Annotated in this window: 48 protein-coding genes (2 of these 48 cut by a window edge); 17 read left to right on the forward strand and 31 right to left on the reverse strand. The window is 46.5% G+C overall.

Going from position 1 to position 57,671, the window contains the following annotated elements:
• A protein-coding gene (locus SK066_RS21405) for a M15 family metallopeptidase (RefSeq protein ID WP_320542932.1) crosses the window boundary here: on the forward strand, nt 1–333 show its 3' portion. The gene continues 531 nt to the left of window position 1, outside the view; 333 of the gene's 864 nt are visible here — the last part of the coding sequence; its start codon lies off the left edge, out of view; its stop codon occupies nt 331–333.
• Between the two features lie 22 nt (nt 334–355).
• Nucleotides 356–910, forward strand: a complete 555-nt coding sequence (locus SK066_RS21410) for a VanZ family protein (protein ID WP_320542933.1) — start codon at nt 356–358, stop codon at nt 908–910.
• A gap of 1,068 nt (nt 911–1,978) precedes the next feature.
• Here SK066_RS21410 and SK066_RS21415 read toward each other — a convergent pair.
• Nucleotides 1,979–2,314 (reverse strand): MTH1187 family thiamine-binding protein, encoded by a 336-nt coding sequence (locus SK066_RS21415; protein ID WP_320542934.1) that lies wholly within the window; start codon nt 2,312–2,314, stop codon nt 1,979–1,981.
• Between the two features lie 593 nt (nt 2,315–2,907).
• Here SK066_RS21415 and SK066_RS21420 point away from each other — a divergent pair.
• The 3 genes from SK066_RS21420 to SK066_RS21430 all read left to right on the forward strand — a co-directional run bounded on the left by SK066_RS21420 (nt 2,908) and on the right by SK066_RS21430 (nt 6,729).
• Nucleotides 2,908–4,932, forward strand: a complete 2,025-nt coding sequence (locus tag SK066_RS21420) for an anaerobic ribonucleoside triphosphate reductase (protein ID WP_320542935.1) — start codon at nt 2,908–2,910, stop codon at nt 4,930–4,932.
• Between the two features lie 14 nt (nt 4,933–4,946).
• Nucleotides 4,947–5,450 carry an anaerobic ribonucleoside-triphosphate reductase activating protein gene (gene nrdG, locus SK066_RS21425; RefSeq protein WP_320542936.1) on the forward strand — a complete coding sequence of 168 codons (504 nt, stop codon included), beginning with the start codon at nt 4,947–4,949 and terminating at the stop codon, nt 5,448–5,450.
• Between the two features lie 451 nt (nt 5,451–5,901).
• Nucleotides 5,902–6,729, forward strand: a complete 828-nt coding sequence (locus SK066_RS21430) for a TerC family protein (protein ID WP_320542937.1) — start codon at nt 5,902–5,904, stop codon at nt 6,727–6,729.
• A 319-nt stretch (nt 6,730–7,048) separates the two neighbouring features.
• On the opposite strand, the gene SK066_RS21435 is transcribed toward SK066_RS21430, so the two are convergent.
• The 3 genes from SK066_RS21435 to SK066_RS21445 form a co-directional block, all read right to left on the reverse strand.
• On the reverse strand, nt 7,049–8,755 hold the full coding sequence (locus tag SK066_RS21435) for an NAD(P)H-hydrate dehydratase (protein WP_320542938.1): 1,707 nt from the start codon (nt 8,753–8,755) through the stop codon (nt 7,049–7,051).
• A 306-nt stretch (nt 8,756–9,061) separates the two neighbouring features.
• Nucleotides 9,062–9,694, reverse strand: coding sequence for an NAD(P)-dependent oxidoreductase (locus SK066_RS21440; protein WP_188775799.1), 633 nt, complete (start codon nt 9,692–9,694; stop codon nt 9,062–9,064).
• A 79-nt stretch (nt 9,695–9,773) separates the two neighbouring features.
• Nucleotides 9,774–10,226, reverse strand: a complete 453-nt coding sequence (locus SK066_RS21445; protein ID WP_188775800.1) for an Rrf2 family transcriptional regulator — start codon at nt 10,224–10,226, stop codon at nt 9,774–9,776.
• 364 nt (nt 10,227–10,590) lie between these two features.
• On the opposite strand from SK066_RS21445, the gene SK066_RS21450 reads away from it, so the two are divergent.
• Nucleotides 10,591–10,941 (forward strand): hypothetical protein, encoded by a 351-nt coding sequence (locus SK066_RS21450; protein ID WP_188775801.1) that lies wholly within the window; start codon nt 10,591–10,593, stop codon nt 10,939–10,941.
• A 114-nt stretch (nt 10,942–11,055) separates the two neighbouring features.
• The gene (locus tag SK066_RS21455; RefSeq protein ID WP_320542939.1) at nt 11,056–11,898 is read left to right on the forward strand and encodes a hypothetical protein; all 843 of its coding nucleotides are present in this window, start codon (nt 11,056–11,058) and stop codon (nt 11,896–11,898) included.
• 243 nt (nt 11,899–12,141) lie between these two features.
• On the opposite strand, the gene SK066_RS21460 is transcribed toward SK066_RS21455, so the two are convergent.
• From SK066_RS21460 to SK066_RS21485, 6 genes are all read right to left on the reverse strand, one after another.
• Nucleotides 12,142–13,212, reverse strand: coding sequence for a lactonase family protein (locus SK066_RS21460; protein WP_320542940.1), 1,071 nt, complete (start codon nt 13,210–13,212; stop codon nt 12,142–12,144).
• Nucleotides 13,213–13,356: 144 nt separating this feature from the next.
• The gene (locus SK066_RS21465; RefSeq protein ID WP_320542941.1) at nt 13,357–14,445 is read right to left on the reverse strand and encodes an AbrB family transcriptional regulator; all 1,089 of its coding nucleotides are present in this window, start codon (nt 14,443–14,445) and stop codon (nt 13,357–13,359) included.
• Nucleotides 14,442–15,167, reverse strand: coding sequence for an MBL fold metallo-hydrolase (locus tag SK066_RS21470; RefSeq protein WP_320542942.1), 726 nt, complete (start codon nt 15,165–15,167; stop codon nt 14,442–14,444). The genes SK066_RS21465 and SK066_RS21470 overlap by 4 nt, the downstream gene beginning before the upstream one ends.
• Before the next feature lie 176 nt (nt 15,168–15,343).
• Nucleotides 15,344–16,417 carry a GGDEF domain-containing protein gene (locus SK066_RS21475; protein WP_320542943.1) on the reverse strand — a complete coding sequence of 358 codons (1,074 nt, stop codon included), beginning with the start codon at nt 16,415–16,417 and terminating at the stop codon, nt 15,344–15,346.
• A gap of 260 nt (nt 16,418–16,677) precedes the next feature.
• The gene (locus tag SK066_RS21480; RefSeq protein ID WP_188775806.1) at nt 16,678–17,307 is read right to left on the reverse strand and encodes a nitroreductase family protein; all 630 of its coding nucleotides are present in this window, start codon (nt 17,305–17,307) and stop codon (nt 16,678–16,680) included.
• A gap of 222 nt (nt 17,308–17,529) precedes the next feature.
• A complete protein-coding gene (locus SK066_RS21485) occupies nt 17,530–18,738 on the reverse strand; it encodes an amidase (RefSeq protein ID WP_320542944.1) in 1,209 nt (402 codons plus the stop codon).
• A gap of 294 nt (nt 18,739–19,032) precedes the next feature.
• Here SK066_RS21485 and SK066_RS21490 point away from each other — a divergent pair, with 294 nt between their 5' ends.
• Genes SK066_RS21490 through SK066_RS21500 form a run of 3 tightly spaced genes read left to right on the forward strand, consistent with a single transcriptional unit; the run spans nt 19,033 to nt 20,708 of the window.
• Nucleotides 19,033–19,518, forward strand: a complete 486-nt coding sequence (locus SK066_RS21490) for a chromate efflux transcriptional regulator ChrS (protein ID WP_320542945.1) — start codon at nt 19,033–19,035, stop codon at nt 19,516–19,518.
• A 3-nt stretch (nt 19,519–19,521) separates the two neighbouring features.
• Nucleotides 19,522–20,151, forward strand: coding sequence for a chromate efflux transporter ChrB (locus SK066_RS21495; RefSeq protein WP_320544937.1), 630 nt, complete (start codon nt 19,522–19,524; stop codon nt 20,149–20,151).
• The gene (locus tag SK066_RS21500) at nt 20,151–20,708 is read left to right on the forward strand and encodes a chromate efflux transporter ChrA (RefSeq protein ID WP_308422644.1); all 558 of its coding nucleotides are present in this window, start codon (nt 20,151–20,153) and stop codon (nt 20,706–20,708) included. The genes SK066_RS21495 and SK066_RS21500 overlap by 1 nt, the downstream gene beginning before the upstream one ends.
• 212 nt (nt 20,709–20,920) lie before the next feature.
• Here the strand turns inward: SK066_RS21500 and SK066_RS21505 are convergent, their stop codons facing one another.
• The 7 genes from SK066_RS21505 to SK066_RS21535 all read right to left on the reverse strand — a co-directional run bounded on the left by SK066_RS21505 (nt 20,921) and on the right by SK066_RS21535 (nt 31,482).
• Entirely contained in the window at nt 20,921–21,373 is a 453-nt protein-coding gene (locus SK066_RS21505) for an Lrp/AsnC family transcriptional regulator (RefSeq protein ID WP_320542946.1), read from the reverse strand.
• A 485-nt stretch (nt 21,374–21,858) separates the two neighbouring features.
• On the reverse strand, nt 21,859–23,016 hold the full coding sequence (locus tag SK066_RS21510; protein WP_320542947.1) for a hypothetical protein: 1,158 nt from the start codon (nt 23,014–23,016) through the stop codon (nt 21,859–21,861).
• Nucleotides 23,013–24,494 carry a glycosyltransferase family 2 protein gene (locus SK066_RS21515; RefSeq protein WP_320542948.1) on the reverse strand — a complete coding sequence of 494 codons (1,482 nt, stop codon included), beginning with the start codon at nt 24,492–24,494 and terminating at the stop codon, nt 23,013–23,015. Before SK066_RS21515 ends, SK066_RS21510 begins: the two co-directional genes overlap by 4 nt.
• Nucleotides 24,475–25,593: a HEAT repeat domain-containing protein gene (locus SK066_RS21520; RefSeq protein WP_320542949.1), complete on the reverse strand. Its 1,119-nt coding sequence runs from the start codon at nt 25,591–25,593 to the stop codon at nt 24,475–24,477. Before SK066_RS21520 ends, SK066_RS21515 begins: the two co-directional genes overlap by 20 nt.
• Entirely contained in the window at nt 25,590–27,797 is a 2,208-nt protein-coding gene (locus tag SK066_RS21525) for a response regulator (protein WP_320542950.1), read from the reverse strand. Before SK066_RS21525 ends, SK066_RS21520 begins: the two co-directional genes overlap by 4 nt.
• A 209-nt stretch (nt 27,798–28,006) precedes the next feature.
• The gene (locus SK066_RS21530) at nt 28,007–31,099 is read right to left on the reverse strand and encodes an ATP-binding protein (protein ID WP_320542951.1); all 3,093 of its coding nucleotides are present in this window, start codon (nt 31,097–31,099) and stop codon (nt 28,007–28,009) included.
• Entirely contained in the window at nt 31,099–31,482 is a 384-nt protein-coding gene (locus SK066_RS21535; RefSeq protein ID WP_320542952.1) for a response regulator transcription factor, read from the reverse strand. The genes SK066_RS21530 and SK066_RS21535 overlap by 1 nt, the downstream gene beginning before the upstream one ends.
• A gap of 553 nt (nt 31,483–32,035) precedes the next feature.
• On the opposite strand from SK066_RS21535, the gene SK066_RS21540 reads away from it, so the two are divergent.
• A complete protein-coding gene (locus SK066_RS21540) occupies nt 32,036–32,536 on the forward strand; it encodes a CcdC family protein (protein ID WP_320542953.1) in 501 nt (166 codons plus the stop codon).
• Between the two features lie 333 nt (nt 32,537–32,869).
• On the opposite strand, the gene SK066_RS21545 is transcribed toward SK066_RS21540, so the two are convergent.
• Entirely contained in the window at nt 32,870–33,895 is a 1,026-nt protein-coding gene (locus tag SK066_RS21545; RefSeq protein ID WP_320542954.1) for an NADP-dependent oxidoreductase, read from the reverse strand.
• Between the two features lie 444 nt (nt 33,896–34,339).
• Between SK066_RS21545 and SK066_RS21550 the strand changes: the two genes are divergently transcribed.
• Nucleotides 34,340–35,296, forward strand: a complete 957-nt coding sequence (locus SK066_RS21550; RefSeq protein ID WP_320542955.1) for an L-lactate dehydrogenase — start codon at nt 34,340–34,342, stop codon at nt 35,294–35,296.
• A gap of 457 nt (nt 35,297–35,753) precedes the next feature.
• Here SK066_RS21550 and SK066_RS21555 read toward each other — a convergent pair whose 3' ends face one another.
• The 5 genes from SK066_RS21555 to zwf form a co-directional block, all read right to left on the reverse strand.
• Nucleotides 35,754–36,200, reverse strand: a complete 447-nt coding sequence (locus tag SK066_RS21555; RefSeq protein WP_320542956.1) for a universal stress protein — start codon at nt 36,198–36,200, stop codon at nt 35,754–35,756.
• 155 nt (nt 36,201–36,355) lie between these two features.
• Nucleotides 36,356–37,570 (reverse strand): MFS transporter, encoded by a 1,215-nt coding sequence (locus SK066_RS21560; RefSeq protein WP_188775819.1) that lies wholly within the window; start codon nt 37,568–37,570, stop codon nt 36,356–36,358.
• 182 nt (nt 37,571–37,752) lie between these two features.
• Nucleotides 37,753–38,205, reverse strand: a complete 453-nt coding sequence (locus tag SK066_RS21565) for a MerR family transcriptional regulator (RefSeq protein ID WP_188775820.1) — start codon at nt 38,203–38,205, stop codon at nt 37,753–37,755.
• 806 nt (nt 38,206–39,011) lie between these two features.
• Nucleotides 39,012–39,911, reverse strand: coding sequence for a phosphogluconate dehydrogenase (NAD(+)-dependent, decarboxylating) (gene gnd / locus SK066_RS21570; protein WP_320542957.1), 900 nt, complete (start codon nt 39,909–39,911; stop codon nt 39,012–39,014).
• A 212-nt stretch (nt 39,912–40,123) separates the two neighbouring features.
• Entirely contained in the window at nt 40,124–41,626 is a 1,503-nt protein-coding gene (gene zwf, locus SK066_RS21575) for a glucose-6-phosphate dehydrogenase (RefSeq protein WP_320542958.1), read from the reverse strand.
• Nucleotides 41,627–42,316: 690 nt separating this feature from the next.
• On the opposite strand from zwf, the gene SK066_RS21580 reads away from it, so the two are divergent.
• A complete protein-coding gene (locus SK066_RS21580) occupies nt 42,317–42,775 on the forward strand; it encodes a MarR family winged helix-turn-helix transcriptional regulator (protein ID WP_188775823.1) in 459 nt (152 codons plus the stop codon).
• A gap of 91 nt (nt 42,776–42,866) precedes the next feature.
• Here the strand turns inward: SK066_RS21580 and SK066_RS21585 are convergent, their stop codons facing one another.
• Entirely contained in the window at nt 42,867–43,523 is a 657-nt protein-coding gene (locus SK066_RS21585; RefSeq protein WP_320542959.1) for a TetR/AcrR family transcriptional regulator, read from the reverse strand.
• Between the two features lie 478 nt (nt 43,524–44,001).
• Here SK066_RS21585 and SK066_RS21590 point away from each other — a divergent pair, with 478 nt between their 5' ends.
• Entirely contained in the window at nt 44,002–45,303 is a 1,302-nt protein-coding gene (locus SK066_RS21590; protein WP_320542960.1) for an aldehyde dehydrogenase, read from the forward strand.
• 241 nt (nt 45,304–45,544) lie between these two features.
• On the opposite strand, the gene SK066_RS21595 is transcribed toward SK066_RS21590, so the two are convergent.
• Nucleotides 45,545–46,249: a hypothetical protein gene (locus SK066_RS21595; RefSeq protein ID WP_320542961.1), complete on the reverse strand. Its 705-nt coding sequence runs from the start codon at nt 46,247–46,249 to the stop codon at nt 45,545–45,547.
• A gap of 814 nt (nt 46,250–47,063) precedes the next feature.
• Here SK066_RS21595 and SK066_RS21600 point away from each other — a divergent pair.
• Nucleotides 47,064–48,575, forward strand: coding sequence for a CoA transferase (locus tag SK066_RS21600; RefSeq protein ID WP_320542962.1), 1,512 nt, complete (start codon nt 47,064–47,066; stop codon nt 48,573–48,575).
• Between the two features lie 196 nt (nt 48,576–48,771).
• On the opposite strand, the gene SK066_RS21605 is transcribed toward SK066_RS21600, so the two are convergent.
• From SK066_RS21605 to SK066_RS21630, 6 genes are all read right to left on the reverse strand, one after another.
• A complete protein-coding gene (locus SK066_RS21605) occupies nt 48,772–49,329 on the reverse strand; it encodes an SMI1/KNR4 family protein (RefSeq protein ID WP_320542963.1) in 558 nt (185 codons plus the stop codon).
• 274 nt (nt 49,330–49,603) lie between these two features.
• The gene (locus tag SK066_RS21610; RefSeq protein ID WP_320542964.1) at nt 49,604–51,001 is read right to left on the reverse strand and encodes an L-cystine transporter; all 1,398 of its coding nucleotides are present in this window, start codon (nt 50,999–51,001) and stop codon (nt 49,604–49,606) included.
• A gap of 204 nt (nt 51,002–51,205) precedes the next feature.
• On the reverse strand, nt 51,206–51,661 hold the full coding sequence (locus SK066_RS21615; protein WP_320542965.1) for a hypothetical protein: 456 nt from the start codon (nt 51,659–51,661) through the stop codon (nt 51,206–51,208).
• Entirely contained in the window at nt 51,658–52,269 is a 612-nt protein-coding gene (locus tag SK066_RS21620) for an ATP-binding cassette domain-containing protein (protein WP_320542966.1), read from the reverse strand. The genes SK066_RS21615 and SK066_RS21620 overlap by 4 nt, the downstream gene beginning before the upstream one ends.
• Nucleotides 52,269–54,239, reverse strand: a complete 1,971-nt coding sequence (locus tag SK066_RS21625) for a hypothetical protein (protein WP_320542967.1) — start codon at nt 54,237–54,239, stop codon at nt 52,269–52,271. The genes SK066_RS21620 and SK066_RS21625 overlap by 1 nt, the downstream gene beginning before the upstream one ends.
• Nucleotides 54,240–54,315: 76 nt before the next feature.
• The gene (locus SK066_RS21630; protein ID WP_320542968.1) at nt 54,316–54,759 is read right to left on the reverse strand and encodes a mediterrocin family bacteriocin; all 444 of its coding nucleotides are present in this window, start codon (nt 54,757–54,759) and stop codon (nt 54,316–54,318) included.
• 238 nt (nt 54,760–54,997) lie between these two features.
• On the opposite strand from SK066_RS21630, the gene SK066_RS21635 reads away from it, so the two are divergent.
• On the forward strand, nt 54,998–55,741 hold the full coding sequence (locus SK066_RS21635) for a LytR/AlgR family response regulator transcription factor (protein ID WP_320542969.1): 744 nt from the start codon (nt 54,998–55,000) through the stop codon (nt 55,739–55,741).
• 226 nt (nt 55,742–55,967) lie between these two features.
• Nucleotides 55,968–57,671, forward strand: the 5' portion of a protein-coding gene (locus tag SK066_RS21640) for an alpha-glycosidase (RefSeq protein WP_320542970.1). The gene runs 48 nt beyond the window's last position; the window shows 1,704 of its 1,752 coding nt (coding positions 1–1,704); its start codon is at nt 55,968–55,970; its stop codon lies off the right edge, out of view.

Consider the following 57,671-nt stretch of genomic DNA (forward strand, 5'->3'; position numbering starts at 1 on the left):
TGGTTAGCTGAACATTCATGGAAATACGGCTTTATTTTGCGCTATCCTCGGGATCGGTCGGATATTACAGGTATTCAATACGAGCCATGGCATTTCCGTTATGTTGGATTGCCGCATAGTGCTATTATGTATCAAAAGAATCTGGTGCTAGAACAATATCTAGATTTACTACAGGAGAAAAAGGACATCGATGCTACAGTGGGCAACGACCAGTATCATATTCGCTATTACGATGCCACATCAGCGACTACGATTCTGCTCCCGCAGCACGGCGATTACAACATATCTGGCGATAATAAACAAGGAATTATTGTGACTGTCAAAAAGGAATAGTCATAAACCATGGAGGTAACTAATGAAAAATGATACATCGATAGAGCAACATCCTGCGCCCCATCGATTTCGTATAATTCCCGCCGTTCTACTGATTATGTATCTGTATTTGCTAACTCGGATCATTTTGTTTAAAGGTAATCCGATTGATCCAGGAGTCATCCAATCACAGCTAATGCTATGGCTACAGCATCCGGAGGTCATTCATACACGAACGGTCAATCTAACTCCGTTTCGGGAAATTACAAGAGGCTGGAACCGATTGTCCCTGCATCCTACAGGCACATCCCTCCAGCTGATCGGTAATATAGTAGCGTTTGTTCCGCTCGGTATGCTGATTCCGCTTTTACTGCATTCCCGATTGTCATCAGGCATTCTCGTTGTATTCTGTTCATTGCTGCTGAGTCTCAGCTATGAAGTGACCCAGCTTCTAACAGGCATAGGCATATTCGATGTGGATGATCTGCTTCTCAATACATTTGGTGGGGTATGCGGCTATATTCTGTTTGCGATTCCAGCCTTCATCGCCAAATCCTTATTTCAGACAAAAAAAAGGAACCCTATCATTCGCAGTTGATAGGGTTCAAGGTATAGTAATTCAAAAGGGGTTATTACAGACATTATAGCCTGCTCATCTTAAAATTACCTGATAACAACCTTAAAGAAACATTAATTTTATAATTTTAGGTATCTTCTATTATAATATTTGTCCAAAAAGAGAACGCTACGGTCGCAGTCCGTAGCGTTCCATGTTTATATATTCAAAAAGGGGTATGACATAACTATACCCGGGTTATCTTAAAGGTTTATGAAATGGAACTAAAAATGTTATTAATTTTGGTGGGGATTGCTGGGTGGGTGAGAAACTTATCTTGTTTTTGCAGGTACCACTCCGGCAAGGAATAAGGGGACGGACTCAGTGGAGCCGCGGGAATCTACGGAGTAGGAGTCATTTGTAGATTCCCGCCCCTCCAAAATCGTCCTTTCCCCTTATTTCCTTGCCTGCGTTCCGTGCTTGTTCAATAGTGTAGTTCTTTTCATTTCCTTGGTTGAGTCGCAATCCCACTTAGGTGGGTGGGGAGCCTGAGGAAGAATGGTAGTTCTTAAACATTTTTGGATGTATAGTGTTTGGCTTGGATGAATGTGGTCGCGTACGATTGGTACATGTAGTTGAATTGAAAATGAATGGCGGCGTCCATAAGGACTGCTGTCGGAATCCAGGCTGCAATTGGTACATATATTGGAATTGAGGATTTAGGATGAATGGAATAGTGTATGTGCTGTGTTTGTTTCTATGTTATTCGCTGATATGCTGGATTGATTGGATTATTGGCTGAATGGGTTGTTGGCGCTTTGCGTTGTTGGGTATAGTTCGCTTATGGTTTGATTGAATTATTTAGTTGTATGGCTTGTTCTGGATTTTGTGATATATCGATGCTGTATGAAGGTTGGTTGATTTTGATTTTGATTTTGAGGTTGATTCTGAACTTGTTTTTTGTCGTTAGAAAAAGAGGCAATTACCGTTTATTTGCGGTAGTTGCCTCTTTTATGTTCTGGGGCAGGTTAGCTGGTGTGTTGTGATGGTAGGTATCTTTTTTAGTTTAGTTAGGAGCATGTAGCCATTGGGTCAATGGGTGTACTTGTCTTACTGCGGCTTGGCTGTTGTTGCGCTGGTGCCGTTGGATAGTTTTTCGCGTACGGAATCTAGTTTGTATTGGGCGGATGTGGGGTAGTCGCGGCGATCGTCGATTTTGATTGATGTGGATACGCGGCCTGCGCCTGCTTGGAATGGGCTTTCGTGCAGGGCATGGATTGCGCGTAGTACGTCGGCGATGTCGCCCTCGATAATGGTGCTCATCGGTGTGAGCTGGACGGTAATGTTGGACTGGGTGTCTAGCACGCGCTGCATGTCGGCAACGTATGCGCTCAGGCTGGTACTACCTGTTCCGATTGGAATGACGGTTACTTCTGCAATTGCCATCTTTCATTCCTCCTTCGCTTTGATTGTATTCTACCCCTGTTTTACCCAAATTCCAATGCTCTGCCAAAAGGGTCGGTTGCTTCGCTGTTAGTTGATCATAATGAATATGGAAAGAATGTCAATATATTGTGTCATATCTGGATCGAATCATCTATATGTAGAATGATTATAGATTGGGTTGCTGTGCCTCGGGCAAGCTGAATGTTGCGGAATGATGTTATCGATGATAAAGAATCGTGTGATCTTCTAACGTATCAGCCTATCTATCATCTGAAGCACTTGTATACTTTTACCTGCATATGTTGAACGCTTCGTTTATATCTATGAAATGAAGAAGCTAGAACAAGGATAACCTCATCTCCTGCGTAGAGATGAATACTATCATTCATAAACAGAAAGGAATGATCGCCATGACCGTTCAGCCATTCGAGCTGGAAACTAAACATACGATTAAGCTACAGCCTGCACGAGACGATCGTTTATGTTCAGATCATCGCACATCTCAATCTCTACCTGATGCTATCTGTCCCCATACATCTACATCTACATCTCACATTTCAGGAGATTCTTCGTCGTATGCAAGCAGAGATTATATGGGGCTAGACCATTTAAGTTTAGACGATCAACCTGTTGAGCAGCGTCTCCATCCACTCGTCGAGCTAGGGCAGCATATTATGCATGGTGAGCACGAATCGGCACGTGAAAATGCGAATCTGAACGGTGATAGCTTTTCCGGCAAAATGAGTCGGCTGGGCAGCGAGTATTCTAAATGGTACACAGAGAACCATATGCTGCCTGCTCCGATCGCAGAGGCGGTTCAAGCCAATCGGCTGTATATTCATGATCTGGATCATTATGCGCTTGGCACGACGAATTGTATCTTTATCCCGTTTGAACGACTGCTTCGTGAGGGCTTTAGCAGCGGTAACGGCAGTCTGCGTACGCCGAATTCGATCATGACGGCGATGGCGCAGGTGGCGATTATTTTCCAATGTCAGCAAAATTCGCAATTCGGTGGGGTCGCTGCCAACAAGCTCGACTACGATCTGGCTCCATATGTCACCCGCTCGTTCCGTAAGCATTTGCGTAAAGGACTGCACTATTTAGGCGAATGGCATCCGATGGCAGGACAATCCCCGGAGCTACAGCAGGCGACTGCCGAAGCGCTGGAGCGCCTGCTAGCGCACGCTGAAATGAGTGATCCCAGTCTAGCCAAGCAATATCCGCTGGCCTATGGCTATGCACTGGAGGAGACGCGTAGTGAGACCTTTCAGGCGGCAGAAAGTCTCATCCATAACCTGAATACGATGTCGAGTCGCGGTGGTGGGCAGATTCCGTTTACGAGTATTAATTATGGCACCTGTACCTCACTGGAAGGACGACTCATTGTTGAAAGTCTGCTTGCTGCAACGGTACGCGGTCTGGGAAATGGGGAGACTCCGATTTTCCCGATCCAGATTTTTAAATGCAAGCGTGGTGTTAATCAGCAGCCCGGCGAGCCTAACTACGATCTGTTCCTAAAAGCAATCGATTGCTCGTCCAAGCGATTGTATCCGAACTTCGCTAATCTGGATGCGCCGCTTAATCTGGAACATGTGGTGCCGGGTGATCCGGATACGGAGTTTGCTACGATGGGCTGTCGTACGCGTGTAATCGCTGATCGCTACGGTCGCAATCATCTATCTGGCAAAGGGAATCTTTCGTTTAATACGATTAATCTGGTGAAGCTGGGCATCGACTATGGTGTACAGCAAGGTAGCCGTGAAGTAGCTGATGAGCAGGGCTTCCGGCAAGCGCTCGATGAATGCATTGAGCTTGCCGCTGACGCATTGCTGCATCGGTATCGGATTCAGGCAGCACAGCCTGCCAAAGCATCGGATTTTATGATGCGTGAAGGGGTATGGGAGGGCGGTGAACAGCTGGCACCGGATGAGCCGGTTGGAGAGCTGCTCAAGCATGGCACGCTGTCGATCGGTTTTATCGGTCTGGCAGAGTGTATGACGGCTCTATATGGTAAGCATCATGGCGAGGATGCGTCTATTCATGAACGTGCGCTGGCGCTGATTGCGTATATGCGGCAAGCCTGTGATGCGCTCAGCGAGCGTCATCAGCTTAACTTCTCGCTAATGGCGACACCAGCAGAAGGATTGTCCGGTAAGTTTGTACGCCGAGATCGCCAGCATTATGGTCACATTCCTGGTGTTACTGACCGCGAGTATTATACGAATTCGTTTCATATTCCTGTCTATTATGAGATTGGCGCTGCTCGTAAAATACAGCTGGAGGCTCCTTTTCACCATTATTGTAATGCGGGTGCAATCTCTTATATCGAGCTGGATGGTAATGCCCGTCACAATACGGCGGCTATGCTCCGGATCGTGCAATATGCGCTGGAGCAAAACATTAGCTATTTTAGCATTAATCATCCTATTGATCGCTGTACTTCCTGCGGGCATGAAGGGATTATCGGATCACATTGCCCAGCCTGTGGTGCATCAGAGCAGCAGGTGCATATCGCCCGTCTACGGCGTGTAACTGGCTATCTGACCGGGGATTACCAGACTCGCTTTAATCCTGCCAAGCAAGCCGAGGTACGTGATCGGCTCAAGCATCATTGAGCTGGTGATACGGGATGAACATTTGCGGGTATATTCCTGAATCGATCAATGAAGGCACTGGACTGCGTGCGGTCGTATTTATTAGCGGATGTCGCCATGGTTGCCCTGGCTGCTTCAGTCCGCATACCTGGTCTTTTCAAGCAGGCGAGCCGTTCACACAGGCGCGGCAGGAGGAGCTGCTTGCAGAAATGGCGGCTAATCCGTTACTCGACGGACTAACGATTGCTGGAGGCGATCCCTTTTTCTCGGCTGCTGAGGTGGCTGACTTTGTAGAACGTGTGCGAAGGCGACTGCCGCATTTCTCGATCTGGACGTATACGGGATACACATGGGAACAATTATTTTCAGAACCTGATAAATATTTGAAACTTCTATCCGTATGCGACGTATTGATTGATGGAAGATTCGTTCAGGAGCTACGAGATGTATCGCTGCGTTATCGCGGAAGCTCAAATCAGCGCTTGATCGATGTTCCTGCCAGTCTGATCCAGCAGCAAGCGATCGACTGGAAGCTGTAGACTACGCTGTATTGTATGAATTGTAAAATCAATCAACATTTTCCGTTAATGCAAAATTTTATTGAATAAAAGATTGACTTATACGATTGATTTGTATATGATTCATCTAGATAATTACACAGTGCTTCAACTGCAATACTGGTTGTTTATATAATCAGTAGCAATGATGCATCTGAACTGTATCTCCGATCATGGAGAACAGACTAACCTCATAATTCTATTCCTGTTAAAGGGGAGTAGCTGTACAGGCAAGTCGTCATTACGGGTGAATAACCCCGGCTGTGCTTGGCAATGAAAATGAATTTAAACTCATTGTTAGCGAGACCTTTACCACAAATTTGGTGAAGACTCGCTATCTTTTGGAGACCTTTACCTTTGTGGTAAAGGTCTCTTTTATATATATATGGCTCTTTTTGAGTCAGAACTATCACTTTATTTTAGGAGGAATCTTATGGATGCAGCATTATTGTTAGAGTATGGCTGGGTCTTGCTCGTACTGATTGCGCTGGAAGGCTTGCTCGCTGCCGATAACGCACTGGTACTGGCAATTATGGTTAAGCATTTGCCGGAGGAGCAGCGTAAAAAGGCTCTGTTCTATGGTTTGTTCGGGGCATTTGTGTTCCGTTTCGGTTCATTGTTCCTGATCTCGTTCCTTGTGGACGTGTGGCAGGTACAGGCGATTGGTGCACTTTACCTGTTGTATATCTCGATTAATCATATCGTGCGTCACTTCTTCTCCAAGTCGAAGACCGACGAAGCTTCTGAAGATAAAGGCCCTGCGGCTAATCCGAAAAAGCAGTCCGGCTTCTGGATGACGGTATTCAAGGTCGAGGTTGCTGATATCGCGTTTGCCGTGGACTCGATCCTTGCCGCTGTAGCACTGGCAGTTGCGCTGCCAGCAAGTGGTTTGCCACCAATCGGTGGTCTGGATGGCGGACAATTTATCGTCATCTTCCTGGGTGGTCTGATTGGTCTGATCATCATGCGTTTTGCCGCTTCGTTCTTCGTGAAGCTGTTGCAAGAGCGTCCAGGTCTTGAAATTGCAGCCTTCGTTATCGTCGGCTGGGTTGGTGTGAAGCTGGCTGTCATCACGCTTGCTCACCCTGCACTGGCTGTGATTCCAGAGCATTTCCCAGAGAATAAGCTGTGGAAGCTAAGCTTCTATATTGTACTCGTAGCCATCGCACTTGCCGGCTGGTTCCTGTCCAGTAAACGCGAAGTGCCTGAGGAAGACAATGCGGTGAAAGAAGTGAAGCAGGAGATTAAGGAAGACCTGTAAGCTATGAGTTATACGCTAGTCTGCTGAATGATCTCGCTTCATTGATATGAATGCCTGAAGTAGGTCGATGACTAGATTGACGATTCACCAGCCTATCCTATAATGGATCAAAAAAGACTGTCTGGCATATTGCCGGACAGTCTTTTTGCTATAAGCGGGTTCGTTACGATGTGATTGATATATCGCAGTTCATTGCTTGCGATTAGTCCTTAACCTTGATCTCCTATCCGCTCAAATGCGCTGCCTGATCATAGTGTATTCCTAACGATGCTCTGTTCTATTGGAAGCATCTATCGTATGAATAGACGGAACGTCACTCTTACAAATGCTCAATAATATCCCCTGCCAGCAGCGAAGCCGGATGACCGGAGCGTGCCAGAGCAGCCACTTCACCCGCATGACCATGTAAATGCACGCCGAATGCTGCCGCCTGAATGCCATTGAGGCCCTGAGCGAGCAAGCCTGCGATCACGCCAGTTAGCACATCGCCAGAGCCTCCGGTTGCCATACCGGGATGACCTGTCGTGTTGACTAGCACCGTGCCGTCTGGAGCAGCGATGACGGTACGCGCTCCTTTGAGCACAAGAATAATATGATGCTCCATGGCAAAACGTCGTGCCAGACCGAGACGATCTCGCTGTACCTCTTTGGTGGATACTCCTGCCAGTCGCGCCATTTCGCCTGGATGCGGTGTCAGGACAGTCGCAGCAGAGCGCTTGCTCCACGCTGTCAGACCGCCTGCTTCAGCGAGAATATTGAGTCCATCGGCATCGATGACTAGCGGTTGATCCAATTGTTCCCATAACGTGCGTAACCATTCCCCATCTTTATCGAAACGACCAAGTCCCGGCCCGATCGCCACTACGTCTGCTTTAGCCGTCTGCTCTAGGATCGCCTCTGTCGTTGCTGCCGTCCATTGTCCGCTAGCTTCCTTCGACACAGGTGCCATCATCAGCTCTGGCACATGACCGACCATATGCTTCATGAGCTGCTCTGGTAATAGCCATGTGACCAGCCCGCTTCCGATACGCAGGGCAGATCGGGATGCCATCAATCCGGCACCGCTCATATTGAGACTGCCGCCGATAATCATCACATGACCATAGGTGCCTTTGTGACCATCTACTGCACGGGCGCGAGTCGTATCGATGCCTAGCTCCTGTTTTAATACCGATTCTGTAATCAAATACGTGGACACATCAGCACGTTCAACCGCGATGCGCGGAATGCCAATATTACGTATAACGACATCACCTGCGGCATTCGCACCGGGATACTGGGTCAGACCCTGCTTGAGAAATGCCAGACAAACGGTTCGGGTAGCTTCAATACAGCTCTCTGCCACCTCTCCTGTATCGGCATTCAATCCGCTTGGAATATCGGCAGCAATGATCGGCTTACCTGTAGCATTAGCCGAACGGATCATCGCTCCATATGGCTCACGGGGCTCGCCCTTGCTGCCTGTTCCGAGTAGCGCATCGATAATGCCTGTGTAGCCGACCCAGCGGTCTGAGATCGATTGTGCCGTCTGGGATAACGAGGCTGCGACAGCGCCGCCGTTGGAACCGGATATCTCTACCTGACGTGTAGCAGCCGAGCAATCCCACTCCGCATCCCAGACGGCATGCGGAATACCAGAGCGTTCGGCAGCATCACGTTGAATCGCTGCGTCTCCACTGCATTGCTCAGGCGGCATCGCGTATAACAGAGTTACGCGTATGCCTGCATTCTGAAGGTAACGAGCAGCGACCAATCCATCGCCGCCATTATTGCCTTTCCCGACCAGAACAAGCCAGTGCTGCTCCTGTCCCGGTAGCGCATACTGGTCGCTATGTATGGCGCTACGATGGGTTAATGCAGGCCCTGACGGAATATCGGCGGATTCGTGCTGCTGTCCACACCAGCTGAGCACCTCCTCGGCGATCGCTTTGCCTGCCACCTCCATCAGAGATAGAGAAGGAATGCCTAACTCCTCAATGGTGTAATGATCGAGATCTCGCATCTGCTGTGCGGTAACGATATGCATATGAACGTCTCCTTTCTCCTTTGCCTGATTTGATCATGATCGTATAGGGTCTATGTTTGTATTAACCGAAATGAAGCAAGAGGTGGCAGATGAGAGGGAATTTATGACGCTGTATCCATCACCGTGCTATATCAAAAAGAAAAGCACCGCCTCGTAGGCGATGCTTGGGTTGAGTTTTCTAATTATCCTAACACTTGATGATATCGCTATAGCGATTGCGCGTAGGATCAAGACTTTTACAAGCATCGCTATAATTCAGGTGATATCGATAGCGATACTTCTATTGGAGCTCTGTCAGTACGTTTATCAATAAGCGACTGTAAAACGATCACGTACAAATGCAGGTTCTTCCACTTCGTCGAAGAAGGCTGCGGCGTAGTCTTCAGCGGAGATTCGGCTTGCACCTTCATCATCGGTAATCAGACGTGTCGTTCCAATACGGAAGTTGCCTGTCCGTTTGCCCGGTTCGATCCAGCTGGCAGGACTGACGTACGTCCAATCCAGATCACTTTGACGATAGATTTCGTAGGCATCGGCATGTGCCTGTGCCATCGGGCGCACCTCATCCGGAAATTGCTCAGTGTCCATAAGGCGTACGCCGGGCTCGACCTCCAAACTACCTGCACCGCCTACAACTAATAGACGACGAATACCTGCATTTTTCACGCCCTCGCTAATACAGCGAGCAGCCTCAAGCAGTTCTTCCTCCTGACCGAGCTGTGGGCCATATGCGCTGATCACGACGTCATGCCCGGATACAGCTGCTTCAACGCTAGCCGGATCGAGTACATTTACACGCATGACATGCAGCTTTTCATTGGTCGTATCGAATTTGGATACATCGCGTCCAGCTGCGGTAATCTCATACTTGCGGCGCAATCCCTCCTGTACAAGACGCTGACCGATCATGCCGCTTGCACCGATAATAATAATTTTCATAATTGATTCATCCTTTCCGTCATGGCAACCTTCATGTGCCGAGTTCTGTCCTTTAATACCCGGTACACTCGCCACTGATTCAGCCCTGCTGGCTAATCGTTTGGCGGATTTCTTCCATTTGCTGTAGATCTGTCGTTACCTGGCGCAGGGTAATCTGCTCCAGCTCACCTTCCATCGCACGCTGAGCACGGGCGAAGACCTGCTCCAGCTCCTGCTGAATATTGCGTCCAATATCGCAGTTTGGATTCGGATTCTCATGAATCGCAAACAGATCGTCACGGCTATCATTTTGTACAGCACGGTATACGTCCAGCAATGTAATCTCACTTGAAGGGCGTGTAAGCTGTGCTCCTGCTACACCAGGCTGGGTACGCAAAATTCCTGCTTTGGTTAACAGGCTGATCATACGGCGAATGACGACCGGATTCGTATTCACACTTCCTGCAATCAGCTCTGAGGTAATCCGTCCTTCTGTACTATCCAGTAGCGATAATGTATGGATCGCTACGGCAAAACGGCTATTATATGCCATGCGAACCCCTCCTCTCATCTCTTATTTTCATACACATGATGCCAGGTCTACTGGCTTTATATAGTATCTGTCCTAATGACAATTACAAATGACGTCAGTCCATATCTTAGTATACCAATATTTTACCTAAAACGAACCCCTTCGTATCTAAATTTTCTGCACGTCATCGGGTGGAAAAATGGTTCCAACGAGCGCAAATGCTTCTTTTTCGTTTAATAATACATTAGAGCACATCTTAGCAAGAAAGCATGGGTAGTATGCTTGCTGATCATGCGTATACAGCGCCTGCTCATTCATCGGGTTACCTTTTCAATTTGACCGGGTAAAGCGGTGTAATCCGTATACAATGAAGGAGGGAAAAAGGATGCGAAACGATAATACACTGCCTATTTTGAAATGGCTGACGTTTGCATTGGAAGCATTGATGGCGATTCCGCTCATCGGGGGTACTTTTGTTATTAGCTATGGCTATACACCGTTATTTATAGCCTTTGTTCTTCATCTGGTGGCACTGGTGCTCGCGGTACGTGCACGTCGTTCACCATTTGGTAATGCCATCGGGATTGTTACGTCGGCGATTGCCTGGATTCCGCTAATCGGCTGGGTGATGCATACGATTACGGCAATCATTTTGCTGCTTGAAGCGATTGCCGTTACAGGAAGAGGCTATATGCGTGATGATCGACGCTATGATGATCGGTATAATCGCATGTAATGACGAGAGGTCGCCCAATAGCTCTTGAATCGTGTACAGGGTTATGTAATAGTGATATCAGCATGTATCATCGCTATTGTATTTATTATTATTTTATATAAAGGAGTGAATCGGGTGGAAGCTCTGCAACTCACCCTTTTTCAGCAGAGCCCAGCTGTGCTCATCGGGGCGCTGATCGCTGCGCTTGCTTTACTGGCAGGTGTGTATGGCTTTTCCGCTGCTCAGCGCAGACGGACAGAGCGAGAACGGATGCGCCGCATCGAGACCAGTCTGGACTACTGGACACGGGCAGCGGGGCATCTGTATCCGCTCATCTCGCCAGATCCATCCTCACCACGCCGAGCACAGCCTGCTGCATCCGAGCTACCGCTCATGGTCGAACGCATTCTCGCTTGCAAAGCGGCACCGTATGCGGATCAGGAGCTGATCGAGCGGATTGATCACTATTTGGATAAGAGTGATCGACAATCGATGCTGCTTCTGTATCGCACACTGGAGATGCAGATCAGTCGCTTAACACGTGAACGTCGCAGTCTACTCGCTCGTGGCGAGCAGCCACACTGGGGTATGCTGTTCGGGTTAACGCTACGTCCATTGCTGCCTTTTATCGCGTTGCTATTGGAAGGCGCACTGCTGCTCTACAGTCTGGATGATATACATAATGCCTATGTAGCAGGCCCGCCGTTTCCTTTCTTCGCCATCCTGCGATTCCTATCCTGTACTGCCGCCTTACTGCTGCTATATGGTGTATTAAGCGCTGGATTTCGCGAGAGTGGTCGCCGAGCATCGTTTGTTATTATGGCACTGCTGATTGCTGCGATCAGTTTACTCCATTTACTGGGGTTGTCTGCTGCACCGTATATTTTGATCGTACAGGTACTCGTATTTATCGTCGGCTTCCGATTCACCCGTGAGCCGAAGCGGAAGGAACGTCCGTATGCCGGGGAGTATGAATAAACACTCTGTCGATTGAGTGCAACAGATACATGTGAAGGAATGTAGCTTTGTATACGGAATGGTAATGAAAAAGGTGTACCTTTATCGCCGATGGAGGCGATAAAGGTACACCTTTTGTTATTCGTCGTTTATTGTTTGTTAATCGTCATGTATTGATGGAGTGCTTTTCGTTAGTCTTCTGAGCGGTTTTGCAATATGAAGTGAGCACCCGCACCTACTCATATCGCAGGATCAAAAGCAAGCTCAATCCTCGATCTCCAGACGATCCGCCATCACACATACCGGACGATTCAGCGTTAGCTCATGCCCTGTTGGTGTCAGACGACCGGAATCAGGCTCTGTAGCGAACTGAACGATATTATTCGAGTCCTGATTCGATGCCAGCACATAGCCGCCCGGCAATACCGCCAGATTACGCGGTGTGCGTCCTTTGACAGGAACCCATTCTACCGTTTCCAGCTTACCGGATTGTTCATCGATTCGGTATTGCACGATGCTATCATGTCCACGGTTAGACGCGTACACATATCTTCCGCACAGCGACAGACGAATATCACCGCCTGTATTTTCCCCTTCAAAATCCTCTGGCAGCGTAGACAATGTGCCCAGCGCTTCCAGAATACCTGTCTCCACATGGCGCATATAGGCGGTCACCGTGCTGTCCAGTTCATTCACACCATAGGCGAGCTGACCATTCGGATGAAATACGAGATGACGTGGCCCTGCCGCTGCTGCGCTGGATGTATGCCCTGCCTCCTTGATCGCTCCTGCTTCATCCAGCTGATACGCAGTAATACGATCCGTTCCCAGATCGGATACATATACCATCTGTCCATCCAGCGCTGGCACAATCGAATGCGTATGCGCATGATCCTGTCGCTCTGGATGCGTACCGCTACCCTCATGCTGGGCATGACCACTCATCGGCGCGAGTGTTCCATCCTCACGAATCGGAAATACACATACATTTGCACCTGTATAGTTGGCTACAAGCAGATGACGTCCATCTGGCGTTAGCTCCACATAGCATGGCGCACCACCTTCTGTCGATTGGCGATCCAGCAGATGAAGCTCATGCGTATCGGCATGGACGGCATACGCCAGCACCTCACCCTCATCCTTTTCGCTCACTGCATATAGATGCGAGCCATCCGGCGATATCGCCAGATACGATGGATTTTCTACTCCTGTCACGTTCGATACGAGCTCCAGCTCACCAGTATCGCGATTCATCGTAGCCACATGAATACCTGCTTCCTCCACGCTTGCGTACGTACCAATGTAAAGCCATACCTTATGATCGATCATTGACATGCTCATTCCCCTTTCTACAGTATCCGGCTTATGCTGCCAGATGATGACCTTTGAAAATGGAAAAAGCCTGCCTCTTCGCAGGCTTACTCTCTACATTAATACCGAATCCGAGCGATCCTGAATCAGCGCTTCATCATGGCTCACTTATCCATGCTCTGTCTTCTGCTGCCAGCGTCCCAGCACAGCACGCACAAGTGGCGGCACCACAAGGAAAATCAATAGTGTACGAAATAACTGATAACAGCTAACCGTCGCCACGTCTGCATTCACCTCATGTGCAATAATGCCCATCTGATCCATCCCACCTGGCGCCATACTGAGTAGGGCAGTCGCCGCAGATAGATCATGCCATTTCATCAAAATAAGCGTCGTTCCACAAGCAAAGAGCATCAGCACTAGACTGCTTCCCAGCGCGAGCAGTACGATACGTAGCTTATGCTGAAGCTGCTCCGGGTTCAGCATCAGACCGACCGAGCTACCGATCAGCAGCTGCGCCACATCCAGTACGGATAACGGTAACGCTGGTGCATACAGTCCAACAAGCTGCAATACAAAGGTTATGATCATTGGCAATAACAGATACGCAGTCGGAAAGTTAATTCTTTTCCCGACAATCGCTGCGACGGGACATAGCACCAGAAACGGCAATATCGAAGGAAACAGTTGATTCCAGCTCCCTACCGAGCGCGTTAACGGCTCCGTCAAGGCGCTTACCTCTGTTGCAAATAAGGGACTGAATACGAGTAATGGCACCACAATGACGATCATCATCAGACGAGACACCTGCAAAAAGGTCACAATCGTAATATCGATCCCTTCCTGCTCCTCTGCGAGTACGACAATCTGACTCAGCCCACCCGGAATGCTAGCAATGAGCATCGTCTGAAATGGAATCCCCGTCCAGCGCGATAGCACATACGCTAGCCCTCCGCAAAAAAGTAGCAGCAGTACCGTCAGTGTGATCATTGAGGGAAGCTGTTTACCGATCAGCGATAGAGTCGAGACCGTCAGCGATAAGCCGATCGAATAGCCTACGATCATAATCCCGATATTTTTTACAGAGGACGGCCAGGACGGACGAAAGCGCCGAAATAGACGTGCGCCAATAAACACGGCAATCATCGGTCCCAGCAGCCAGGGCACCGGTAAATGCAATAGATGAAACAGCAGCCCCCCGATCAGACCGGAGCCAAGCACAACCGCCTGCCCGGGAAGCTGCGGATACTTCGTCACGAGCCGCTCACCAGCTCAGCCAGACGCTGTTGAAAGTCTCCTTTTAACACACCGCCATGGTAACAAACGACCGTATCCACATCCAGCTCACGGAACTTGTTCAGCGACGATATCGCCTGCTCATAATTCGGAGTGAATTGCGGAACCGGGCCAAGCAGCTTACCGTCTGCAATAGCCATCGCATCTCCGGTAAATAGCGTTTTACTGCCCGGATGATACAGACTAATATGCCCCGGTGTATGACCTGGCGTATGAACCACCTGTAATCCACCTGCAAATGGCAGCACATCACCATCGTGTAGCACGTGGTTTACATTATCCGGCGTATCTGCCGAGAACACGCTACGGAATGCAGCTGCTTCTGCCTCGGGTACACTCGAAAGCATCATATCCAAACGCTCTGGCGAAGCTTTAATAAGCGGCGCCTTCCCATCAATCACTGCCCGATCATCCTCATGCGCATATACCGCAAGCTGCGGCTCCTGTGCCATAAATTGTGGCAATGTGCCAATATGGTCAATATCCTGATGCGTCAATACAACACTGCGTACTGGATAGACTGGATTCAGCAGTGCAACGAGTGCATCATAGCTACCCGGAAAGCCGGTATCGAATACAATCGCCTGTCCTTCATCATAAATAACAAAGGGGTGCAGTACGAACTCATTACCGCCTGCCTCAAGCTTCAGTTCCAATACATCGATCTGTTCAGTAATGTTCATTATCCTCCAGAGCCGCGATGACGCGAGCTCCAGTCCACCTCCTGCACATTGGGAATGATATGTTCTGCTATTTATTATGATTCTTTGCAGCTAGCATTGTCAAAATTATAACCAGATTTCTTATGTATAGAACATCATAATAAATAACCGGATAGCAGATCGCTCTGTCCATCCGGTTAATGATAAATGACGCGGTTACGTCCTTCCCTTTTTGCACGGTATAATGCCCGATCGGCCTGATCAATAAGCAGGTCTGCACGGGTAAATGGATACGTAGATACGCCAATCGATACGGTTACCTTTAATAGCTTGCCGTCAGGCAGCTGAAACTCCTGCTGCTCAACCAGCCTGCGTAGCTTCTCTGCCGCCTGTCTCGCCTGTTCCGAATCACAGTCATTCAGCAGCACGATAAATTCCTCGCCGCCCTTACGCGCACAGTAGTCAGAGGATCGTAACGACCGATGCAACAGATCGCCAAAGCAAGCCAGCACCGCATCACCCGCACTATGTCCATACGTATCATTAATCCTTTTGAAATGATCGATATCCAGCATCAACAGCGAGAACGAATCACGCGTCTTCTCGGTCTCCAGCATTTTCTGTTCGAAAATCCCTTCAAAGGCACGCGGATTATACAGCCCGGTCAGATGATCGCGGCTGGCCTTTTCCTTGAGTAAATAGATCGATTGATTGGAACGGCTCAAATGTGTGAGCAGCAAATACGTAAACAATCCACCTGACGTATACATCAGAATGACCAGCAGCGTGCCAGAGAGATCTCGATCTGTTGACGCAGCATATACCATCAGACACGGAATGATCATACTGCAAAAAATAATTACCAGCCAACGCCGAATCGACTTGCGATGCTGGCGATTTAACAGCCACATGGACAATATATAAGACAATAGGATCATCGCTATCCCTGCCAGTACAGCGATTGTATTGGTCACATCAAGCAGCACAAACCGCGCTAGCAGAATGATACATAGCGCAATCGTTCCTGCCCATCTCCCTCCCATATAAACAGCGCTCACAATCGCAAGCGTCCGTAGATCAAGATGGAAGCCAGTTGTAGTTGCTACGCCTAGTAGCATTAATCCCACACCTAGCAATCCATGCAATGTGCCGGATACATACGGATAGGCATGGCTATATTGTGGAAAGGTATCTTTGAATTTATTTAATAGTAAATTGGTAAGGAACAGAAATGTTGTTACCATCGTTAGATTGTTGATCAGGTTAATCATTGAACCAGCCCTTTCCCCCGGATCGGTTACGTCGCCATTTATTCTCTATCTAGCCGGGCTTCTGGCAACCGATAAGAGCAGCTCACACGAAAGAAGATATAGTTAAGCTGCTATATTATATAATTACGGAATTTGCACCCTTATAGTTCATAGGGACTAAGAGCTAAATTCCTGACTTTTAACGAAAAATGTGCATAATTACACAAAAAAAAGCCCGATGCATCTTACATCGGGCTTTCGATTGGTAAATAGGATTGGAATTAGAACGAATTTTTGATTACTGCTTCGCTCAGTGGGAAGCGGCCGGAAGCATACGCAGGCTTCGCTGCTTTACCCACAGTGATCAGCATAACGGGAATGTAACGCTCTGGCACGTTGAAATGCTCTACAAACGCTTTGTGATCAAATCCACCCATCGGGCATGTATCGTAGCCGAGTGCGCGTGCAGCCAGCATCAGATTCATCGCTGCCAGTGAAGCATTGGATAGTGCGCCATCGCGTGCTACACCTGGATGCTGGTAAGCACCGTTGATCTGACCGATCAGTGTATCACGGATTTCTGGACTCATACCGCCTGCTTCAACGAGTGCATCATAGACAGGAGCTGCATTTTTGTTCGCTTCCAGATCACCCAGAATCGCTACGGTGAAGGAGCTATCTGCTACTTGGTTCTGGTTGTAGGCGATTGGCAACAGCTCTTGCTTTTTCGCTTCATCATCGATGACGAGGAATTTCCAGTGTTGCAGGTTCCAGCCGGATGGAGCAGCGTTCGCAGCGGACAGGATCAGATCCATATCCTCCTGTGGAATCACATACCCTTTTTCGTACACTTTTACTGAATGACGGTCTTCGATAACCTGAATCGTTTCTGGCTTGATCGCGTTAGACATGAACAGCACTCCCTTTAAAATAGTGGATATGGATTAGATTTGAAGCAGACTGGCAGCCATCCATAGCACCTTGACGCTCGTCCTTACAGACCAGAAAGCAAGGTTATGTACAGCTTCAGCTACAACTTATTAATAGTAATCTTATATATATTCCACTGTGATTATACGATTGCAGCAAATGCGTGTCAACTGTATTCGTGCGAACCGTATATTTATCGGGATTTACATCAAACTGCGTCGATGCAGTGCGGTCTGTACCCATTGCAATAAACGCAAATCTTGCCCTCTGCCAGCGATAAACGACAAACCTACTGGTGCTCCATCTACCGTACCTACCGGAATCGTTACCTGCGGCAAGCCGGATAGACCCGCAATCGAGGAAAGCTGCATCGTTTGGGAGCGGCGCTGTTCATTCGCTTCGCCTCCAATATGAAGCTGTGGCGCTGGCCCTGTAGCTGTGGGTAGCACCAGCAGCCCATTCTCACCGAGCATCTCCTGCAAGCGCGAGCGCACTGTCTGCTTGAGCGCGAATGCGTCACTGCTGTCTTCACGGCGTAGTGTGCTTGCCCACCGGAATCGTTCATCAATATCCTCTGCAAAGACAGGCTGTACCTGCTGTACCCACTCTCCATGCTCTTCCCAGATCTCAATGCCCTGTACCGTACGGAAGGCGGTCATCCATGCAGCTAAGCCTTCCGGTGCAATCGCTACTGGCTGTGGCTGCATACTCCACTTCTCACCTTGCTGTAACAGTCGTTCCGCGGCAGCCTGTAATAGCTGAGCCGTCTCTGGCTCTGCTACTGCCCATGCTTCCTCGGGTAGATATACATGCTCAAAGTCAGCACTAGCAGACCGTTCATCCGTACCCGTGCCGATCAGTATCTGACCTACACGCTGTAATAGCTCGGCGCTGTTCGCCATCCAGCCAATTGTATCAAAGCCATGCGCCAGTGGAATGACACCGCCGATATCAATCAGGCCATGCGTGGGACGCATACCATAAATACCGCAATACGAGGCAGGAATACGCACTGATCCACCGGTATCCGTTCCAATGGCAAAATCGCGCAGTCCAGCGGCGACAGCGACTGCCGACCCACTGGAGGAACCACCCGGAATGCGATCCGGTGCAGACGGATTCACCGGTGTCCCATAGTGTACATTTTGACCGTTCAGGCTGTACATCAGCTCATCGGTATGCGTTGTGCCCTGCAATACAGCGCCCGCATCCAGCAAGCGCTGAATTGCAGGCGCCGTCTGCGTCGCCGGCTGATGTGTACGCAGCCAGTCTGGATTACCTGCACTCGCGGTATAACCCTCCAGCTCGAACACATCCTTTACGCCAAAGCTCAGCCCGGTCAGTGGCCCCTCTGCTCCCTCGCTCTTCATCGTCCATTGCTCATTCACAAATGCATTCCATTTCTGCGTCATTGCGATTCCCCCTATACTGATCAGGCGACAGCCCGGTGCTCCACAATACTGACATCGTAAGTAAATATTGAATTTCATGTTGAAATCGATTATTAACCATTATATATTTATTCATATTGCAATTAAAAGTATTATTTTGCAGACAAAAAGAAAGTTCATATTGCTTATAATAGAGAAATAGAAACCTGTAAAGCGGTGCATCTAGGTTCAAAGCTCTTTCTTGTTCTCTGTATTATTCCCTTTATTGCTCTCTTTCTCTTTTCTGCATCTTCTACTATTTAAGGAGTGAATAGCATGCATCCTTCCAAGCCTTCTGGCGATACACAGCCCGTCGATATCGACGATATTGATCGCCGTATTATCGCTATTTTAAATCAAAATGGCCGAATTTCGTACACCGATCTTGCCAAGGACATCGGCTTATCCCGTGTCGCCGTACAGGCACGTGTTAACACATTAATCGAAAACGGAACAATTGAGCGCTTCGCCGCGGTTATCAATCCAGCCAAAATCGGCATCTCCGTCTCTGCCTTCTTTAATGTAGAGGTTGAGCCGAAGCATCTGCATGAGACAGCGGACAAGCTCGCTGAGGAGCCTGTCGTTACGAGTCTGTATCATATGACTGGGCCGAGCAAGCTGCATATGCACGGGCTGTTCCGTGACAATCAGGAGATGGAGACCTTTTTAAAGGACAAACTATACACAATGCCGGGAATTATGAGTGTCGATTGTCAGGTACTGATCACACGCTACAAAAGCCGGATGGGAATGAGGCTGTAAATGATGAACACACCTGTACCACCGGCTTCCTCGCAGCAGGAGCCATTATTCCGCGAAGCGACCTATGGGGAGCTATCGTGGGCGATGATTCGCACCGGTATTTTTGGCTATGGCGGTGGGCCGTCTGTGATGCCGCTCTTCCGTTATGAGGCAGTCACTCGCTATCGCTGGATTAGCGATGATGAATTTGGCGAGATTCTGGCACTTGGCAATGCACTACCCGGCCCAATTGCGACCAAGATGGCGGCTTATCTAGGCTATCGCAGTAAAGGCGTACCCGGGGCGATTATCGCGATTCTGGCGCATATTTTACCTTCATCCATTGCGATGATCATCCTACTGTCAGCGGTTGCCTTTCTAAGCGAATCGAAAATGATTCAGGGTATGATCGCTGCTGTTGTTCCTGTGATCGCCGTCATGCTCGGTGTGATGGCGTATGAATTTGGCGAAAAGGCGGTCAAAGGACTAGGCGTGGCACTGGGCATTGCTTTATTCGTGATCGTATTCGTGCTCTTACAGATCGTCCATGTGCATGCCGCGATCGTGATTGCGCTGTTCCTGATCTATGGTGCATTTCATTTCCGTCTTGTGAACTGGCTGAAAAAGCGCCGTCATGGTGGAGGTGAAGCGTGATGTGGAGTATGGATTGGTTGGAATGGCTGAAGCTATTCTGGGGCTTTTTCCTTGCGAATGTGCTCGGCTATGGCGGTGGGCCCGCTTCGATTCCGCTGATGTACAACGAGATCGTGACCCATTTTCACTGGCTGAATGATACGGAATTCTCCAATGTGCTGGCGCTTGGTAATGCATTGCCAGGCCCGATTGCGACGAAGATTGCCGCTTTTGTCGGCTTTGATGTAGCAGGGATTCCGGGGCTAGTGATTGCGCTGATCGCTACGATTGTACCTTCGGCAGTGGCGATGATCGTGCTACTGCGCTTACTGCAAAAATATCGTACTTCTCCAGTAGTAAAGGGACTGACACTGCTCGTGCAGCCTGTCATTGCGGTAATGATGCTTCTGCTCACCTGGCAGCTAGGAGAGGAATCGTATACGTCGATCGGTCTATGGCAGACGCTGGCAATTGCACTGGTTGCCTTCTGGGCGATGCAAATTCGCAAAATTCATCCGGCGTTTGTGATTATCGCTGCCTTTGCATATGGCGCCTTCGCTTTGCCTTATTTTATGTAATCGATAGAGTCACGACTATTCTGATCAGTCGATCATACGAACAATACCCCTGCATACCGCCAACATAGCGAAGCAGGGGTATTGTTCGTACTCACTGTTATGCGCAGATTGCTTGCATGGACAATCTTGATTTGAGCAGGTGATTACGTTGGAGCAGCGAATGCCATGCTCCCGAATCGACTTCCTCTGATAACCAGATGACAGCCAGATCGTTACACGGGACGTCTGAATCCATTTCCTGTAGGTGCGAGCTGGCGATGCTCAATCGGTGTGGATAGCACGATCAAGGTTGTATAATCACCATAATGACTGATCCGATTCTCGAACGCCTCCAGCTCCCGAATCGAGGACGTTAGCACCTTGAGCAAGTAATTATATTCGCCACTCGTCCGATGACATTCCACAATCTCCGGTGATTCCCGGCATACCTCAACAAAGTTAACCCCATTATTAGTATGAAAAAGATAATACGCGGATGCCTGGTAGCCTAGCTTATCCGGGGAAACAACAGCACGGTACTCTCGAATCAAGCCGCTCTCCTCCAGCCTGCGTACCCTCTCTGTGACTGCCGGCTGGGACAATCCAACCTCTTTACCCAGATCGGTCATCGAGATACGGGCATGACGCTGCAGATGCAGCAATATTTGCTCATCAACCTGATCCATGAGTCTCCTCCTTCGGAATTTTTCTATTATCGTTCGGTCGAAAATACCATGTGCCTGCTCGATATAAACGTCTGGAGGTTTTACATGCTGCTGTACGTCTAAAACGATATATCATGACTCTTTATTCTATCAACTACAGGGTGTCGTGTATAGATTAACTGTGCATTTTTTTGGCACGTTATGATGATTTTTCTTCCGTTATGTTCCCGGTTACGCATGCAGCATATACCATTCGCTAATGCATCTGATCACTAGACACAGCTTCTTTATTATTATACATCACACATCGGAACACATATGTAAAAATTCTTCATGCTTACACCCCAGACTTTCTCCTGGTGCCCCCTCCCCTCCAGTACGAACTATTCAAAAAGCCCTGCTTCCCAAAGGAATATCAGGGCTGATCTTTTATTCGTATAGAGCATGTTCATATTCCGTATTGAAGCTGGACAGTCCGCACATCACATAGCCTGCTACTCTTGCCCTTAGCGCCGCTCTGTTGCTGCCGTCTGTGCCAGAATTCCCTTCATCATCGGTACATATAAATGCCAGTAAAAGGCATCCTCACTGCCCGGTCGATCCAGTGTGAACCAGCGCTTGATTGTATCCCAGCCTTCATAGCGGCGCCAGAATGGATACTGATCATGATCCGCATAATCACCGGCAAAATAATACGACGTATAGGTCGCATGCTGCTGGCGAATTACTGCTGGAAACGTATCTGTAATGCCTGCTTCCTGTAGCTTTTGCTTGCCGTCTGCGGTTAGACCCAGATCATAATTCGCCAGAATCTCGGTTCGCTCGGCTGGCTTCATAATGTCAAACCAGTAGTTGTAACGCACCTTGGTATCGAAGCCAATCAGCGCTTTCCCCTGCGTCGTTAATGTGGTCTGTACGCCCTGATCGCCAATCTGCTTGCCCTCCTGTAGCACGACAACACGTCCGTCCTCGTGCATCAGCAAGATACCTGGGCCCGTGTACGGCCAGCGATTCGGATCACTTCCGTCTCCTGTCAGGAAGTCCGGCACCTCGCCACCGCGAGCCAGATCAGCAAAATAACGTCCCGTCCAGCCTGTCCATTCTACACCGAGTAATGGATAGATCTGATTGCGCACACTTGCTGTAGTTGGTGTAGCCAGACTATTGAACTCGGCGATGAGCGTTTTGACGCCTTGCTCAGTCACTCCGCTACGAATACGCTGTACATCCGACGTATCCAGCCCACCGTACAGCATACCCTGCGACAGATCGCCATCTGCCGTTCCGACACTGGCGCCATTGTTTGCCTGTAAATACTGCGCCTTTTCTACGCCATACGTATCTGCCACATAGATCATATCGGTATTGCGCATATCCTGCGGCAATCCGGTGACCTTATACTGATCATTGCTTCCCGGAAAAAAGCCATAGTAATCGGTCGTATAGTCATAACGCTGTCCATTCGCCTTGGTATATTTTTGCTGATTGAGCAGCCAGACCAGACCTTTATGCTCGCGGTAGGTCGTATTTGGCACGGTTTTGTCCAGAATAGTGACCTCTAATCGAGTATCTGGCTTCACTTCCCACCAGACCCACGGCGCCAACAACAAAGCTACAATGAGGATGGGAATGATCCAGAATGTCCATACCTTTCTGGCTTTCATGACCCACCTCCATTCGCACCGTTGTCCGTCTTCTTGGAGTTCATCACACCGCCACGCGCCATATCGCCCCAGGCGTGCTTTTTACGTGCGGCAATGCGAAGTAGCCCTTCAAAACGCCAGAGTGTCATCATCGGACGATACCAGAACGTTTCTGACAGCGCATATAGAAATAGACGCGTCAGGTCACTTACCCGGTTATAGCGCTTGAAGCACCATTCCTCGAACAATACAGCTCCCATCGATAACAATGAGCCGTATAGCAGCATGAGCAGTGCTAGAATGAGGGTGATACGGATATCAATCGTATCCAGAAACAAGCCGATCAGCACGGTAATGATACCGGTCAGCTCGACCACTGGCCCCAGCAGCTCGACGAACAGGAAATACGGCATGGAGATCATGCCGATTTTGCCATAGCGCGGATTCAGCATCATTTTACGATTTTTCCATAAACTTTCGAACAGTCCACGATGCCAGCGTGTACGCTGACGACGCAGAATTTTGGCCTGCTCTGGTGCTTCCGTCCAGCAGACCGGATCGGGTACATACACGATCTGTGCTTTACTTTTCTTTTCCTGAATCCGGCGGTGCAGACGAACGACCAGCTCCATATCCTCACCGATCGTGTTCACCTCATAGCCGCCCACCTCGATGACCCAGCTCTTTTTGAAAATACCAAAGGCACCGGATACGATCAGCAGCAGATTATAACGGCTAAGCCCGATCCGCCCCATTAGAAAGGCACGCAGATACTCAATAACCTGCATCACCACAAGTGGCTTGTGAGACAGACGCACACTGTCACGACTCAAGTAGCCGCTATCCACATAGCTACCATTGGCGATTCCGACGCTACCGCCTGTAGCAACGATCTCTTCATCAGGCCCAGCATCCATAATCGGCTTCATGACCTTGATAAAGGCATCCTGGTCCAGCACTGTATCGCCATCCAGCGAAGCGAAGTAGGGATACTGACATACATTGATGCCCACATTGAGCGCATCTGCCTTACCGCCATTCTCCTTATCGACCAGCACCAGATTAGTATGCTGGAGCGAGCGATAAATGCCGCGAATTGGCTTCGTTTCCTTCCCGAGACCCGACCAGCGTACACGGCTTTTAACCTCAACCATATCGAATTCATCGATGAGCTGCTGCGCTGTAGCATCCTTGGAACCATCATTTACGACCACAATCTCAAACTGCTTGTAGTTAATACCTAGCAATGATCGTACACTCCATACGATATTCAGCTCTTCATTGTAGGCAGGCACGATAATAGACAGTGGCGGCGCCAGCTCTTCCTGTAGCACCTGCTCATACTGGCTCTCGTTGACGTCCTTTTCTCGATTGAGCTTATGAGCCGCTACGAAGAACAGCACAACATACACCAGACTGACCACAACGACATAGATGGCAATAATAATGCTGATCACTTCAAAAATCGTACCGATGAGCTCAAGCCAGGTTGCGTTCATATTGCTTCCTTTCCAGCGTCTCCTCCGCCATCTCACGTGCATAGCGGTCCGCATGTTCTCCGGCAACTACTTTTGCAAGCAGCTCCAGGCCATTTTTATAGTTCGATAACGATTCAGCTGCCTGTTGTCTGACCCGATACGACGAATCGCCCAGCATTTCCAGCAGGTACGATACGAACACATCCTCATGCACATTGCCCATCACTTTCGCACGCATCAGGCGTTCTGGCCATGAGGAGGTCATACGCTCCGGATGATCATGCTCATCCTCCAGCACATCCACGAGCAGGCGCGTTGCCTCACGCGACATATAGCCGAAGTTAGCAATGGTCTTGAGCGCACGAATCCGTATTTCTCCATCATAATGACTTAGCTGACGCTCCAGCAGAGCGAGAACCTCGGTGGAACGTACATTATGAATACGCAGTGCATCCATCAAGTTATAGCGAACCCGTCTCGGTAATGTATCAAACTGAGCTAAAAGCTGATCAATCAGCTCCTCGTTAAGCGGCAGCAAAATCTGTAATAGCTGACTGTCCGACAGATTATGATCCTTTTGACTAAGGAAGGGGACGATCTGATCACTGTTCAGCTTGGACAAAATACGCAAAATCTGAAAGTGCTCCTCATCTGAGCAGCGTGCCGCCTTCATCCAGCGTATCAACTCTGGCTGGAGTGAATGAATACGAAATTGCTCAATCCAGAGCAACGTATTCATCCGTGTGCTCCAGCGCCGATTACGCAACGCTTCTCGATAATGACCGGAAAAGTAACGTTCAGCAAACTCATAGATCAGCCTGCGCTCTTCTGGCGTGTTACTGATTGAAAGGCGATGCTGTAGTGCCTCCTGCAAGGCTTCCATTCGATAAGGCTCGCGGATCGATAACCGCCGCGAGGCTTCACCGGTAGCCAGATACGTTTCCAGTGCCGAGTCCGGCTGCTCCAGATCGCGCACCATCTCATAGACAGCTAGCTGGCGCTTATTATAGGTTGCTTTACGATAAGCTAGATACGCATACAGCAGTATCAGAATGAGCAACATGAGCGCGCTGAGCAAGGCAAATGCAAGCAGTGCCTGGTTCGTATCCAGTTGCTTCATGCCTTCATCCTCCCCAGCAAACGCCGAATACGTGCCTCCAGCTCAACCATACTGAATGGCTTGGTCAAATAGTCATCTGTACCCGCACCAATCGCATCCGCCACTTCACGATCATCACCAACTCCGGTGAGCATAAGCACGGTATATCGATTGCGTTTATCCGAGCTACGTAGTCGACGTAGCACCTCCATCCCATTCATCCGCGGCATCATCCGATCCAAAATGAGCAGGTAGTGTGCGTCCTCACCATGCCATGGATCACTGAAAAATTCCTCACCATCGCTAAACGCGCGAATATCCAGCTCATGTTCAGCCTGTAGAGCAGACAGACGCTTTTTGAGCATATTACGAATCAGATCATCATCGTCAATAATAGCCAGTCTCCATGGATTTACACCGAGCGGTGGAGCCGATGCCTGCTGAATCTCAGCCGCCTGCTGACTAAGCAGCACCTTCTCTTCACGATCGACCCATTCCAGGCGACGACCGGAGCCATCAGGCGCTTCGGCTTCACGAATCGTGTCCACGTGAAAAGCAGGGACTGGTGTAGCTGTATCCTGCTGCTCCGCTGGCTGTGGCGCTGTATTCACTGGCGTTGTAGCTTCCTGTACAGGCGGTGTTGGCGCTGGTGCCGTTATGATTTCTTCCTGTGGAGCCGAAGCTACAGGTTGAGACTCCTGTACCTCTGGAGCTGGCTGGAAGGTTGTATCCTGTTTAACAATTTCGTCTTTATCTATTTCATCCTCGATCATTGCAGACTCGGAGTGCTGATGCCGTTTAAGCCTGGAGGATAGCGCCAACATCAAATCGTCCATTTTATCCATCAGAGGATCGGACGGCTCGACTGGAGGAGTCGATGCAGCTTGTGAAAGTGGCTCTACACCTGTATCGGCTGATGAGCTACTCTCGTGCTGACGATCATCAGGCTTCGCCTGTGTCGCCGCATCCAGTGCCATCTCGACCAGACGTGCCGCCTGACCATTTTCGACCGGTCTACGGCGCTCCGGTACAACCATCACACCATCCCGACTGCGCTTCGCTTCGGCTACAATACGCATCACGCCGTCATAACAGGAGGAAGCGGTCATGCCTGGCTTTAACTCCAGAACACCTGCCGAGAAGGACAGACGATAATCATCCAATCCTGCGCTCTGATCCTGTTCCAGACGCTCCAGCAATTGATGGGCAAACGAGGTTGCCTCCTTTTCCCCCACGCCAGGCTGTAGCAGGTAAAACCGGTCATGTCGATCACGCGCCCAGATATCATGCGGCCCCAGCGCAGGCTTGACCAGATCAGAGAAATGCTTGAGCAGTCGATCGCCCTCAGCATAACCGAAGCGCTCATTAATATAGCGGAAGCTATCCAGATCAAATAGCGTCAGTGTAGCAGGCTCAGGCCGCTCCAGCTGTAATTGCAAATGACGAACCAGCTCCTGTGCAAAAAAGGTACTGTTATACGCACCGGTCAGCTCGTCCATCATTAACAAATGATTCAGCTTCAAGCGGCGAGACACCTGACGTTTCACCCGTACAGCGAATTCCTCTACATCAAACGGCTTGCCTATAAAGTCATCTGCACCCGATTCATATGCCTGTATACGAGTGTTACGATCACGATTCGTACTGATCATAATGACCGGAATTAAGTACTGCTCACTGCGAGACTGCATCTCCTGCAAGATCTCCAGACCGCTCCGTTCCTCCAGCACAATATCAAGCACAACACAATCGGGCTTCATGCTATAAAATAACTCCAGCGCTCGCCCTGCATCTGGCGTAGCCAGCACCATGTATCCCATTCGCTCCAGATGCTCCTTGAGCACAAGCAGCAAGCTCAGATCGTCATCTACGATCAACAGTGTACCCATATAAGGTGGCAATTCAGCCTGTGCGTCTTCAACGATAGCAGACTCGTCTCCACCATCATCTGACTCATCCGCACTGTCCAATAGTAAAAAAGCGAGCGGAGCCAGTAGCTCACGCGCCTCAGAAACGCGCCAGACGCGGGTGCTTTCTGCTTCTACACGTTCCAGTAGACTGGAAGCGGTCTGAAACCAATCGTCCAGTCCAATGGTTCCTGCGGTTCCTTTTGCCGAATGCAGCAGTCGATACAGCTCTGCCTCGCTGGTAGACTGCCCGGATGTCGTAACGGATTTGATTTTGTCCTTCATCTGCTTTATAAATAGTCGCTGATATTTATCCATAAAATCCTCCCTGACTGTCGCCATAGGCGCTCATCGACACAGCCGTTTGTATGAGTACATCCTATTCTCCGCAATACTACAATGTAGCACATCGCTCATAACGGATGTGCTACATGGTCTATAGCCTACTTTCTATTACCCCTGATCGTACCGGTCTATTGCTTTCATTTGTACCATAACGATATTTCTATACAGGGAACCCAATGAAGCTAGATCGCTCCATTTCCGTGATTGGTATCTGGATTCGGTGAAGAGTCTGCCTTCTCAGCTTGCTCTGTCTTCTTCGCATCGCCCAGTAGATCAACCTTGATCACATCATCCACCAGCTTCAGCGCTGCTGCTCCAAGACCGCTACGCTGCAAGGCTTGCTGGAGCAATTGCTCATCCTGATTGCCCTGTACGACCATATCTGTGCGAAGCGACTGCTGTCCCTGATCCATAAGCGAAACGCCCAGCTCCAGCAATCGATCCACGGTAAATGGCTTTTGCAGGTACTTCTCATCCGCCTTCTCGGCAAAGTCACCTGGCTGATCCAGCGCCGATGAGACGATCACCGGTACATCGCGGGTTAATGGGTGACTTTTGAGTGCAGCAATAAAGTCCCAGCCGCTCTTCGGTCCTTGCAGATGGATATCAACGATGCACAGTAACGGTGGCAACTTCGCCGCCTGCAAGCCCAGAATCGCTTCCTCTGCATTGTTCAGCGTCAAAATCTCATACCGTTGCTCTTCAAAGGTCGCCGCGATCAATCGGGACAGGTTCTCCTCGTCCTCAATCACAACAATATGCTCATCCAGCACAGGCACTTTGAGCTTCGGCAATCTGACGATAAATGTACTTCCCTGACCCAGCTCGGAATGGAAGGTAATCTCTCCACCCAGATCATTCAAAATTTCGCGTACGATCGCCAGTCCAAGACCGGTACCGCCAATCTGACGGCGATCCGAATTATCCACACGATAAAACTTGCTGAACATTTTATCCTTCGCTTCCTCTGGAATGCCCAGACCGTAATCCTGTACCTCCACCAGCCAGTTCGCTTCGTCTTCAAGTAGCCTTACATCGACTCGATCCGTGCCTGGAGAATACTTCACCGCATTGCTGATCAGATTGTGCATCACCTGAGTGATGCGATCCTGATCGGCACGTACCAGTGCTGTATGCTCTGGCAGCTCGGCATAGACACCATGCTCCTGCTTACCATCCCACTGCATCGCCACATCGCTAACGATAGCGCGCAGATCGAATGGCACAAGCGTATAGGTCTGTTTTCCAGATTCCATCCGCTGCAAATCCAGAAAATCATTAATTAGATTCGATAGACGATTCGCTTCCCGGTGAATCGTCTCCATGTATTTCTTCGCCTTCTCTGGCTTCACTTCGCGGTTCAGCAAAATCTCCACAAAGCCCAAAATACTTGCCAGCGGTGTACGCAGCTCATGCGATACGATGCTAACAAATTCATTTTTCATCTGGTTCGCCTGTTCTTCCTCTGTGCGATCACGCAGTACGATCAGATGATATTCCTGTAGATCTGCACCGGTAATCAGATTAATGTACATTTCCATGTGATGAATATTGCCATCACGTGCACGAAGACTGAACTGAGTTCTCCAGTTCGTCAGATGCTCCTTCACCGCATGTGTAATCTGTTCACTCAGCTTGTAAGTGCCCATATGTTGCTTATCAAGGAAAGCATTCAGACTATCGATCGATGCCCCTGTCTTCAGATCCGGTAAGACCGCACTCACCTGTTCATTGCAAAATGAGATAACCCCGTTATGATCAAATAGCACAAGCCCTTCCTGTAACGAGTCAATAATCTCCTGAATCGTATCGCGTTGCTGCTTGATCATCAGCTTCTCCGTTTCCAGCTCGGCATTCAGCTCCGCCAGACGGACGCCCTGCTTACGACGTTCCTCTCCTGCAAGCTGTGCCTGATACGCCAGACCGAACTGATTGATCAATCCCTCTGTTAGCATACGATCCTTAATATTCACTGCCAGACTGCCATACGTCGTGAATAGCAGATAGCCGATTACCTGCATATCCTCATCAAAGAGTGGATAGTAATGATCGTCTGCACGCTCATAGCCTTGATGCAGCCCAATCTCTTCACCACTCAGCGAGCGACTACGCACGACCGGTCTGCGTTCCTCGATCACTTCCAGCGCTGGCCCATATAATTGCTCCACTTTGCGTCCGGTATCATGCTGTGGCCAGCCTACCGCGCATACCATTCGAAAAGAGCCTGCTGAATCTGATTGATCGCGTACGACGAGCATAACGGCATCATGATGTGTAGCATGCATTAACGCACGCAGACTGTTTTCCAGAAAATCCTTCATGCTACTAAAGCCAGTTAGCTTTTCTTGATACGAATTGATCAGCTGTAGCTGGCTTTCGCGTTCGGTCAGCTTATCCAAAATGATCGCTTGCTCATGCTGCTGCGCTAGAATTTCTTCATTTTGCGCTTCCATCTCATCGTTTTGCTGCTCCATCTGCTGCAAGCTATATTCATTCTGCTGCTGACGCTCACGCAGCTGATCCGACATATGATTGATCCCGCCGATCAGACTCGTAATCTCATCATTCGAAGTACGCGGATTGACATGTAAATACTCACCATTACTGATCCGTCGTACCGTAGCTTCCAGCTCTACGACAGGACGAATCATCGACTCGCGCAAGTACCGCACCAGCAGTAGAGCAGCAATCAAGCCCAGAATAATAAAGACGAGCGGAATAAATAGGACGATCGAGTTCAGTCGCTGACTTTGCTTCATCAGCTGGTTCACCTGATCGCGTTCATTATCGATCAGATTCTCCAGCTCAGTATTCACCGACTGGACAATAGCGGTGGTAATGTTACGGGATGTATTTTCGATCTGTTCCTGCTTCCCCTGCTGCTTATAGCCTTCGATCAGCGGAAAATAGCTGAAATATTCGCGGCTTTGTCGATCCAGCTCGGTGAGGGCATTTTCATTCTCCTGATTGTTGATCGAACGTGTCCGATACTGATTCAGATCCTGCAGAAAGCGATCTCGATCCGACTCTGCCTGTACCCGAAATGTCTCTACACTAAAAGCTAGATATGCCCGAAAATTCGATACAGCCGAGCGATACGATTCATCGATCGCTTGCAAACGATTCTGTTGATCCAGATGCTGATTAATCTCCGTATTGATGTCAGTCACCTGTTGCTTGAATGCCCATTCTACCGCAAAGATAATCAAGCCAAAAATTAAAAAGGCAATGATCGTCCAACGGGTCACACGCCGGGTCAAACCGCCATTTGGCATCAGGCGTCCTCCCTTTCAAGCAGCTCCTCGGCTGCATCGATCAATGCGAGCGGACTGAATGGCTTGGACATGAACAAGGTCACCCCTGCCTGCTCCGCACGTAAACGATCCTGCTCCTGCGCCTTGGCAGTCAGCAGGATAACGGGCTTGCCTGCATTCGCATTCCCACTCGCGCGCAGCCACTCACACACCTCGATGCCTGTCGCTTCTGGCATCATATAATCAAGCACGATCAGATCATATTCCTGCTGAGCTAGACGATCCTTGGCAAGCTGTCCATCCTCAGCCTCAGTCATCATGTACCCTTCATCCTCAAGCGTCTCCATAAGTAAAAAACGCAGTGCCGGTTCATCCTCAGCAATCAAAATCTTTTTCTCTGTCATCCTTTTGCCTCCTGTATCCGTCAATATGCGCCATGCTATGTATGGTGAGGCTACCGAGACAGCCCCTATCCCATCTGGCGCTTCCGCAAACCTGTTCTTTTAACATAATATTGAAATTATTTAAAACAATAACAATTGTATATTACCACAATCATCGACATTCTGAATAAATCGGAATAGCATCGATTCCAGCACTCCGTATCGTATAGGATGAACTCGAATACAATGATCCGCTAAGGCGATGAGGTAGCAATACATATAGAAACAGAGTAGCCCAATAGCTAATATTGATAATTATCGGCAAATGAGTTCCATTCGCAAATAGTACATCATTCTTATCTGTAAAAATGGCACTACCACTGCCTGTTAGCTTCAATCCTTATTCGTACAAGTCGAACAGATGGATGACTGCTATACGCAGGGCGAAGAACAAAATAGACGCTTTTGCAAAATGTACAAATTTTAAGCGTTACGCAGGATGCGGAAAAGAATGGATATGGTATACTACATATGTAGTTGAATTCACATTGTGGAGAGGGGTTTTACCGCGATTATGCTTCAATTCAGTCCCTCCTTTTTACAAATAGGCTCGACTGTCGGACTGCTTGTTATCGCTCTGACTGCGATTCTGGTGCGCTCGCGTACCAATCATAGACCGGTTAATGCCAAAAAAATTCTGATTCCGCCACTCGGTATGAGCACCGGCTTTTTCATGTTTGTGGTGCCGGACTTTCGCGTATCATGGCTGTGGGCAGTAGGTGCATTTCTGGTCGGCTGGTTTATTTTCTCGTATCCGCTCATTCGGGGCACACGTTTCGAGCACAACGGCACCGATGTAGTCGTTCAGCGCTCCAAAAGCTTTCTATTCATCCTGCTCGGACTGCTGCTGATTCGTCTGCTGCTACACCGCTTTATCGAGCATTACATTACTATTCCGCAGACAGCGGGTGTGTTCTTCATCCTTGCCTTCGGAACCTTGCTACACTGGCGCCTCGATATGTATCGTAAATATCGCGCCATCCGTGAAAAGGTGGAATCCAGTTCATCCGTCTGATTCCATCAGGATATCGGACATATCACGCGTCTGTACTGTATATACAACAAAAGCTAAAGCCTCTTTTCGACATTATGGAATACTGCTCTCATGATGATTGCAGTATTCCACAGTCGAGAAGGCTTTAGCTTTTTTGCTGTGATGCTGAACTATTTAGTGGTATAGAAAGGGAGGTCGAAAAGCTAAAGCGAGCTCTTACTTCCCTACTTGTATCCTTTAATATGGCTGTACAACATCTATATCGGCTATCCATCTACTCTGGCAAAATATAGCACAAAGGAGCAACCTGGATACCCTTGAAGCCTACCTACTGCGCGATACGAGTGGGCTGAATTAGTTCTCTTCATCCTCTGCTACGCGCACAAGCTGTTTACCCAGATTCTCACCGCTGAATAGCCCGATAAATGCCTCTGGAATGTTATCAAAGCCGTCGATAATATTTTCACGGTATTTCAAGCGTCCTTCGCGTACCCATTGTCCTAGCTCACGCAGCCCTTCTTCTTGCTCGGCAGCGTAGTCGCCCACGAGGAAGCCTTTGAGCAGGACGGTTCGTGTGAGCAGCATCGGTAGGATACGTGGCCCAAGCTCTGGTTTTTCCTGATTGTACAGCGAGATTTGTCCACACAGCGGAATACGTGCATTGCGATTCAATAATGGAATGACCGCATCGGTAATATCGCCACCGACATTATCAAAATACACATCAATCCCATCCGGGCATGCACGCTCCAGCGCTTCAGCTAGCGGCTGATCAGTTTTGTAATTGATCACTTCATCAAAGCCCAGCTCTTCCTTGAGGTAACGATTTTTCTCATCGGAGCCGGAAATACCGATGACGCGTGCGCCTTTGATTTTACCGATCTGTCCAACGATCATCCCAACCGCACCACCTGCACCGGACACTACGAGTGTCTCACCAGGCTGCGGATTACCGATACGCAGTGTGCCAAAATAGGCGGTCAAGCCTGTCATACCGAGCACGCCAAGCGCTGTTGTGATCGGCGCTAGCTCCGGGTCAATGCGACGGCAAGCCTTGCTGTCTATGAGGCCATACCGCTGCCAGCCCCAGCCACCAGCGACGATATCGCCTTCCTTGAAGCCATCGGCACGGCTATGCAGCACACGACCGATCGAGCCACCTGTGATCGGCTCGCCAATCGCATACGGTGCTGAATACGACTTCGCATCCTTCATCCGTCCGCGCATGTACGGGTCAACGGACACATATAGTGTTTTTACGAGTAGCTGTCCATCCTCGGGCATATTGAGCTCTTCTTTTTTCACTGTAAAATGTTCCAGCGCTGGTGTGCCTGCTGGGCGACTTGCTAGTGCGAAGTATTCATTCATTTGTTCTGCCATATTGTATTCCTCCTCATATCTTCGATCACTGCAATACGAATGATTGCATGTAGAATTGAAGTACATACACAAATGAAAGTTCCAATGGTGCATGTACGGTAGCTCACGTTATTATTTACCCCAATCGCCATATCTTATGACACCCGTATTCCAATCCTAACTCTCCACCACCTTTAGTCCATTACACGTTATTATATATTTATATTTACATATAATGTAATATAGCCCATTAAATACTTACAAAGAGTTAACTTATATAACACATTTAGCAGTTACACCTGAATAAAAAGCATGTATAATGTCAATTGTGGAATGTATTTTAACATTCCTTATTGTTGATGCTGTCGAATGTGAGATGAATGATTAGGACGCTAGCTGTTATTTGTACGTTGTCTGTATGAAGGGCTGATTGCGTCATATTTATAAAGAGTGGAGGCTGTGCATTTGGGTAGAAAGAACAGAAAAGTAGCCATTGTTGGAGTCGGTATGGTCGGAGCAGGTTGTGCGTATTCGATGATCAATCAGTCCATTGCCGATGAGATTATGATGGTTGGACGGACACATGAGAAGGCAGTCGCGCAGGCACTCGACCTGTCACACTGCATGGACTTTACCTCACATCGTACCAAGGTGTATGCTGGTTCGCTGGAGGATTGTGGTGATATGGATATCGTTATCATTACAGCAGGTGCGAATCCGAAGCCAGGTCAGGATCGAATGACCGTATTGCATGAGGCAGCAGCGATTACGAAGGACATTATCGATCCGATCATGGCGAGCGGATTTGACGGAGTGTTCATTATTGCAGCGAATCCAGTTGACGTTGTGACCTATCTGACATGGCAATTTTCCGGGCTGCCACGTGGACGCGTGATTGGTACGGGTACATCGATTGACTCCTCTCGTTTGAAAACGATTCTGTCTGACGTCTTCTCCATCGATCCGCGTAGCGTACACGGCTATGTATTAGGTGAGCATGGTGAATCCCAATTTGTTGCATGGTCGCACGTAACGATCGGCGGTAAACCACTACTGCATATTTTAGAACAGCATGCTGAGCGTTTCCCTGAACTAAGCATGGAAGACGTAGCACTCAAAACGCGTGATGCAGGCTGGGAAATTTTCCTCCGTAAAGGTCATACCCAGTTTGGTATTGGCAATGCACTCGCCCACATCGCTCGCTCTATTCTGTACGATGAGCACCGGATTATTGCTGTATCTGCGATTCTGGACGGCGAATATGGACAGCACGATGTATGCACAGGCGTGCCAGCGATCATTAGCGGAAACGGTATTGAAGAGCTGATTGAGCTACGCTTGAATGAAGAGGAACAAAAGCAGCTGGAGCATTCCTGTCATGTGATTCGTACCGCGATTGAGCAGGTACAGGTGACGGTGTAAACGATGCAGATAAGTTTGGAAATAGTGCATTGATTGAATTAGAATAGTTTGGATGGTTTCCGTAGTATGAAGTAAACTATCAGCCTGGTATAAGGGGAAATAATGCTGGTTGCTACCCACCTATCTAATCGAATGCACGTTATATTACGAGCAATTTATAGGTTTTGTCTATGAACTTATAGGCTAGTATGAATAAGCAGCAAGGGAGAGTTTGCTTGATGTAATACATCTTCCTTGCTGCATTTGTATATGACTTCAATAATAAGAACCTTAAAATAGACTACGCTCTACTTTTATCTCTATTTTCAAAATAAAAGCCAATTCTATGTATTTCCTTCATAGAATTGGCTTTTTTATTAAACATCTAAAGATCACTTATTGCCTGGCTTCCTATTTGCTACAATATGATCTCTATAGTACGATCCGCAATTAGATGTACCTCGTAGCACCTGCCCGTTTATTTCACCGTTAGCACCGGACACTCTGCATGCTGAATTACCTTATGACTAACACTGCCAAGGAACAACTCCGATACGGTGCTCATTCCGCGTGTCCCCATGACGATCAGGTCAATATTCTGCTCCTTCGCAGTATCACAGATTACAGTCGCTGGATCGCCAGTATGGTAATGCACATCATACGCAACGCCAGTCGTATCCAAATATTGACGATACGGCTCGGTCATTTCGCGTCCTTCTTCGTCCAGACGTACACCTACATCGACCCCAAGTGGTGGTTCAGCGACCATCATTGTTGGATTCACATGCAGCACCGTCAAATGCGGTGCGGTCTGTAGCGATTGTGCCAGCTTAACCGCATGCTCTAATGCACGCTGTGCATGTTCAGAGCCATCCAATGCGACCAGTATACGCCCATACGCTGAATTATCATGTAGTTCTGACATGTTCTTTTCCTCCAGTATGTGTTGAATTTGTGCGCAGCAGACGCAACTTGTGCATCCCTGTAGTGAACACATGAAGCAGAAGTTAACGTCTACTTATGCAAACAGCTCAAGATGCTCAGCAAAGGTAAAGGATACGGCTTGTATTCATTCCAACATTAATGTCCGTGCGATACATCGATGTCCGCCAGATGACGACGACGCACGATCAGGACAACAACAGCGATCAGTACCATCGCCCCACCAAAGTAAAACGGTGTTGCCGAGTTATACCACTCCGCCAGCTTACCAGCGAGGAATGGCGATACTGCACCACCAAGGAAGCGGACAAAGCTGTAGGCTGCGGAAGCAACCGAACGTTCTACCGGTGCCGATTCCATAACTGCTGTCGTGATCAATGTGTTATTAATACCGAGGAAAATACCAGCCACGATAACGCCGATAATGACCAGCACAGGTGAACCAAATGCTGCGCCCAGACCCATGAACACCAGATCCAGTGCGAATAAAGTCAGCATGACGCCCATCGAGCCTGCCAGATTAAAGCGTGCTTGCAGCTTCGGTGCAACAAATACGGAAGTGATCGCCAGTAAAATACCCCAGCCAAAGAATACATAACCAAGACCGTGCTCATCCAATCCCATCACATAAGGAGAATAAGCCATCAGGGTAAAGAAACCAAAGTTATATAAAAATGCGACAATCGCGAGTGTTTTCAATGCAGGGAATTTCAATGCTTTAAATGGATCGGCAAGCGAGCTGCGTGTTTTAGGTTTTGGAATTTTAGGCAGCATCACTAAAATAAATACAAATCCGATCAGCATCAGTACACTAACGCCGAAGAACGGGCCACGCCAAGAGATTGAACCGAGCTCACCACCAAGCAGTGGGCCGACCGAAATACCAAGACCAAGTGCCGCTTCGTACAAAATAATCGCTTTGGCTGTACCGGAAGTGGACAGACCAACAATTGCGGACAATGCGGTCGCGATAAAGAGTGCATTACCCAGACCCCAACCACCACGGAAGCCAACGATTTGACCGATCGTATCGGACATACCGCCAAGTCCAGCAAAAATAATGATCAGCACAACGCCGCTAAGCAGCGTCCATTTTATACCAATCCGGCTCGATACAAAGCCGGTAATCAGCATCGCTAGACCTGTTACGAGATTGTAGCTGGTGAATAGCAGCGATACCTGACTAGGTGTTGCATGAAGCTGATTCGCAATCGCTGGTAAGATCGGGTCTACCAGTCCAAGACCCATAAATGAAATGACACAGGCAAAGGCAACTGCCCAGACTGCTTTCGGCTGTGATAATAATCCGCCTTGCTTAGGCAGCTCTTTGACTGAAGCTGTTTTTGTACTCATGTTGCAGGTTCCTCCCTTATATGTTGCTCTCTATTTATTAAATTTCAATTATTGTTGGATCAAGCAAAACCTTGCCTGACAAAGTGCCGGTCATTGGTTGACCGGCATGCTTGATGATGTGGTCATGCATTCGATGTGAATTGGCCGCGTGTGCTCCTAGTGGGCTTCTATCTACAGATCATTTAATGCTCTGCTTCTGCACGTTCCACCGACTGACGCCCCAGCCTCTCCATGCCTTCACGTACTTGCTGGCGTAGCTGCTCGGCTTCTTCCTTAAAGCTCTGAATCGTACGCATTTTGCTTTCCATCATATCGAGCTGCTTGCCCAGCGTGTCGTCAATCTCTTCCAGTTGACGTCTGCGCTCCTCCAGATCGGTAATGCTGCGGTAACGCTCACGCTGTCCGGTAAGCATTTCAACCACCTCGATATACCGATGCAGCTCCTGCAAGGAAAAGCCAAGTACATCGCGCGCACTGATAATTTTTTTGAGCCGTTCGATATCCTCACGTGTGTACAGACGAGTATTACCCTCGCTTCGCTGCGGGGACAGCAGACCAATCTCTTCATAGTACCGAATCGTTCGCTTTGTCAGATTGCATTCGCTGGCAACCTCATCGATTTTGTACAATGTCATGGTCACCCCTCCGTTTCATTATTTAAATAATTACATATTGTATATGAATATATTAAACCTATTTAACGTTAACGTCAACGTTATGAAAACGGTTTTTCGGAGTTTTTTGTGGGTTTTCAGAAAAAAAATGTGTTTTCGTAGGTGTTTGGGTGCATTCTCAGGGCATATTTTTAAAACTTGAATTCAATTGGAAGGGTTTTAGCGAAACACGGTGGTGGTGCTGCAACCACTTCGGCAAGGAATAAGGGGACGGACTCGGGTGGAGCAGCGGGAATCTACGGATTAGGAGTTAGTTGTAGATTCCCGCCCCTCCAAAGGAGTCCTTTCCCCTTATTTCCTTGCCTTCGTTCTGTGCGGGTTGTGGTATTTTTTTATGGTCTTCTACTTTTGAATGATTGGAGTGGCTTTTGATTTTAAAGGTTGGCTAGCTCTTAAAAAAATGCATAAAAGTACGTAAACATTAATATAGAATGTACATATGCTTTTGAGGTGGAAGTGCAACTAAAAACTCCATTGGGGTGGATGAAGCAGAGGGAAGGGAATTGGGTGATTATTAGTGGAGGCTTGACTTCGATAGAGTTATAGCTGAAAAGCTTTATTTAAATGAGGGGCTGTACTTATAAAGTTAGATGGGTCGTGGATATAATGATCTTTTTAGGTTATATATCCAGAGCTATACATTAAGATTATATACGCACAAAAAAGAGCTGCACTGCCTGAATGGATCAGGTGTGCAGCTCTTTTGTTATATTGTGGAGTGGAGGATAGTTTATCCGTCCACTTATTGTTCAAGTAATGGCTTTAGCTTACTTGTTGGATTTTTCTACGGCGTGGCCGCCGAATTCGTTGCGTAGGGCGGCTACGACTTTGCCTGTGAATGTATCGTTGTCCAGAGAGCGGTAGCGCATCAGCAGGGACAGGGCGATAACTGGAGTTGCCATTTGCAGGTCCATTGCTTCTTCGACTGTCCATTTGCCTTCGCCGGAGGAGTGCATGATTCCCTGGATTTCTTCCAGACGTCCGTCTTTTGCAAATGCATTTTCAGTCAGTTCCATCAGCCAGGAGCGGATAACGGAGCCGTTGTTCCATACGCGAGCTACTTTTTCGTAGTTGAAGTCGTATGGGCTTTTCTCCAGAACTTCGAAGCCTTCACCGATCGCTGCCATCATACCGTACTCGATACCGTTGTGAACCATTTTCAGGTAGTGACCGCTGCCTGCTTCGCCAGCGTACAGGTAGCCATTTTCAACAGCAGTGTCGCGGAAGATTGGTTCTACTACGTCCCAAGCTTCTTTGTCGCCACCGATCATATAACATGCACCGTTACGAGCGCCGCTCATGCCGCCGGATGTACCTGCGTCCATGTAACGAATGCCTTTTTGTTTCATTTCATTGTAACGACGTACGGATTCTTTATAGTGAGAGTTCCCTGCTTCGATCACGATATCGTTCTCGGACAGCAGTGGAGCGATCTCGCCCAGTACGGAATCAACAACGCCGTGTGGAACCATGACCCAGATGATACGCGGGGATTCCAGGTTGCTAACCATATCTGCAATTGTACCTACGCCTTGTGCGCCCAGGTCAGTAATTTCTTTTACTGCTTCTTTGTTCAAGTCAAAGGCAACCACCTCATGTTTGTGATCCATCAGGTTTTGTGCCAGATTCATACCCATTTTACCCAAGCCGATCAAACCGATTTTCATAGTATAGCCCTCCGTTGTGTTTGGGATGAACATCCCTTTTTTATCTATAACCTGTGTAACCATCTATAGCCAGCGCTAGTGCGACTGCTTCCAGCACAGTCTGGCATTCTGCAAAGCCGGCAACCCGACTCTGAAGGCATGGTGAATACGCTCTGTTTATCATTAACCAGAGCGTAAGCCAACCATTCATGTTGAAAAGAACAGCTTATCTCTTAGCGTGCAGAAGCGACGCCCGTACGTACCGGTGCTGCATTCTGATCGCCCAGCCAGCGGAAGCCTTGCTCAGCCAGCAAAGCATCGGATGCTTCAGGGCCATAGGTGCCAGCAGCATAGTCATGCAGTGGCAGACTGTTGTCCGCGAAAGCTTCCAGAATCGGTTGAACCCACTGCCAGGACAGCTCTACTTCGTCCCAGTGTGCGAAGAATGTACCGTCACCGTTCAGCGCATCGCCGATCAGCAGCTCATAAGCTTCTGGATCATTGTCTGTACCCATGACGAATTCAGATGTCATTGGCTCCAGCAGACCTGTTTTCACGTTACGACGGTTCAATTGCAGCGTAATTTTCTCTTCTGGATTGATGCTGATCGTCAGCATGTTCGGCTGACCATCGCAATCGACACAGATTTCGCTGTTTTGCATGGTGTTTTTGAATTCGATCACGATGCGTGTCGATTTCTCTTTCATACGTTTACCCGTACGGATGTAGAATGGAACACCTTCCCAGGAGAAATCATCCACCCATACACGCGCTGCTACAAAAGTATCAGTGTTGGAGCCCAGCTCGATGCCTGGCTCATCCTGATAGCCCTGTACCTCGCGACCGGATACAACGCCGTTCACGTATTGTGCACGTACGATATGCTTGTGTGCATCTTCTTTGGAAATCGGACGCAGTGCTTTAGCGATATATTTTTTGTGGGAACGTACATCATCTGCGGTATGTCCACCCGGCAATGTCATCGCCGTCATCATCAGCACCTGTAGCATATGGTTTTGTACCATATCGCGAATCGCACCGGTATGATCGTAGTAGCCTGCACGTTCTTCAACGCCGACTACTTCGGATGCCGTAATCTGTACATTCGCGATGTGACGATTGTTCCATAGCGATTGGATGACTGGATTCGCCGAAGTGAAGGACTCCATGTTTTGCACCATCGGTTTGCCCAGATAGTGGTCAATACGGAACACTTCTTCCTCTGCAAAGGTTTTGCTCAGGTGCTTGTTCAGCTGACGTGCGGATTCCAGATCATGACCGAATGGCTTCTCGATGATCAGGCGCTTCCAGCCGGAGGTGTTGCCCAGACCGCTTGCATTGATGTTATCTGCGATCACACCGAAGAACTCCGGTGCAACGGACATGTAGAACATACGATTTTGCGGAATGTTCAGCTCGGACTCGCGCTGCTCTACCAGCTTCAGCAGCTCTTGGTAGCCTGCTGTGTCGTCCACATTCAAAATATGATAGCGAATCGAACGCAGGAAGGCATCCACCGTCTTGCGATCATTCGGAGTATTGCGGGAAAATTCCTGAAGCGACTGCTCAACATACGTTTGGAAGGTCGCATCATTAAATGATTTGCGGCCGAGCCCGATGATTGAGAAGGCTTCCGGCATTTTACGATCCACATACAGGTTGTACAAAGCAGGGAAAATCTTGCGTTTCGCCAGATCCCCGGTCGAACCAAACAATACAAATGTCATAGCTTCCATATCGTTTCTCCTCCAAAATGTACCTATCCCTTTTTCTCTATATAGCATGCGTACATGCTATGGGTGTATGGGCTAGTTCTCGTTATAGTACAAACATGACTCTTACCTACAGTATCGGTTGATATAGCAACTATATCGACAAAAAAATAAACGATTGCTCGCTTTTGATATACATCCTCTATACAGTTCATATAAACAAAGATACATATCAATTACTCAATCTTCGTCATAAAGTCAATCTTGCATTGTGTCTCTTTTGTGACAGTCAAGCTTACAAAAATTACAATAGACCTTGTGTCGAACAATGTCAAGATGAAAATGAAACTTTCACATTGAATATTACCGCTTACATCTCACTTTTTATTGCTTGCCCTATCGCTTCATGCCTGTGACGCAGGGAAAAACAGGACGCTAGCTATAGAGAGCCAAGAAAATTTTGTCGATCGATTCGGTTCGTTCGCCTCGTTGACAGTTTCAGGTAAAAGTGATAGTCTAACGTCGATTCAACGACTATTTCCTATGCTGCATGAAGGAAATAGTCGTTTCCCCACGACGGTTGCTATACCAACTATAACCACCCGTATGCGCATTCTTTGCATAAAGGGTGTGACTTTTCCAATATTCATATCCATTATTGCTAACAGTAAATACACAACGATGACAGTGATCAAACATATAAGGGTGAGTTCGATGCCATATGACGTAGAAAAGAGCTATACCGTGTTTATTCGTGATGTCCATCTGGCGATTGCGGGATATATCAAGCACAAGCTTGCCCCGTTCAATCTCGCACCGGAGCAGACCTTTGTGATGATGCTGCTCTGGAAAAAGGACGGTCTCACGCAAAATGAGATCGGTGAGCGATTAGGTAAGGATAAAACGAACATTACACGCATGTTATCCAATCTGGAAAGCAAGGGCTTTATCCGCAAAATTACCTGCACCGATGATCGTCGCTGCTTCAAAATCTATCTGACCGCCGCCGGTGCAGAGCTGGAGCAGCCTGTATGCGCCATTATGCAGGAGGCTGGACGTGATCTGATGGATGGCATTTCCGAGGATGAGCGTGTGCTGCTGCATCGGCTGCTTAGTCGAATCAAGCAAAATGCGCAGATCGATGAAGCACTGGATATTGTACCTGTACCATGAATCAACCAAACAAGCCTATTCAAACAGACATCTGACTGTACAGATGTGCTGGATTGAATAGGCTTGTTTGCTGTTTTACTGTTTTACTACTTTACTGCTGCTGAATGAGGCGAATCGGGCCATTGGAGTTGAGGACGATCATCTGCTCGGTCATTTCCTCCGGCGTATACGGCATGCCCTCGCGCAGCCACCAGTGGATCACACCGACATAGGCAGAGCTGATATAGCTGGCGATCACATCCTTATGGACAGGCAGCCTATCATCGGGTAGCTTGGCGAATTTTTCCTCGTAAAAACGTGCGATATACTGCTTCATATATTGCACGAAGTTCGACATTGCCTGCCGCTCAAACATCACCTCGAAAAACCGCTGATAGCGAATAATATAAGTGAAAATCCGTCCGGCAATATAGCGCTGTAGCTCCTCTACCGATTGGTCAAACGAATTCGCATCCCGCGCCTCACCAAATAGCTCCCCCAGTAATTCATCCGTCACCGCATAGAGTAGATGATCCTTCGTTTCATAATGAAGATAGAACGTTTTGCGATTGACCGTTGCTTGAGTTGCAATATGCTGAATCGTAATTTTGTCATATGGCTGTTGCTCCATAAGCTGAATCAACGCATCCCTTAGTAGCGCACGCGTACGTACGATTCGTGGATCAAGCTTAGGTGTCTTAGCTGAATGATGGATCGATGGCGGTACAGCACCAGCAGGCTGTGGCATTGACGAGAACGAATCTGGCATGGAATCACCTCCTGTAAAGTAGAAGCAGATAAGAGAACAATCTATATAGAATGGATACTTTTGCACGTTACAATCGACTTTCATACTCATTTATACCACATTTGAGGCATAAGCCGCATCTACTTCTTTTCTGGTTATTGTCATTGCTAGTAGGCTATCATATAATCCAATTTGTATTGCATATAACTATTCAATTCATAGAAATATTGCGAGCAATCTTTTTTTGGAAATAACGATTAATAAGTTGCCCATTCGTTTAAAGAATCTTTTGAAGATGAGCTGACTACTATTTCAGCACCCTCTAACATTTCATTCACCTAGTTTATTTCATTTTGCTTGGCAAAAGTTGATTTGCATTGAGCCACATGTTCAAAAATCGCTACCACGTAATCGCCTGCTATTTGCCTGAAGCCTCATTTACAGGGATTAAACAGGGAGCAAACGTATATTACCTTATCATCTATAGGAGTGAATAATCATGGAATCCATACAACAACTCATTGCGCAGCAGCGCAGCTTTTTCAAAACCGGACAATCTCGCGATGTCGCTTATCGCATTGAAGCGTTACGTACACTGCGTGCGGGTATTGAGCGTTACCAGCCACGTATTCTGGAAGCCCTTCATACCGATCTGAACAAGTCGGAGCCAGAGGCATTTGGTTCAGAGGTTCGCATCGTACTGGGTGAAGTGGACTTTGCGCTGGAGCATCTGACGGCATGGGCAGCGCCACGTACCGTACCAACCGCAGCCGCATTACCGGATGCGACAAGCACGATTTATCCAGAGCCTTATGGTACAACGCTGATCATCGCGCCGTGGAACTATCCGTTCCAGCTTGCTTTTGGCCCGCTTGTAGGTGCGATTGCCGCTGGTAATACAGTGGTGATGAAGCCATCTGAGCTGACCCCTACCGTATCGCGCCTGATCTTCGACATGCTGAGTGATCTGTTCCCTACCTCGTATATCGCTGTCGTAGAAGGAGAAGTGGAGACAAGTACCGCCCTGCTCAAGGAAAAATTCGACTATATCTTCTTTACTGGTAGCACTCATGTAGGACGTGTCGTTATGCGTGCAGCAGCTGAGCATCTGACTCCGGTAACGCTGGAGCTGGGTGGTAAAAGCCCAGCGATTGTACACGAGGATGCTGACCTGAAGCTGGCAGCCGAACGCCTGGTACGTGGTAAGTTCCTGAATGCTGGACAGACCTGCGTCGCGCCGGACTATCTGCTCATTCATAGCAGTGTAAAAGCGAAGTTCGCCGAGCTGGTGCAAGCGGAGATTGCGGACAAATATACAGCCGATGTGTTGAGCAACCCACATTTTCCACATATCGTGAACACACGCAACTTCGACCGTCTGACTGGATTGATGGAAAATGAACAGGTGCTGTTTGGTGGACGCTCGGTTCGTAATGAGCTGATTATCGAGCCTACCCTGCTGGACAATGTAAGCTGGGATGCACCGATCATGCAGGAGGAAATTTTCGGCCCGATTCTGCCTGTGATTGAATACGATGATCTGAACCCACTGCTGGATGAGATCGTGAATCGTCCTAAACCGCTGGCACTGTATCTGTTCACACAGAATGAACAACTGATCGATCAGGTGCTGGATACCGTATCGTTCGGTGGCGGCTGTATCAATGAAACGCTGTCTCATATGACTTCGCATTACCTGCCATTCGGCGGCGTAGGTGAAAGTGGCATGGGCTCGTACCACGGTCAGCAGAGCTTTGAGGTGTTCTCGCATCATAAGAGTGTGATGAAACGTAATTTGTAAGAGATATTTGTTGAGTATAAAAATAACGTTAATATAGACAGAAGCAGCCTGCGTGAGTGGGCTGCTTCTTTTTGTTGTGGCATGGTTATCGAGTTACATAAGAAAGTTTGATTCTCAATGCTTTAAAGACTTATAGAGATAATAGAAATTCAATTATTAAACAAAAAGACTTTACCTGACCGTTTTTATAAATACTAGCGATCAAATAAAGTCTTTTAAAACATCTGTAATATCAATTAATTTAAAAACATCCCAACCCTGGAGTTGTAGGCAAAGTATATGAAGTATTCCATGTATCATTTATTTTAGCACCGATCGGAACACCATAAATTTCTGCTCCAACTAAATAATAACCCTTAATCGTAAAATTAGCTGTATCTTGAGGTTTGCACTGTTTCGAATACGACTTTACTGCACTTAATTGTTCCCAAGAAACTGCAGCTTGCACACCAGTTAAATAAGACTTAATACTAGATATACCAGTGAAGGTAGAGAAACCTCCACTGGTTGTGTAATTATATACAATAGAAACATTTTTCCAGGTAAGTACTCCACTTAAACCTCCAGACATGGGAGCATACCAGTTGATAATATGCGAGTTTTGAGCCATGGTTGATATTCCTTGGGCTGCGTCGTTTGTTTGTACAGAAAATGTTTCAGGTGATGACGGGTTTTTCTGAACTTCGTTTGTCATATCCTTTATGTACTCTGCGTACTCATCAAAACTTTTAAATGTCTTTAATTCTCCTGCTTGTTTTAGTTTTTCTAATTCGCTACCTTCCAAAGATACAAATTCAATACCATATTTCTGACTCATTTCTTCTAATTCTGACTTGCTAGTTATTGAAGCTTCTGCACTAACTATTTGTTGAAAACTTGAAAAAATAAACACAATACTAAATAAAAATAAAAACACTTTACTACTTTTTTGAACAAAATTCCTCAAAATTTAACATCCCTTTCCTTATGTAGTATAATTATGGTAACATTCTTAAATAAAAAATACAAATTATTGATAAATTGTATTTATAATACCATTTATTCAAAGGAGTTGATACATATGACACCTAAACTTTATTTTAGTAATCATAAACTTATGAAGCTAGCTCCTATCATCAGTCTTATCATTCCATTTTTAACGATCTTCTTCCCTATCTCTAATCAAATTGCTGAAAATCACTATAAGTTGGGATTACCTTTTCAATTCATAAATTATTACGGAGAACACCTACCTGACCAAACTTATAGTCTGTTTACTTGGAATATATTCAAAAGTCATGTGTTATTTAACCTACCTATGTATATTCTCAATGCAATATTGGTTTATTTGCTCATTATTTTATGTAGTATCATTATAAAAAAACGTTTTAATAACGTATGAGTTTTGTATATATAGGAACTCAAACCAAAGCTTTAATCAGATGGTTCTTGCTATGTTGGTTTATGAAATATAAAAAATACAGCCACTAAAACGGCTGTATTTTTTATTTTAAAAGTTTGAGTGAAACTAACTCCATTTTTTAATTCATCTATACCTACAAACCCCTACCAAATGTGGCATACACCGCATCTGACACTTTATTGTTCATTGCATTTATCCCACAAACCTTTAAAATTATATGTATAAATTTATATAATATGATTTATATAAATACATGAGTGCCTTTGTATCTCTGTTAATAATCAAAGTATTAGCTTGAACAACCGAATCGACATCCCTACAAAGGCAATGACTATTCTATCCAAAGAGGTGTATCTCTATGATATCGACTAACTCTATCGGAAAAGAACAACCTGCGTTACTCAAAGAACGCATTCAATATGCCGTCAACCATCGTGCCGATCATACGGTATTTGATATTCATGCAGCGCTGGAGGATGTGCTGAGCGGCATGGGACTGTCTGCGAAGGACAGCGGCGGTGAGATTCATTTTATGGGTAAAGACCCGATCGTGCCGAGTGTGCTACGACTCGCCAGCTCAGCTGGTATCGGTATGGTTGCCAAGTCGGTCGCGGCGGCGAATCTATGGCGACTGCGTGGCGGTAAAGGACAGGACATTTCGCTGGATTTGCGTCAGATTCTGCATCGTCTGTCTCCTTTTTATGATCGTAAATGGGAAAAGCTGAACGGCTATTCGCCGATGAGTCCTTCTGATCCAAGCCCATCGTTGAAATTCCGCTTTTACCAGACAAAGGACAAACGTTGGGTGATGCCACTGGAGCCGTATCCTAAGCTGAAAATCAATACACTCAAGCTGCTGGATTGTGCGGATACGCCAGAGGCTGTGGCGAAAGCCATCGGACAATGGAACGCTCGTGATCTGGAGGAAGCCGGTGCCAAAGCAGGCGTAGTCATGCCAATGGCACGTACGGTGGAGGAGTTCCTCAATGAGCCAGCCTTTGAATCGATTGCTTCTCTGCCACTCGTAGAGATTGAGAAGATCGGTGAGAGCGAACCTGAGCCGATGCCACAGGGTGGCTCTGAGCCGCTGGAAGGTATTCGTGCGCTCGGTATGGGGCATGTGATCGCAGGTGCTGGCGTAGGCCGTGCCCTGGCGCTACATGGTGCAGATGTGCTGAACATCTGGCGTCCATCTGACTGGGAAGTGGATACGACCTACTATACAGCGAATGTAGGGATGCGCTCGGCGATGCTGGAGCTAAGTGACGAAGCAGCGCATGGACGGATGATGGAGCTGCTAAAAGATGCCGATATCTTCTTCGCGAATCGTCGTCCTTCGTATTTGGAACGCTTTGGTCTGAGCGCGCAGCAAAGTGCCGCCGTGCGTCCGGGTATTATTCATGTATCCGTATCGCTAAATGGCGATCAGGGGCCGTGGGCGGAGCGAGTAGGCTTTGACCAGACTGCTGGAACATTGACTGGTGTGATGGCGCTCGAAGGTACACCTGAGAAGCCAGAGCTACCACCGATTCTGGTTGTGAATGACTATATTATCTCCTGGCTTGCCGCAGCAGGCGCGATGGCTGCACTGGCTCGCCGTGCTACCGAGGGTGGTAGCTACCGCGTGCATATTTCACTGAGTCGTGTATCGCTATGGCTCATGTCACTCGGTCTATTTGACAAAGAATTCGCTCACCAGACTGCAGGCTCATCCGAAGAGCATCTGTATCTCGATCCTGAGCTATTCACTGCCGATACCGTCTGCGGACAGTATCAGGGTGTGACCGATCAGGTGAAGATGTCGGAAACACCGGGTGAGTATCGTACTGTACTCGTCCCTCGCGCTTCAGGACGTGCCGAGTGGCTGTAATAGTAACGTCGAACCGAATGGGAGCCGTATCGATTGGAAATAGACGTAATGTCGATCAAAGCACTGCATGGAAATAGGCATAACGAGAGCCAAGCACTATACTAGTATGTGATCTTTTGATCGCTCGATCTCTTTATAATAGAAGAATGACTGATGCTACTCATCAAACAACCTTTCTCAATGGTACAGCCGGTGTTCATACCTGGCTGTACCATTTTAACGTTCCATCCATAATCCCCTGCAAAAATTCCTCAAATGACGCTGCAATCTCATCACTTTCCTCAAATTCAGGCTCTCGTCCATAAATGACCGCGCCGTCAGGACTGTGCGTATCAATCGCATAAAAAGCATATTCTGGCTGTACGATCATCACAATCGGTACATAGCGATCCCAGAATGTACGAATCTGCTGTTGCCAGTCTGCATCATCAGCGGCAGCTTCCAGGCTCATATGCTCCCATTCATTCCAGTCAAATGCGGCTTCTTGCTCTGATATCGAAGCACTGCTGTGCTCCCGATAATCGTTAGCGGTTAAAAACCACGCCTGTCCGTGTGGTGCAACTACGATTTGAACGAGTTGGAGCCATGTGGAAAAGGATACTGGCAAAGTAGTGTAGCGCTGTGTGAGAACATCCGGCACAGGAATGCTCTGAAGCTCCTTTGTTGGATAATCCACTGCTTCATACACAAGCTTCGCTTCACAGCCACGATTACGGTTCCACTCTATAAAGGATACGATCTGTTCTTGGATCAATTGGCTAAGCCTCCTTGTACATCCACCAGGATATGTCATTATGATCTGCTTTATACTACTATCTCCTTAATAAAGCGTAGAAGCAAATTTTATACATCAATAACTCGATCTACTTAATCTAATAAAGTGAAATTTACATGAAAGTCGCTACTGGTATCATCAATAGAGTCCAGTCCATAAAAAAACCTTGATAGCACATCTCACATGCCATCAAGGTTTTTTCAAATCAAGCTCAGTTTATATCTTCCGTTCATATTCAATGCTAACGAAGGAATCAAGAAGCTTCAGCAGGCTCCAATTCAGCGACATCCTGATTATACACTTCTGCATCATGCTCCTTCAGTACACGGCTACTGATTACACCGGACACCATCGAGCCGCTTACGTTCAACGCCGTTCTACCCATATCGATCAATGGCTCAATCGAGATCAACAGACCTGCAAGAGCTACAGGCAGATTCATCGTCGACAATACGATCAGTGCGGCAAAGGTTGCTCCGCCACCTACACCAGCTACGCCCAGTGAGCTAATCGTTACGACCGCGATCAAGGTTAAAATGAACTGCCAATCGAGCGGGTTAATCCCTACGGTCGGTGCAATCATCACCGCCAGCATCGCTGGATAAATACCTGCACAGCCATTCTGACCAATCGTAGCGCCAAAGCTAGCCGACAGATTGGCAATACCGCTTGATACACCCAGCTTGCGAGTTTGTGTATCAATGTTCAGCGGAATGGTAGCTGCGCTAGAACGTGAAGTGAAGGCAAAAGTTAATGTAGGGATAATCTTTTTCACATATTGCACCGGATTCAGACCACCAATCGCCAGAATCACCAGATGCACGATAAACATCGCGATTAATGCAGCATACGAAGCCAGTACGAATTTGAACAGGTTTAGGATATCCTGACCACTGGTCGTAGCGACCATTTTCGTAATTAGCGCCAGAATCCCGTATGGAGTCAATCGCAGAATCAGAGTGACGATCCGCATCACCACACCGTATATAGCAGACATGACATTTTGGAACACTTCGCCCTGCTTCGGATTTTTACGCATAAAGCCCAGTGCTCCCACACCAACAAAGGCAGAGAAGACCACGACAGCCAGCGTCGACGATTGACGGGCTCCGGTCATATCTTCAAATGGATTGGTTGGAATAAACTCCAGCAGCTGCGTTGGCAATGGCTTGCCCTCCACATCGCCCAACTTCTCCTGTAATAGCACGCCGCGTTGTTCCTCTACGTCGCCCACTGGCATGCCCTGAGCGGTCAGACCAAAGCCAAGTGCAGACGTGATACCGATCGCTGCAGCAATCGCTGTCGTCAGCAGCAACACGAGTAGAATCGAGCCACTAATTTTACCGAGATTTTGGCGACCATTCAGATTCAGAATCGCCATAATGATCGATACCATGATCAATGGAATAACGATCATCTGTAGCAGTCGAACATAACCGCTACCTACCAGACTGAACCAGCTCATCGAATCTGACAGAATTTCAGAATCCGGTGTATACGCGAGCTGAAGGATTACGCCAAACACGATCCCGAGCAGCAGCCCTGTAAATACACGCTTGGTAAACGACACATGCTTTTTCTGCATCCAGACAAGCACGCCGATGAGTCCGACCAGTACAGCCACATTGAGAATGATCAATAAAGTATCCATAAAGTTCTCCTTTTATCAGCTTTTTTACAATTCCGTGTACATAACGGTTACAGTTTAGCATAAACCCGACTAAACTCATAGTATTAATTAATATGATATTTCATCGCTTCGTTTATCTGTTTTTTGACAACACAAGACGAAAAAAACCTGCATGATCTTTAGCTATCTTCAAGATCGTGCAGGTTTTTTAATGATCATTTACTTTCACTTCAAATCCCATATAGCTTTAGCTTTATTGTATAAGGATTGAATCGTTTGCTTATTCTCAGTGACAGCTTTCAAATCGGACTCGTTCTGCTCACCTACCAGGTTCATATTTTCATCCAGATTTAACTCATATACGTTTCCATTTTCTTGTAATCTAAATCCATATTGGTATCCTCCAAAGGGTAATGGCCATATAATAAGTAATTCCCCTTTACTGGAATTAGATATACTTAGATTTCCTGTAAAGGATAGATAGTCTGGAGTTTTCACGCCATAAGTATAACCATCTTTGACTAGAATATGGTTACCTGTTGAGGTTTCAGGGAGCGCTCCCACAAAGTTGTTATACTTAATATAATTAAAGCCAAACCATACCAAATTCCATAATATAAAAAGGATGACTATACTAACTAAAATAATCGTAATCGTTTTCTTTTTTGATGCGCTCTTCATAAGTCTATCACTCTACTCCCTTGTTTTTTTATATTTTCATCATGAGTAACCAGTATGATCGTTTTCCCCTCTTTATTTAAAGTGTGGAGTATGTCCATAACAGATTGAGCATTCGTTGAGTCCAATGATCCCGTAGGCTCATCTGCTAATACAATTTCGCATCTTTTTAGCATTAATCGTGCTAATGCTACTCGCTGTTGTTCTCCTCCAGATAAAGTGTATACCTTTTGGTCAATCTTATTGCCTAAATCTACTGCGTCTAGAGCCTGCATTATTGACAATTCTGTTTTGCAATCCTTGCGTATGATATTTAAATTCTGCCTTACTGTTTTATTATCAATAAGCCCAAAATTTTGAAACAAAAATCCAATTTTATGTCTGAAGTAGTTCAGCTTATTTTTCTTTTTGGTGATATCGATATGATCTACTTCAATCGTTCCGCCATCTACTGGTTCTATAGCGCCGATCATATTAAGTAATGTTGTTTTCCCACAGCCACTTCTTCCTGAAAAAACAATAAATTCTCCTTGCTCTATCTTTAAATTATAGTTATTGAACAGTTCTCGTTCACCATAGCTTTTGGTTAAGTTATTGATCAAAATCATCATTAACCACCTTCTTTTAAAATTTTTATTATATTTTTCTTTTCCATTCTAACAATGCATAAGACAATAAATAACCATTCAATAAACACAAAAAATACGATAATGCTACCTACCAAAACCAATAAATCTTTATTTAAATAGATCGTAGTCGCGATTACAACTATACTGCTTATTATTGTTGTAAGTAATGATACCAAGAAGATGTGCTTGTTTTTCTGCCAGATGGTATAGCCGAACACTTTTTTTACGGCTAATTCAATAGCGTTCACTTTGTATTCTAATTGTAAGATAGACAGGATGATAAGGACTTCTAAAAATAGCATCAATATGCAAAAAACACTGTTCATATATAATATATTTCTAGCTTTATTCCATCCTTCATTATATTTGTCTAAAATATTAGTCTTGGCTACAATTGCGTTACCGTCACTTAATTTGTATTTACTTTTAAATTGCTCAAGTTCATCGTTACTGATCTTATACATGACTTCAGACATATAATTCACTCTATTCGCATTTTCACTCAGCTTTTTCTCAATTGGAGAGCTATTATTTAAGATAATGATCGGATTTGAATACATCTCACTTCCATACATATTATTTCTATTTACAGCCACTACATTTGTATCCTCTTCATATCCAATCACTTCATAATTATTAGGCTCTAAAGTGCCCTCGAAAAATGAGTATTCTTGCAAAAGAGCATCTACATTGTCTTTATCATGTGCCATATTTTCAGGCATTATAAAATAAACTTCTTTTTTAAAATCGGTACTTTTCAGCTCGTTGATCCGTTCTTTTAAGTAACTTATAGCGTTTCTATTCGCGATCATCGTAGGAGCTTGTGTTGTAGAAGCTTGATGAATCATAGACAGCAAAAGAGAATTTTCGAAATGCTCCGTATAAAATAAAGTTTGAAGCTGTTCACTTTCTTGAAATTTTGCATCAGCTTCTCCATTTTGCTTGATCACAGGTCTTAATTCCGTAGTTACATAAGAATAATTTGAATGATCCCTAAAAAAATCAGCTTGTTTATATAGCGAATAGGATTGATCAATAAAAAATAAGTTAGACGAAATCGTAATGATTATTAATGGAATAGTGACCACTTTGATTACATAGTTTAAAAATAATAATCTCTTAGCATGGATATCTGTATTAGAAAATGAATCCTTCAGTTGTATAGAGAGTAGTGTGGTGTACATTACAGCATTAGTTGCAATCAAGAATACAAGAAACAGTGTAATAGATTGTATATTGTCCAATATCGAGGTTAAATCTTTTTGGAAATATATAATCAAGCCAAAAACAGCTATATATGTGATCGAATCGATAACGATATTTTTCCATATAATAAATGACAGTTTTTCTCCAAACGATATACGAATGATACTTGCCTTTTTTTGATACAACGCATCATAGTAAGTCAACAAACTTGAAATAATGATAACAATAATAATCAAAGTCAAAACTATATAGCCACTATTATTCGATTGGTATCCATCTTGCGGTGAATTACCTGCGTATTTATTGATCAAGCTGGATTTAAATGATACAGCATCGCTCTTATTCCCAATAATATAAAAATCATGTACATCCTTAATATCCTTTAATGTTTTTAAATCATAGAATTCAAAATTCATATCATCCAAAAACACACTTTGGTATTTTTTTTGTTGTACACTAGATAATTTACCAAGTTGATCGCGCACATGCTCAGAGCCATATATTTTAACTGTAACTACACCATTGGAGTTAATTTTATTAAAAGTGAACACATCGATATTATTGTCGTGAGCTGCTTTTAAAATATTTTCTTTCATTGTCTTTTCATTTTGTCCATTTTGTAAATAAAGTGTTGTATAGATGTACTCTGATTGAAAATTTTCCATTTTCAATATGTAACTCTCACCAATAATCAACAAAGCAACAAAAAAAATAGGGATTATAATTAGAAATTTTATTTTTTTCAATTTCTCCTCCAAATATAAGCATATTACCATTCAACAAAAGTTGAATGGTAATATGTGTAATTAACTGAAACTCGTTTTAAAAATTAAAGTTATAATATACAAAGTTCCCTGAATGTCTTACATCTACTCTAGACCAGCTTCCGCCTTTACTGCTATCCGAATAGGAACCGCTACCATTATTATTGGTTAACTTAACTGTATGTGCCTTTTGATTGTGATAGCCGTGTACGAAATCTTCATTAATAAACGATGTATTATACCCGTATTCTACTTCCCAAGTATTAAATCCAGTTCCTCCGCTGTCGTATGCAGTCCAATCATTGGCAAACCCACGTCCACTACTGCTATAAGATTTAGCCTCCATTGTGCTCATAGAAGGACCCGAACTATGTACACCATTTCCTACTATATTGGGTGTTGGGTTATATACTGATCCAGCTACTGTATCTGCTGCTGAAGCCATACTAATACTTGAAAAAAGCGATATTACTGCTGCGCTTGAAACTAACCATTTTCTCATTTAGTTACTCCCCTTATGAATTGATGTAACCCTCTAAGACTGGCCAGTATTTTGGGTTCATAAGTAAAATTATCCTCAAAAAGGGATTAAATCAATACTTTTTATGCTAAATGTATATTTTCATACTTAAATTGTAATATTTGTATTCTATATCCGCCTTTTTATGTATAATTTAAATGCTTATCTTTATAGATTTTCTTCACCTTTAAAATTAAACCTATTTAAGGAGGATCTAGTTGTGTTTATAGTACACATTTATACAAAAGATAGGGTATTCAGAAAATTGCTCGAACTTAGCTTTTTACAGTTTTCTAGGAAATTTGAGATTAAAAGCTTTTTCTTTGACTGTGAGGAAAGAATTTTTAAAAATCATTTAAACCCTACTGATCTAGAGCTAAAGCCGCATCTGTTAGTTATTGATCTAGATCTAAATGAGAATTTTAATGCCATTCAATTAGCGCAAACAATTCGTAACTATCACTTTAATCCAAATTTAGAATTTATAATTGTTAGTGATAATATTGAAAAGCTCATTTCAGGTATGCAACTCCGTCCATTGAAAGCTTTAAATAAAAATCTAAATTCACAAGCATTTATAACAGAGCTTCATAGTATTTTTGAACATAGTATTTTTTTTAATGATTATTTTATACCTATCAAATTTAAAGATAAATATATGGTACTTCATACAAATGAGATTCTAGCTATTACAAAAGAGAAAGAAATACTTTCCCAGAAAAAAATAGTTTTCCATACTCAAAAGGAATCCTATTTAACAAACGGTAATTTGTCTGATTTTGCTAAAAATCTACGTTTTCCTTTTTTCTTAATACATAGATCTATTATCATTAATTTGCGTTTCGTATCCTATTTCGATTCTAAAACAGTAACTCTTTCTAATGATGCTACATTTCCTATTTCAAGGTCGAAACGAATATACTTAAAAAAATTGTATTCTAATGATTTTTCTCTAAATATATAATATATCGAAGTATTTGATTTAATGATCAGTTCACTTTTAATAACTTCTTTTCTATTTAGATGTGATTTGCTGGATGTATACTAATAAGTATAGAATCTCCTTTCTCTCAAGCTACTCAATATGATTATATATATTTTATTTCATCCATCTTGTTTGGATTGGTTGTAATGTCAGTTTGCAGGGTAAACATCGATAGTATCTACATATGATAACAGGAGGCACAACTATGCTGATCGAAGCCATTTACCATCGTCCGAAGCTGAACTGGGGTTATCCTTATGATCGAGAAACGATTCACCTGCGCTTGCGCACGAAGAAGCAGGATGTGAAGGAAGCATGGGCGCTGGCAGGCGATAAATACATCTGGGATAAATCGAAAGAGCTTATTCCGATGACGATCTTTGCTACGGATGATCTGTTTGATTACTGGCAATGTGAGGTGAAGCCGCCGTATCGCCGTCTTAAATATGGCTTCAAGCTCAGCAATGATAGCGAAACGATCTGGATGGATGAGGACAAGTTTGGCGATAAGGAGCCGGATATGGATCGCCTGTTTGATATTCCGTTTATCAATCCGGTCGATGTATTCACGACACCGGAATGGGTAAAGGACGCGGTGTTTTATCAGATTTTCCCGGAGCGCTTCGCTAATGGTGATCCGTCGAATGATCCAGAGGGTACGCTGCCATGGGGTGGCAAGCCGGAATGGTACAACTTCTTCGGCGGTGATCTGCAGGGGATTATCGATCATCTGGATCATCTAACGGAGCTGGGTGTGAACGCGATCTATCTGTGCCCTATTTTCAAGGCAACGACGAACCACAAATACGACACCGAGGATTATATGCAGATTGATCCGCACTTTGGCGATGAGGAAACGCTGAAAAAGCTGATCAACACCTGTCATAGCAAAGGGATTCGTGTCATGTTTGACGCGGTATTCAATCACTCTGGTAAAACGTTCAAGCCATTTGTCGATGTACAGGAAAAAGGCGAGCATTCGCGCTACAAGGACTGGTTCCATGTACGTAAATTCCCGCTGGCCGTTGAGGATGGCGTGCCTACCTATGACACGTTTGACTTTGAACCGCTCATGCCGAAGCTGAATACAGAAAATCCTGAGGTGAAGGAATATCTGCTCGGCGTCGCTCGTTATTGGGCAGAAGAATACGGCATTGATGGCTGGCGTCTCGATGTAGCGGACGAGGTAGATCACCAGTTCTGGCGCGAATTCCGGCAGACGGTCAAAGCGATTAACCCGGACATTTATATTCTGGGCGAAATCTGGCATGAGTCCAGCCCATGGCTACAGGGCGATCAATTCGACTCCGTGATGAACTATCCATTTAAAAATGCCGTGACCGACTTCTTCATTAAAGATACAACCGATGCGCTGACCTTCTCGCATGCGATCGGCACGCAAATGTCGCGTTATCCACTACAGGTAACGGAGGTTGCCTTCAATCTGCTGGACAGTCACGATACGGCACGCGCCCTCACGGTTGCCAAAGGCAACAAGGAACGACTCAAGCTAGCGGTACTGTTCCAGATGACCTATACTGGTACACCATGCGTGTATTATGGGGATGAGATTGGGATGGAGGGCGAGCATGATCCCGATTGCCGCCGCTGTATGGTCTGGGATGAAGAAGAACAGGATCGTGAATTGTTCGATTATTATCGTCAGGTGATCGCATTACGCAAGCAGCATACAGCACTGCGTCAGGGTAGCTTCCGCTTCCTGCACTCGCGTAAAGGCAGTAATGAGCTTGTATACGAGCGCACCGATGGCAAGGAACGCTTTGTCATTGCGATGAATAGCTCGGATCAACCGATTACGGTAGAGCTGGATCTCGAAGCGAGCCACTGGGAGGATGTGTTAGAGCAGCAGGAGCTGACGCTGGATAAAGGAAAGCTTCAGCACGAGCTG

Source organism: Paenibacillus hunanensis (assembly GCF_034055775.1).
Taxonomy (GTDB): Bacteria; Bacillota; Bacilli; order Paenibacillales; family Paenibacillaceae; genus Saccharibacillus; species Saccharibacillus hunanensis.

Excerpts from the sequence above, each read along its gene's own strand:
- SK066_RS21410 (WP_320542933.1), top strand. The coding sequence starts at position 356 with ATGAAAAATGATACATCGATAGAGCAACATCCTGCGCCCCATCGATTT.
- SK066_RS21415 (WP_320542934.1), bottom strand. The coding sequence starts at position 2,314 with ATGGCAATTGCAGAAGTAACCGTCATTCCAATCGGAACAGGTAGTACC.
- SK066_RS21420 (WP_320542935.1), top strand. The coding sequence starts at position 2,908 with ATGGGGCTAGACCATTTAAGTTTAGACGATCAACCTGTTGAGCAGCGT.
- nrdG (WP_320542936.1), top strand. The coding sequence starts at position 4,947 with ATGAACATTTGCGGGTATATTCCTGAATCGATCAATGAAGGCACTGGA.
- SK066_RS21430 (WP_320542937.1), top strand. The coding sequence starts at position 5,902 with ATGGATGCAGCATTATTGTTAGAGTATGGCTGGGTCTTGCTCGTACTG.
- SK066_RS21435 (WP_320542938.1), bottom strand. The coding sequence starts at position 8,755 with ATGCATATCGTTACCGCACAGCAGATGCGAGATCTCGATCATTACACC.
- SK066_RS21440 (WP_188775799.1), bottom strand. The coding sequence starts at position 9,694 with ATGAAAATTATTATTATCGGTGCAAGCGGCATGATCGGTCAGCGTCTT.
- SK066_RS21445 (WP_188775800.1), bottom strand. The coding sequence starts at position 10,226 with ATGGCATATAATAGCCGTTTTGCCGTAGCGATCCATACATTATCGCTA.
- SK066_RS21450 (WP_188775801.1), top strand. The coding sequence starts at position 10,591 with ATGCGAAACGATAATACACTGCCTATTTTGAAATGGCTGACGTTTGCA.
- SK066_RS21460 (WP_320542940.1), bottom strand. The coding sequence starts at position 13,212 with ATGTCAATGATCGATCATAAGGTATGGCTTTACATTGGTACGTACGCA.
- SK066_RS21470 (WP_320542942.1), bottom strand. The coding sequence starts at position 15,167 with ATGAACATTACTGAACAGATCGATGTATTGGAACTGAAGCTTGAGGCA.
- SK066_RS21475 (WP_320542943.1), bottom strand. The coding sequence starts at position 16,417 with ATGATTAACCTGATCAACAATCTAACGATGGTAACAACATTTCTGTTC.
- SK066_RS21480 (WP_188775806.1), bottom strand. The coding sequence starts at position 17,307 with ATGTCTAACGCGATCAAGCCAGAAACGATTCAGGTTATCGAAGACCGT.
- SK066_RS21485 (WP_320542944.1), bottom strand. The coding sequence starts at position 18,738 with ATGACGCAGAAATGGAATGCATTTGTGAATGAGCAATGGACGATGAAG.
- SK066_RS21490 (WP_320542945.1), top strand. The coding sequence starts at position 19,033 with ATGCATCCTTCCAAGCCTTCTGGCGATACACAGCCCGTCGATATCGAC.
- SK066_RS21495 (WP_320544937.1), top strand. The coding sequence starts at position 19,522 with ATGAACACACCTGTACCACCGGCTTCCTCGCAGCAGGAGCCATTATTC.
- SK066_RS21500 (WP_308422644.1), top strand. The coding sequence starts at position 20,151 with ATGTGGAGTATGGATTGGTTGGAATGGCTGAAGCTATTCTGGGGCTTT.
- SK066_RS21505 (WP_320542946.1), bottom strand. The coding sequence starts at position 21,373 with ATGGATCAGGTTGATGAGCAAATATTGCTGCATCTGCAGCGTCATGCC.
- SK066_RS21510 (WP_320542947.1), bottom strand. The coding sequence starts at position 23,016 with ATGAAAGCCAGAAAGGTATGGACATTCTGGATCATTCCCATCCTCATT.
- SK066_RS21515 (WP_320542948.1), bottom strand. The coding sequence starts at position 24,494 with ATGAACGCAACCTGGCTTGAGCTCATCGGTACGATTTTTGAAGTGATC.
- SK066_RS21520 (WP_320542949.1), bottom strand. The coding sequence starts at position 25,593 with ATGAAGCAACTGGATACGAACCAGGCACTGCTTGCATTTGCCTTGCTC.
- SK066_RS21525 (WP_320542950.1), bottom strand. The coding sequence starts at position 27,797 with ATGGATAAATATCAGCGACTATTTATAAAGCAGATGAAGGACAAAATC.
- SK066_RS21530 (WP_320542951.1), bottom strand. The coding sequence starts at position 31,099 with ATGCCAAATGGCGGTTTGACCCGGCGTGTGACCCGTTGGACGATCATT.
- SK066_RS21535 (WP_320542952.1), bottom strand. The coding sequence starts at position 31,482 with ATGACAGAGAAAAAGATTTTGATTGCTGAGGATGAACCGGCACTGCGT.
- SK066_RS21540 (WP_320542953.1), top strand. The coding sequence starts at position 32,036 with ATGCTTCAATTCAGTCCCTCCTTTTTACAAATAGGCTCGACTGTCGGA.
- SK066_RS21545 (WP_320542954.1), bottom strand. The coding sequence starts at position 33,895 with ATGGCAGAACAAATGAATGAATACTTCGCACTAGCAAGTCGCCCAGCA.
- SK066_RS21555 (WP_320542956.1), bottom strand. The coding sequence starts at position 36,200 with ATGTCAGAACTACATGATAATTCAGCGTATGGGCGTATACTGGTCGCA.
- SK066_RS21560 (WP_188775819.1), bottom strand. The coding sequence starts at position 37,570 with ATGAGTACAAAAACAGCTTCAGTCAAAGAGCTGCCTAAGCAAGGCGGA.
- SK066_RS21565 (WP_188775820.1), bottom strand. The coding sequence starts at position 38,205 with ATGACATTGTACAAAATCGATGAGGTTGCCAGCGAATGCAATCTGACA.
- gnd (WP_320542957.1), bottom strand. The coding sequence starts at position 39,911 with ATGAAAATCGGTTTGATCGGCTTGGGTAAAATGGGTATGAATCTGGCA.
- zwf (WP_320542958.1), bottom strand. The coding sequence starts at position 41,626 with ATGGAAGCTATGACATTTGTATTGTTTGGTTCGACCGGGGATCTGGCG.
- SK066_RS21580 (WP_188775823.1), top strand. The coding sequence starts at position 42,317 with ATGCCATATGACGTAGAAAAGAGCTATACCGTGTTTATTCGTGATGTC.
- SK066_RS21585 (WP_320542959.1), bottom strand. The coding sequence starts at position 43,523 with ATGCCAGATTCGTTCTCGTCAATGCCACAGCCTGCTGGTGCTGTACCG.
- SK066_RS21590 (WP_320542960.1), top strand. The coding sequence starts at position 44,002 with ATGGAATCCATACAACAACTCATTGCGCAGCAGCGCAGCTTTTTCAAA.
- SK066_RS21600 (WP_320542962.1), top strand. The coding sequence starts at position 47,064 with ATGATATCGACTAACTCTATCGGAAAAGAACAACCTGCGTTACTCAAA.
- SK066_RS21610 (WP_320542964.1), bottom strand. The coding sequence starts at position 51,001 with ATGGATACTTTATTGATCATTCTCAATGTGGCTGTACTGGTCGGACTC.
- SK066_RS21615 (WP_320542965.1), bottom strand. The coding sequence starts at position 51,661 with ATGAAGAGCGCATCAAAAAAGAAAACGATTACGATTATTTTAGTTAGT.
- SK066_RS21620 (WP_320542966.1), bottom strand. The coding sequence starts at position 52,269 with ATGATGATTTTGATCAATAACTTAACCAAAAGCTATGGTGAACGAGAA.
- SK066_RS21630 (WP_320542968.1), bottom strand. The coding sequence starts at position 54,759 with ATGAGAAAATGGTTAGTTTCAAGCGCAGCAGTAATATCGCTTTTTTCA.